Raw genomic sequence first — 51,797 nt, 5'->3', positions numbered from 1 at the left:
TCAGCTCGAAGAAGTCGCACAGGCGCTGCGGGTCGTCGACGTCCGGAACGGGCCCGCCGAACGCCGGCATCGCGCCGGCGGCGACGCCCGCCCTCGCCGAGCCCAGCTTCGCCGAGCTCGCCCCCGTCACTGCGCCGGTGGCCGTGCAGGCGCCTGCCGCCCCGCTCGACGCCTTCGATGCGCTGGCCGAGATGGCCGCCGTGCAGGCGCCCGCCCGGCCCGCCGTCGTGGCCGCCACGCCGGTCACCGTCGTCGCGCCGCCGACGCTGCAGGTCGTCGTCAGCCAGTCGGAGGACCCGACCATCGTCGCCATGCGCAACGAGCTCGCCTCCATGCGCCAGATGATGGAGCGCCAGATGGGCCAGTTCGCCATCGAGCGCCTGCGCGGCTCGCCGGCGCGCGCGCTGGCCTTCGAGACCCTGCAGGCCTACGGCTGCGACGATGCGCTGGCGCAGCAGATCGCCACCCGCATCGACCCGCGCATCGAGCCGGCGAAGGTCAAGCCCGCGCTGCTCGCCGAGTTCGCGCGCATGCTCAGCATCACCCGCGAGGAGCCCATCGAGGACGGCGGCGTGTTCGCGCTGATCGGCCCGACCGGCGCGGGCAAGACCACCACGCTGGCCAAGCTCGCCGCCCGCTTCGCGCAGCGCCACCGCGCCCGCGACGTGGCGCTGGTCACGACCGATATCGAGCGCCCCGGCGCGCGCGAGCAGTTGCATGCGCTCGGCCGCAGGCTCGGCATCACGGTCTGCGAGGCCGAAGGCCCCGAAGGGCTGAGCGACGCGCTCGACCAGCTCGTCGACTACCCGCTCGTGCTCGTCGACACCGCCGGCTACGCTGCGCGCGACAAGGCGCTGCTGGGCCAGGTCACCTGGCTGCGCGCCACGCGCAACCTGCGCAGCCTGCTGGTGCTGCCGGCGAACCTGCAGCCGCAGGACATGGCCGAGGCGGTGCGCCGGTACCGCATGGCGCAGCCCGAAGCCGTGGTGCTGACCAAGCTGGACGAGACCGGCCGCCTCGGCGGCGCGCTTTCGGTGGCCGTCAGGCACGGCCTGTCCCTTGCATACACCACGGCGGGCCAGCAGGTGCCGGCCGACCTCGAGGCCGCGGACGCGTCGCGCCTCGTGCTCCAGCTCGAAAAACTCCGTCGCGCCGCCGACAACCCGCTCGCCACCGAGGAACGCCATGTCGTCGCCTGAGTTCAATGCATCCCCGCGCGTTCCCGCAACGAGCGCGAACGACCCCGGCCCGGTCCGCGTGATCGCGGTGGCCAGCGGCAAGGGCGGCGTCGGCAAGACGTCGGTGTCGGTCAACCTGGCGATGAGCCTGCAGAACGCCGGCCAGCGCACGCTGCTGCTCGACACCGACCTCGGCCTGGCGAACGTGGACGTGATGCTCGGCCTGTCGCCGCGCTTCACGCTGAGCGACGTGTTCGCCGGCCGCTGCGAGCTGGCCGACACGATCATCGAGGGCCCCGGCGGCCTGCTGGTGGTGCCGGCGGCCAGCGGCAAGCGCCACATGACCGAGCTCACGCCCGCGCAGCACGTGGGCCTGGTGCACGCCTTCAGCCAGCTCGACACCGCGCTGGACGTGATGGTGGTGGACAACGCCGCCGGCATCTCCGACAGCGTGCTGACCTTCTGCCAGGCCGCGCAGGACGTGATCGTGGTGGTCTGCGACGAGCCCGCCTCGGTGACGGATGCCTACGCGCTGATCAAGGTGCTCTCGCGCGAGCGCGGCGTGACCCGCGTGCAGGTGCTGGCCAACCAGGTCGGGCATCCGAGCGAGGGCCGCCAGCTGTTCGAGAAGCTCGAGCGCGTCACCGCCAAGTTCCTCGACGTTACCCTCAACTACCTCGGCGCGATCCCGCGCGATGAGTGGCTGCGGCGCGCGATCCAGCGCCAGGAAGCCGTCGTCGACGCCTTCCCCGCCGCCCCCTCGTCCATGGCCTTCCGCGAGATCGCGCGGCGCGCCGGGCAGTGGCAGACGCCGGCCGGCCCGCGCGGGCACGTCGAATTCTTCATGGAACGCCTGATCACGTCGCCACGGAGCGCCACGGCATGAACATGACCGCCACGGCCGTCAAGGCCAATGCCTACCGGCAGACGCGCAGTGTCAGCGCGGACTTCGACGCCACCGCCGTGGTCACCCGCCACGGCGAGCTGGTGCGCCGCATCGCCCACCACCTGGCCGCGCGCCTGCCCTCGAGCGTCGAGGTCGACGACCTCATCCAGGCCGGCATGCTCGGCCTGATCGAGGCCGCCAAGAACTTCCAGGCCGACCAGGGCGCGGCCTTCGAGACCTACGCCTCCATCCGCATCCGCGGCGCGATGATCGACGAGATCCGCCGGGGCGACTGGGTGCCGCGCAGCGTGCACCGCCGCTACCGCGACGTGGTCTCGGCCACGCGCGAGGTCGAGCAGAAGAAGGGCGCGGCCGCCAGCTCGCAGGAAGTGGCCAATGCGCTGGGTGTCTCGCTGGACGAATACCACCACATGCTCGAGGACGCCTCGCGCGGGCAGCTGCTTTCGCTGGACGAGCAGATGGAGGACTTCGACGGCGAGCCGCGCCTGGCCGCCAGCTGCAACCTCACGCCCGCGCGCGAGCTCGAGCACTCGGTGTTCAAGCAGGCGCTGGGCGACGCGATCGGTGGGCTGCCCGAGCGCGAGCAGATGGTGCTCTCGCTGTACTACGAGCAGGAAATGAACCTGCGCGAGATCGGCGCGGTGCTGGGCATCAGCGAGAGCCGGGTCTGCCAGATCCACGGCCAGGCCATGCTGCGCCTGCGCGCGCGCCTGGGCGACTGGCGCGAAACGGCGGCGGAGCAGGTGGAGGCCTGAGGCCAGCCCCGGCTCCGGGTCGGCAGGGCATGTTCGCCACGGATTCACACGGATCGACACGGATGAAGAGCCACTGCCGATCCGTGTCATCCCTGCGGATCCGTGGCTGAAACGCGCTGCGGTTCGCGCCGCCAGTCCGGTCAACCGCGCCCCTGCACGTCCGGCCGCCCCCTAAAGAACCCCACCCCCGCGCCGATACCTCCGATAGTCGAGGAAACCCCACCCGCATGGACAAGAACATCAAGATCCTCATCGTCGACGACTTCTCGACGATGCGTCGCATCGTCAAGAACCTCCTCGGCGACCTGGGCTTCTTCAACACCGCCGAAGCCGAGGACGGCAACAGCGCACTCGTCGAGCTGCGCAAGGCCAAGTTCGACCTCGTGATCACCGACTGGAACATGCCCGGCATGCCCGGCATCGACCTGCTGCGCGCGATCCGCGCCGACGAGCAGCTCAAGAAGACCCCGGTACTGATGGTGACCGCCGAGTCCAAGCGCGAGCAGATCATCGAGGCGGCGCAGGCGGGCGTGAACGGCTACGTCATCAAGCCTTTCACCGCCGCCACGCTGGCCGACAAGCTCGCCAAGATCTTCGAGCGCATCGAGGCGGCGGCATGAGCACGGTGGCGGCGCAGGACGACCGTGCAGCGATCGTCGAAGTCCTCCAGGGCGCGCTGCGCGCCGTGGAGAGCGGCGACGAGGCGCGCACGCGCGCCGCCATCGACGAACTGGTGCAGTGGCGGACGCAACCGCTGGTCCAGGGCATCGTGCGCCTGGCGCGCGAACTGGCGGTGGCGCTGGGCGAGGAAGGACGTGGCCACGGCGCATCCCTGCCGGAGGCCTGCGCGCGGCTCGAGCACGTGGTGCAGCTCACCGAATCCTCGAGCATGCGCACGCTGGACCTGATCGACGAGTGCTCGGCGCTGCTGGCCAGGCTGCCCGCGCCACAGGACGAGGCCCAGCGCGAGGCGCTGGCCGGCCTTCGCACGCGCTTTTCCGAGATGTCGCTGGCGCAGGGCTACCAGGACCTGACCGGGCAGATCATCCTGCGCGTGGTCGAGCTGGTGCGCGCGGTGCACGCAGGACTCGGCGACATCGTCGGCACGCACGAGCCCCTGCACCTGACCAGCAACCATCGCGGCCACGGCCCCGCCCTGGCCGGGCTCGACGCCACGCCCGCCACGCAGGACAACGCCGACGAGCTGCTGTCCTCGCTCGGCCTCTGACGGATCGGCAATGGACGGCATCTCCGACATCTGCGCCGACTTCCTGGTCGAAGCGCGCGAGATCGTCGACCAGCTCGGTGAGCAGATGGTCGTGCTGGAGCGCCAGCCCGACGATCGCGACGCGCTGAACGCCGTCTTCCGCGGGTTCCACACCATCAAGGGCGGCGCGGGTTTCCTCGACTTCCCGCCGATGGTCACCCTCTGCCACGCCGTGGAGGACCGCCTCGATGCCGCACGCACCGGCCAGGCGGCGCTCGACCCCTTCGCCTTCGATGCCGCCCAGCAGGCCCTGGACCTCTTGGCCGACATGCTCGACTGCGTCGCCGGCGCGCGCGAGCTACCGCCGGTGCCGCAGGCGCTGATCGACCGCCTGCACGTGGACGCCGGCAATGCGGCGCCGGCCGCGCCGGAGATCCGGCTGGAGGATCTTCCCGAGAACCTCGACGACCTCGATTTCGACGCCCTGCTCGATGCGTTCCACGGCAAGGGCGCGCTGCCCGGCGCCGCGGCGGTGTCCGAAGCACCGCCGCCGGCCGCCGCCGCGCCCGCGCCGCCTCCCGCGAAACCGGCACGCACCGCCAGCGAAAGCACCGACGGCGCGCGCGCGCAGGCAGCCCACGACGCCGGCGAAACCACCGTGCGCGTGGACGTGCGCCGGCTGGATGCGATGGTCAACCTGGTCGGCGAACTGGTGCTCGCGCGCAACCGGCTCAAGACGCTGCGCCCGCGGCTGCGCGACGAGGACCTCGACCGCGCCGTCACCGCGCTCGATGCGGCCACCGGCCGCCTGCAGTCGGCGGTGATGATGGCGCGCATGCAGCCCGTGGGCCGCGTGTTCTCGCGTTTCCCCAAACTCGCCCGCGACGTGGCGCGCCAGGTGAGCAAATCGGTCGAGCTCGAAGTGGTCGGCGCGGAAACCGAGCTCGACCGCAACCTGGTCGAAGCCCTGTCGGACCCGCTGGTGCACCTGGTGCGCAATGCCATCGACCACGGCATCGAAGCGCCCGAGGCACGCCGCCTCGCGGGCAAGCCCGAGCAGGGCCACGTGCGCCTGTCGGCCCAGCAGGAAGGCGACCACGTGCTGATCGAGGTCCGCGACGACGGCGCGGGCATCGACCCCGACCGCATCCGCGACAGCGCCGTCCGCAAGGGCCTGGTCGACGCCGAATCGGCGGCGCGCCTGTCGGCCGACGACTGCCTGCAGCTGATCTTCCTGCCCGGCTTCTCCACCCGGCAGGAAGTGAGCGACCTCTCCGGCCGCGGCGTCGGCATGGACGTGGTGCAGAGCAGGATCCGCGAGCTCTCGGGCACCGTGCAGATCCAGTCCGAACCCGGGCGCGGCACCCGCATGTCGATCAAGGTGCCGCTCACGCTCGCCATCCTGCCCACGCTGCTGGTGGAGATCGAGGGCGACGTCTACGCGCTGCCGCTGGTGCGCGTGGTCGAGGTGCTCGCGCACCATCCGCGCAGGACCATGTGGATCGACGGCCAGAGCGTGCTCGACCTGCGCGAGCAGCCCACGCCCGTGCTCGACCTGCGCGCCTGGCTGGACGTGGCCCCGAACGCATCGGAGTCGGCCACCGGCGTGGTGCTGCAGGCCGGCGAACAGCGCTTCGTGCTGGTCGTGGACCACGTTCGCGGCCGCGAGGAAGTGGTGATCAAGGCACTGCCGCGCACGCTGCGCGGCCTGCCGGGCTATGCCGGCGCCAGCCTGATCGGCGACGGCCGCATGGCACTGATCCTCGACGTGGATGCGCTGCACGAAACCGGCGTTCGCACGCGACGTGCGGTGGCGAACGCCTGAAGCGGGAACGACGGCCGCTTGTACCGGCTGGTCACGCGGCGGTCGATAAGGTGCAGGCTTCGTTGTGAAGCAACCTGCCGATGCACTATCTCGCCTTCGTCCAGCGCGACGAGTCCGGCGGCTATTTCGCCACCCTGCCCGATTTCCCCGGCTGCGAAGCCAGCGCGCCGTCCTGGCTGCAGCTGGAGGACGCGATCCGCGGCGCCGTGCGCGCGCACGTGTCCACCCGCACCGAGCCGGTGCCCCCGCCCACGCCGATCGAACTGCTCACCGAGGACAGCGCGCCGCCCGACAGCTGCTGGATGCAGGTGGCGCTGTTCTCGCACGAAGTACGCCCGGCCCGGCGGCGCGCGCGCGAAGTGCGCACCGGCGCGATGCTGGAGTCGCGCCTGCGGATGTAGACGCGCCATTCACGCCCGCGCGGACGTCGACATGCACTTCACGCCGTCGCCACGCGCCCTTGAACGGCTTGAACCGGGGCTGCACGCGCAAGCGCGATCGCAGGCGTTTTCTCGTTGCCCACAAGCGGCATCCCGCAGGCTGGAGGCTGTTTCTGCGACGAGGCATCCGCCGCATACGCCATGCACGATCCCATGCCAGAGCGACGCCGGCACATCCGCTCGCGCGCCGAGCTCGAGTTCCAGCTCGCGCGCATCACGCTGGCCCTGAGCCGCGCCCCGATGGCGCGCCGTGCCGACGTGGGCGAATGGTTCGACGAGGCCGCCGGCGCCCTGCTCGAACACGCCGCGCCGGAACATCGCGAGTATCTGGAAGAACGCGTGGCGGACATCCGCTCGACGTTCTTCCACGACACCATGCCGCCCGCGGCGGACGCCCCCGGAAACCGCCTGGACTGACCCCTCAGCCCGCGGTCCGCGGTGCCTGCCGCTGGGAGGCCGGCGCGTCGCACGTGATGTTCAGCCAGGAATGCCCCGCGCTGGCGCCGCTGGCCTCCAGGCAGCGCGCGAGTTCCTGCAGGCGGCGCTCGACGAACGGCCGGTGCTCGGGGCGGGTGCGGCCCAGCAGGGCGGCGCACAGCTCCGGCAGCGCGGCGCCTGCGTCGCCGCTGAGGGAGACGTTGGCCGTGTCGGGGAACGCCGCCGGTGCGGCGCGCATCACCTTCAGGGCGATGCGCGCGAGCTCCAGCTCGACTTCGCTGCGGGTCAGCCAGGCCTGCCCGGCAGCCGATTCGGATTCGTGCATCGTGATCTACAGCGGAAACAGGGCGACGAGGATCGCCGGCGATGTGTAATGCCACCGTCATGACGCCCCGTTCACACAGGTGAAGCCGCGGCCTTGACGATGTGCTCACCCGCGGTGGCCGAGGCTGCGCCTGCGGCTCTCGTCGGCCGCCCACCCGTCGCGCGGGTGGAGCCTCCCGGTGGAGGCGAGCCCCGGTGGTCAGAGCCCTGCCGGGGCTTTTTGCGTACGCGCCAGCTTCCCCGGCAAGCCGCAGCCGGCGCGCCAGGCAGAGCACCGGGGCTCGCGCAGCCGCCCGGGCGGGCCCCGGCAGCTCAAGAAACCGGCGCGGCCGCCCGTTAACGCCCCCGATGGACAGACTTTCCCTCATCGGCGTGGTGCTCGCGCTGGCTGCACTCGTCGGTGGCAGCGTGCTCAAGGGTGCGGGGCTGTCGGGGCTGTGGTCGCCGGCGGCGTTCGTCATCGTGATCGTCGGCACCGTCGCCGCGATCCTCGTGCAGACGCCGATGGCCACCTTCCGTCGCGCGGTGCGGATCCTGCGCTGGGTGTTCCGCCCGCCGGTGCGCGACCCGCAGGCGCAGATCGCCCGGATCCTGGAGTGGAGCCACACCGCGCGCCGGCAGGGCCTGCTCGGCCTGGAGTCCGAACTTCCCAACGTCGCCGACGAATTCCTGCGCAAGGGGCTGCAGATGGTGGTCGATGGCAGCGAGCCCGAGCAGATCCGGCACGCGCTGGAGATCGAACTGGCCAGCCAGCAGCAGCGCGACCTCGCCGCGGCACGCGTGTTCGAGGGCATGGGGGTGTACGCGCCCACGCTCGGCATCATCGGCGCCGTGCTCGGCCTGATGGCGGTGATGAAGAACCTCGCCGACCCCAGCAAGCTCGGCCATGGCATCGCCGCCGCCTTCACCGCCACCATCTACGGCATCGGCGCGGCCAACCTCGCGCTGCTGCCGATGTCGAGCAAGCTCAAGGGCGTGGTGGCCGCGCAGGTGCACGAGCGCGAGATGCTGATCGAGGGCCTCATCGCCATCGCGCAGGGCGAGAACCCGCGCATCATCGAGGCGCGGCTGTCGGGGTACGTGGCCTGATGGCGCGCCGGCATGCCCATGAGGAGCACGTCAACCACGAGGCCTGGGCCATACCCTACGGCGACCTCATCACCCTGCTGCTCGCCTTCTTCGTGGTGATGTACGCGATCAGCTCGGTCAACGAGGGCAAGTACCGCGTCGTCGCCGATTCGCTCAACGCAGCCTTCGGCGGCGCGCCCAGGACGGTCGTGCCGGTGCAGCTGGGTACGCAGCAGCTGCGCGGCTCGTCCTTCGACCGCCCATCGCTGCGCACCTCCGGCGCGGCCGGCCCGGCACGCACGGCCATCGTGCACGTGCCCGACCTGCACCAGCCGCTGGACCCCGCCGCCGCCCAGGCCCAGCGCGAGCGCACCGCGCGCCAGCTGCAATCCATCGGCACGCGCATCCAGCATGCGCTGGCGGGGCTGGTCGACCAGAACCTCGTGCGCGTCCGCCAGGGCACGGACTACCTGGAGATCGAGATCCAGAGCGACATCCTGTTCCACAGCGGCTCGGATGCGCCCAGCGCGCTCGCCGTGGACACGGTGCGCCGCCTCGGCGCGGTGCTGCGCACCGAACCCAATGCCATCCGCGTGGAGGGTTATACCGACGACCAGCCGATCCGCACGGCGATGTTCCGTTCCAACTGGGAACTCTCCGCCGCCCGGGCCGCCAGCGTGCTGCACGAGCTGGTCGGAAGCGGCGTCGCGCCCACGCGCCTGTCGATGACCGGCTTCGGCGAGTTCCAGCCCGTCGCCGACAACGCCACCGAGGAAGGCCGCAATGCCAACCGCCGGGTCATGCTGGTGATCCTCGCGCCGCAGGTCGGGCCGGACGCGGTGGCGCGCGCGACGCCGGTGGTCGCGACGGGCGGCGAATACAGGGGAGGCACCGGCTGATGATGCGCACCTGGGCCGTGGCGAACCAGAAGGGCGGCGTGGGCAAGACCACCACCACGCTGTGCCTGGGCCGCATGCTGGCGGAAGCGGGGCACCGCGTGCTGGTGGTCGACCTCGACCCGCATGCCTCGCTGTCGCACGCGTTCGGCATCGCGCCCGATCCCGCACCGCGTGGCACCTATGAGCTGTTCACCGAGCCCGCCGCGTCGTTGCCCGCGCTGGCGCGCCCGTCGCAGGTCGAGCGCCTGCACGTCTGCCCGGCGCAGCCGGCACTGGCCACGCTGGAGCGCCGCGGCGCCACGCAGCCCGGTCTGGGCCTGGCCCTGGCGCGTGCGCTCCAGGGCGCGAGCGACCGCTGGGACTGCACGCTGCTCGACTGCCCGCCCACGCTGGGCCTGTTGATGGTCAACGCACTGGCGGCCGCCGACCGCCTGGTCGCGCCCACCCAGACCGACCCGCTGGCACTGCACGGGCTCCGCGACATGCTGCGCACCACGCAGATGGTGGAGCGCTCGCGCCGCCGCCCGCTGCCGTACTCGGTGGTGCCCACGCTGCACGACCGCCGCACGCGCGCGGGCACGCTGTGCCTGCACGAGCTCCACGAAACCCATGGCGCCGCGGTATTCCCCGGTGCCGTGCCCGTCGACACGCGCCTGCGCGACGCCGCCGCCATCGCCGGCGGCGCCCCGCTGCAGGGACGCGGCGCCGACGCCTACCGCGAAGTGCTGACCTGGCTGCTCGACAGCCTCAGCCTGCATTCCCGAGCCGCCTGACCATGGCCACGATCGATACCTACCTCGACGAACTGCTCGCTGCCGACGGACCGCTGCCGCGCCCGCCCCGGGCCGCAGCCGCGGCTGCTGACGACAGCGCCGCCGCACAGCACGAGCACGCCGACGATGCGCGGGTGGACGATGCCGGAGCGGCACGCAGCCGGGCGGACGCCACGGCACCCCTCGTCGACGCCGACCACGCCGGCGCGGCCGCGATGCCGGCGCCCCCCGCCCCTTGCGCACCGGCGCGGGAGCCCTCGCCGGTGCCCTCGCCCGGCACTGCGATGCCCGACCTGTCGGCCTTCCTGCCGCCTGCGGAATCGGCCATCGCCCCGGTGGCGCGCGTGGCCGTCGCCGCATCCGCCGCGCGCACGCGCACCGCCACCGGCGGCCACCGCTGGCTGCGCGTCTGCGTGGGCGCAGACAGTTATGCGTTCGAGCTGCTGCGCGTGCAGGAAGTCGTGCGTGTCGCCCCGGTGCTGGCCATGCGCGGGGCCGCCCACGCGGTACTGGGCGTGATGAACCTGCGCGGCCGCATCCTGCCGGTGTTCGACCTGGGCCTCTGGCTGGACGTCGGCGCCGTTCGCGTGGAGGAGCGTTCGCGCATCGTCGTGATCGAGCGCAAGGACGAGCTGATCGGCCTGCTGGTAACCGCCGTGGAAGACGTCGTCTCGCTCGAGCGCGAGCACGTCGAGCCGCCCCTGCCCGGCACCGATCCGGGCCCGACCCTCGGCGTCGCCCGCGTCACCGCCGCACCCACCGTGCTGCTGGATGCGGATGCGCTGTTCGGCTGAAGCCCGCGCACACCGCAACAAGGCGCGCCCGGCAGCAGGCAAGCCGCCAGCAGTCCGCCAGCACGAGCACAGATCGCAGCAGCCACCCGACACCAGTCATCGGATCCACAGACCCACCGGATCCACTGGATCCACCGGATCCACCCGATCATGGCCAGCTACTGCCAATCGTGAGACCCCGAAGGGGCGGCGCGCAGGACGCGCGCCGTCGGCACTCGAGGCAGGATGCCGAGTGTGCCGATCCCCGCGCAGTGTCCGGTCGCGGGCTGTAGACCTGTCGGGGAAGGCCCTTTCTTTTGGGTACTTTTCTTTGGGCCAGCAAAGAAAAGTACCTCGGGCGCGACAGCGCACGAAACGCTGTTGCTGCTAACCACACAACGCAAAGGCAACGTCCATGGATCCCCGCCTTCGCGGGGACGACGGGGGAAGGGCGCGACGGTGCAGGGGCAACGTCCATGGATCCCCGCGCTCGCGGGGATGACGGTCTAACGGGGCGGACGCGTTGCAGGGCCGCGAGCGGCCTGACGAAAGTCGCTGGGCCCCGCCTCCGCCGGGACGACCCCGGACGAGGGCCGGGAGCCACGCCATGACCCCGGTCGCACCCGCCGACACCGCCCGGCGCCCCGGTCCGCCCCCACCTCAAGTCACCGCCCACCCTGCCGTTAACCATCGCGTATCCCATGCATGGACGGTCCGCGATGAGCGAGCTCGCCCTACCCGCCAACCTCGGCATCGAGCACGTCGGCGACCTGCAGCAGGTCTTGTTGCCGCACCTGGAGTCCGACGACGCGGTCACGCTGGCCGGCGGCGCCGTCGAGCGCGTGCACGCGGCCGGCCTGCAGTTGCTGCACGCCTTCGTGCGCGACCGCGCCGGCGCCGGGCGCCGGACCGTGCTGGACAGCCCATCCCCTGCCCTGGTCAACGCCGCGCGACAGCTCGCGCTGGCCGCCAGCCTGGGTGTCGAGAACCAGAACGTTTCCGGAGACAACGCGTGAGCGCGCAACTGCTGATCGTCGACGATTCCACCTCCATGCGGCAGATGGTCGCGTTCGCCCTGAGTTCGGGCGGCTACAACGTCAGCGAAGCGGAAGACGGCCAGGCCGCTCTGGACATCGCGCGCACGCGCCGCTTCGACGCGGTGGTGACCGACGTCAACATGCCGCGCATGGACGGCATCGAGCTGATCCGCAACCTGCGACAGCTGCCCGACTACAAGTTCACCCCGCTGCTGATGCTCACCACCGAATCCGGTCCGGAAAAGAAGCAGGAAGGGCGAGCCGCCGGCGCCACCGGCTGGCTGGTCAAGCCCTTCGATCCCGAGCAGCTGCTGGCCACCGTCCGCAAGGTCCTTGGCTGAGCCACCGGAGCCCGTCGCCATGGACATGAGCCGGTTCTTTGCCGCGTTCTTCGAGGAAAGCCGCGAAGGCCTGGACACGATGGAATCGGGCCTGCTCGGCATGGAGGCAGGCCGCTCCGACGCGGATACGATCAACGCGATCTTCCGCGCCGCGCATTCGATCAAGGGCGGCGCCGGCACGTTCGGCTTCAAGTACATCAGCGACTTCACCCACGTGATGGAGACGCTGCTGGACGAGGCGCGCGCGGGCAAGCGCCACCTCGACAGCGCCGCCACCAGCGTGCTGCTCACATCGGTGGACGTGCTGCGCGGCATGATCGAGCACGCCGAGCACGGCAGCCCGCTCGACCAGCCCGCCATCGACGCCAGCAAGCGCGAGCTCGACACCCTGCTCACCGGCGCCCCGCCCGCCGCCGCACCCGTCGCGGCCGCGCCCGCGCCGTCCGGCCCCGAGCGCTGGCGCGTGGTCTTCCGCCCCATGCCCTCGCTCTTCATGAGCGGCAACGACCCGGTGCGGATCATGCGCGAGCTCGGCGAGCTGGGCGCGCGAGAGGTCGTCTGCCTCGACGATACGCTTCCGCCGTTCGGCAGCTTCGATCCGACCAGCGCGTACCTGGGCTGGACCTTCGAGCTGCCGGGCAGCGTCAAGCGCGCGCAGATCGACGACGTGTTCGCCTGGATCGACGACCAGTGCGACCTGGTCATCGACGCGGTGGAGCCCGAGCCCCCCGCGGTCGCCGCCCCCGTGGCGCAGGCCGAGGCCGCGCCCGAGGCGGCCGCCGAAGGCCTGCCCGTGCAGGCCCAGGCATCGTCCGGCGCTCGCGCCGAGGCCAACAGCTCGATCCGCGTTTCGCTGTCGAAGGTCGATGCGCTGATCAACCTCGTCGGCGAACTGGTCATCACCCAGGCCATGATCCAGCAGCGTGCCGAGGCGCTGGACCCGGTGCTGCACGAGCAGCTGCTGGCCGGCATCGCGCAGCTCGAGCGCAACTCGCGGGACCTGCAGGAAGCGGTGATGGGCGTGCGCATGCTCCCCATCGACTTCGCCTTCAGCCGCTTCCCGCGCATGGTGCGCGACCTCGCCTCGCGCCTTGGCAAGAAGGTGCGCCTGAAGACGCTGGGCGAAGGCACCGAGCTCGACAAGGGCGTGATCGAGAAGATCGTCGATCCTCTGGTGCACCTGGTGCGCAACTCCATCGACCACGGCCTGGAGCCGCCCGAGGAGCGCCGCCGGGCCGGCAAGGACGAGACCGGCACGATCACGCTGGCGGCCATGCACCAGGGCGGGCACATCGTCATCGAGGTGACCGACGACGGCCGCGGCCTCAACCGCGAGCGCATCGTGGGCAAGGCGCGCGAGCGCGGCCTGCCCCTGCCGGAGGAGCCGACGGACGCGCAGGTCTGGGAGCTCATCTTCCATCCCGGCTTCTCCACCGCCGACAAGCTCACCGACGTCTCCGGGCGCGGCGTGGGCATGGACGTGGTACGCCGCAATATCCAGGCGCTGGGCGGCTCGATCGACATCGCCAGCCGCGCCAATGCCGGCTCGACCATGACCATCCGCCTGCCGCTCACGCTGGCGATCCTCGACGGCATGACCGTCGCGGTGGGCAGCGAGGTCTTCGTGCTGCCGCTGAACATCGTGGTCGAATCGCTGCAGCCGCGCGGGGACGAGGTCCGCACGATCGGCGGCGGCGACCGCGTGCTGCGCCTGCGCGAGGACTACATCCCGATGCTCAACCTCGCCGAGCAGTACGGCCTGGGCGCGGCTTCCGGCATGGCCCTGGACACCCCGCCCATCGCCGTCGTGGTGGAGAGCGAAGGCCGTCGCATCGCGCTGGAAGTCGACGAGCTGCTCGGCCAGCAGCAGGTCGTCATCAAGAACCTCGAGACCAACTACCGCAAGATCGCGGGCGTGTCGGGCGCGACGATCCTGGGCGACGGCCGCGTCGCCCTGATCGTCGACGCCGACGGGCTCGCGCAGAAGGCGCGCCTGCGCCAGGCCGCCTGAACACACGGGACCCCCATGAGCACCGATACCCAGCTCGACGCCGAAACCGCCGCCGCCGTGGCCGCGCACGAGTACCTCACCTTCACCCTCGGCGACGAGGAGTACGGCGTGGACATCCTCAAGGTGCAGGAGATCCGCGGCTACGACCAGGTCACCCGCCTGCCCGGCGCGCCGGACTTCGTGAAGGGCGCGGTCAACCTGCGCGGCCTCATCGTGCCCGTGGTCGACATGCGCCTGAAGTTCGGCCTGTCGCAGGCGCGCTACGACGAGACGACGGTGATGGTCATCCTCGCGGTCGCCGGCCGCACGATCGGCGTGGTGGTCGACGCGGTCTCCGACGTCATCCGACTCGATGCCGCGCAGCTGCGCGGCGTGCCCGACCTGGGCTCGGCCATCGACCGCAAGTTCCTCACCGGCCTGGGCGTGGTGGACGAGCGCATGCTCATCCTGCTCGACATCGAGCGGCTGATGACCAGCGAGGAAATGGGCCTGGTGGATCGCGCGCTGGCCGCCTGAGTCCGGCGCCGCGGCGCCCCGCGCGTTGATGCAGGGGCGCCGCACCGCGCAGCATCCGGAACGCGTGCGGAGATCGGCCGTGGACCGCGGGGCAGATGCGTGCCTGGGGGTTTTGCCCGATTGCGGCCTGCCCGACACGGCAGAATGCTGGCCCGACCCCACCGCTTCGCACGCGATGCCCGCAGCCCCCCCTGCCCCCGAACGAATCCTCCCGCCTGGCCATGCTCGACGCGCTGGGCATCCTCGACACTCCGCCGGAGGATGACTACGACGATCTCGTGGCCATCGCCGCGGCCATGTGCGATGCACCGACGGCCCTGGTTTCGCTGGTGGACGCGGAGCGGCAGTGGTTCAAGGCGCGCGTGGGCATGCAGGCACGGGAAACCCCGCGCGGGATGGCGTTCTGCGCGCATGCCATCCTCGACCCGCATACGCCGCTGGTGGTGGCCGACGCCAGGGCCGACCCGCGCTTTGCCGACAATCCCCTGGTCGCCGACGCCGACGTCCGCTTCTATGCCGGCATGCCGCTGCTGGTGGGCGGCCAGCCGATCGGGACGGTGTGCGTGCTCGACAGCCGCCCGCGCACGCTGGCGCCCGCGCAGGAGACGGCGCTGCGCGCACTCTCGCGCCAGGCCTCGCGACTGCTGGAACTGCGCCGGCTGGCGGCGATGCTGGACATCGAGCGGCGCGAGCGCGAGTGGGTCGCGCACGAACTCGCCCGCGCCGACACCGCCTCCGAGCCCGCGCTCGATCCGCTCACCGGGCTGCCGGGCACGCGGGCCCTGCTGGCGATGCTGGACGAGGCGCTGCTCACCGGCGCCGGCCGCGAGCACCCTGCCCAGCTGGCGCTGGTCGAGCTGGATGGGCGCGATGCGCTGGAACAGCTCCACGGTGCGGTGGAGCGCGACCGCGCCCTGCGCTCGGTAGCGCAGTTCCTGCGCAGCGGCGATGCACTGCTCGGGCGGCTGTCGCGCGCGGGCGATGCGTTCGGCGCCGTGCTCGCGATGCCGGCTTCGCGAGCGCTCGCACAGTGCGAGCTGGTGCGTACGCTGGCCGCCGGCGATGCCGCCAGCCTGCCGGTCTCGCTCAGCATCGGCCTGGCCTCCGCGCGCGCGGGCGACGATGCATCGTCCTGGTTCCTGCGCGCCTCGTCCGCACTCGCCAGCGCCCGCGATGCCGGCGGCGACCGGGTGGTCGTCGCCGGCGACTAGGGCCCGTCGACGCTACGGACGCGTCACGTCGAACGGACCCTAGGCCGGGGCCGTCGCGCCGCGCAATGCAGCGCCGCGTGCCGGGCCCAGGCGGAAGGCCGAAACGGCTTCGACCAGCTGTGCGGCCTGCTGCTCCAGGCTGTGCGCGGAGGCCGTGGCCTCCTCGACCAGCGCCGCGTTCTGCTGCGTGCCCTCGTCCATGTGCACCACGGCCTGGCTGACCTGCTCGATGCCCACGCTCTGCTCCTGGGAGGCCGCGGCGATGTCGGCGATGATCGTGGACACGCGGCGCACCTTCGCCACGATGTCCTCCATCGCCTGGCCGGCGGCCGCCACCAGCGCCGAGCCGTCGGCGACGCGCTCGCCCGAGGTGCCGATCAGCGTGTGGATCTCGCGCGCTGCCTGCGCGCTGCGCTGGGCGAGCGCGCGCACCTCGCTGGCGACGACCGCGAAGCCGCGGCCCGCCTCCCCGGCGCGCGCGGCCTCGACCGCGGCGTTGAGCGCGAGGATGTTGGTCTGGAAGGCGATCGAATCGATGATGCCGATGATGTCGCCCATCTGGCGCGAGGAGGCGTTGATGGCTTCCATGGTCTCGACCACGCGCCCCACCACGCCGCCGCCCTGCAGCGCCGCCTGCTCGGCGTCGGCCGCCAGCCGGCTCGCCTCTCCCGCGCTGTGCGCGTTCTGCCGCACGGTGGCGGTGAGCTCTTCCATGGTGCTCGAGGTTTCCTCCAGCGCCGCGGCCTGCTGCTCGGTACGGCGCGCGAGGTCGGCATTGCCTGCGGCGATCTCGCTCGCCGCGGCGTTCACCTCGCCACTGCCCGCGCGGATGGTCCGCACGATGGCCTGCAGGCGCTCGGCCGTGCGGTTGGCGTCCTCGCGGATCGCGCCGAACTCGCCCTGGAACTCGCGTTCGATGCGATGGGTGAGATCGCCATCGGCCAGTGCCGCGAGCATGCGCCGCACCTCCGACAGGCCGGCCTGCGTGGTGTCCACCAGCCCGTTCACGCCCTCGGCCAGTTGCCGCAGCACGCCGGCCTTGTCGTCCACGCGCACGCGCTGGTCGAAGACACCGGCGGCCGCGGCATTGACGACCGCGTTGACCTCGCGTTCGATCGCGGCCTCGGCCGTGGCATCACGCCATTCCACCACCGTGCCCACGCGCGCCCCGTCCGCATCCCGCACCGGGCTGATCAGGAGCGAGAGCACGCGGTTGCCGAAGCGCAGCCGCGCTTCGTGCACGCCGGTGAGCCGGTCCAGGATCTCCACCTGCTTCTCGGGCCGCACGTGGAAGCGGTCGATGCTGCCGCCCTCCACCTGCTCGGCGTCGAAGTCGGGCAGCACCTGGCGGATGTCCTCCTGCGCATCGCGCAGCAGGGCGCGCACGGCGGGATTGAGGTAGATGATCCTGCGGTCGCGGTCGGCGATCATCACGTTGGTGCGCACCGAATCGAGCGCATGGCGAATGCGCAGCCCTTCCTCGTTGTCGAGCTTGAGCTGCTGCAGGTCGAAACCGAGCTTGATCTGCATCGACTTCACGGCCTGCGCCAGGCTGCCCAGCGCATCGTCGTGGTCGATGTCGATGGCGTCGTTGAACTCGCCGTTGGCCATGTGGCGCACGGTGTCGGCCAGCGCATGCAGGCGCCGCTCCAGCCCCGCCCGCGTGCGCAGGGCCAGCACGCCGATCGCGGCGAAGCCGGCCAGCAGCCCCAGGCCGGCCGGCGATGTCGGCGCCAGGCCACCGCGTCCGCCCAGCCACAGGGCCGCGAGGCCGAGCAGCAGGCTGCCGGCGAGCAGGCCGGTCACCTGTGCCACCGGACCGGGACGCAGCCTGCGCAGCAGGCGCGCCAGGGGACGCATCGACACCACGCGGCCGCGCAGCACGCCGAGGCTTCCGTCGCCTGCCGCCAGCCGGGCATAGGCCGCGGCCGCGGCGTCGATCTTCTCCCGCGTGGCCTTCCGCCGCAGCGACATGTAGCCCGCCAGGCGGCCGCCCTCGTAGCAGGGCGTGGCGTGCGCCTCCACCCAGTAGTGGTCGCCGTTGCGGCAGCGGTTCTTCACCAGCCCCACCCAGGGGCGCCCGGCCTTGAGTGCCGCCCAGAGATCCGCGAACGCCGCCGACGGCATGTCGGGGTGGCGGATGATGTTGTGCGGCTGCCCGACGAGCTCGCTTTCGGAAAAGCCGCTGATCTCGATGAAATCGCGATTGATCGACGCGATGATGCCGCGCTCGTTGGTGCGCGAAACGATGATGGTGCCTTCGGAAAGCGGAACTTCCTTGCCGGTTACCGGGAGGTTCTTGCGCATTGGGTGCCGTCGCTTCACATGGTCATCACGCGTAACGGCATGTGTGCGACGGCCTGAATGGTGACGTCCTAGACGGCCGACGAGCGGTAGGCGTCACACTTTCCGGCGGGCAGGTCCTCCGCCTCTCCAGAACACGACGCCCGCTGCTGCGACGCGGCAGCACCGGGCGTCAGGAAACCGCATGTAGGGCGGCGGCCGCGAGCCGCCGGCCCTCAGAGCGAGAAGTTCAGGCGTACCTTGCCCTTGCCGCCACCGGGTTCGAACTGCCACTGCTTCACGGCGCGCACGGCGGCCTGTTCGAACGTGCGCGTCGGCTTGGCATTGACCACGGACACCTTGGCGACCTTGCCTGCCGGGTCGACCTCGAACTCCACCTCGACGAAGCCGGTCGTGCCCGAGCGCGCGGCCTCGGGCGGGTACTGCGGTTCCACGCGCTTGATCGGCTTGAGGTCGGCAGCCTGGACCGGCGCGGCGGCGGCCAGGGCCACGGCGATCGCGAACACGACGGAACGGAACATGGGGATCTCCTGGAAAGCGGACACGCGACGCCCGCTGGCGCCGTAGCTCCTGCATCGGCTGGCGCGAGAGGTTCTTGAGCGTCAAGACCCCGTCCTCGACGTCGGATGCAGGCGTTCATGACTCCGGTCGCACTTCCGCAGCGGCCCGCCCGGCACGGCGCGGCCGCGTCGCCGGCTTCCGACGCAGGCCGCTAAAGATCGATGCGCCTGCGCCGATGACGGATCAGTCGACCCACACAGGGTCCTCGTCCGAGGCTGTCATGCAATCGAAGAACTCGTCGCTCCTCGACCGGCTCATGGCGCCGGCGACCCGCCTGATGGCGCGGTTGCGATTCCTGCAGAAGGCCATGGTCATCGGCGCCGCGTTCATGGCGACCTGCGCCGTGCTGGGCTCGCTGCTGTTCGCCGGCATGCAGCGCGAGGTCAACGCCGTGACGCTTGCCGGTTCGTCCACCGAGCCGCTGGCCACCATGCACCGCGCGATGGGCGACATGCAGCGCCACCGCGGCGTGGTGGTGCGGCAGAGCTTCGGCATCGCCCCCGAGGCGGGCGAGCTCGAGGAGCTGCGCGCGCAGGTGAAGAAGGAGCTGGACGGCGTGATGGCCTGGCAGAAGGCGAACTTCGCCGACGCCAAGCTCGACGCCTCCTTCGCCGCCACGCGCAAGGCCTGGGACGCCGCCACCGGCAAGCACGCCGACGCCAATGCCGCCATGGCCGCGCACGCCGAGGCGCTGCGCCAGGCGCGCCTGCTGGTGAAGACCTTCGAGGCCGAGACGGGCCTGGGCCTGGCCACCGACCCGGCCATGTACTACCTGGGCCGCTCGGTGACCGAATGGCTGCCGATGCTCTCCGAATACGCCTCGCAGCAGCGCAGCGTGGCCACGCGCGTGCTGGGCGAGGGCTCGATCTGGGCCGAGGACCGCGCCGCCTTCGATGTGGCCGAGACCATGCAGGCCTACTTCGGCGACCGCATCCGCCTGGACATGGCGCAGCTGGAGCGCATCGCGCCCGCCTACGCCGCGCGCGTGAAGGGCCCGCTGGCGGCGTCGAACAAGGAACTCGAGGCGCAGGCCGCGCTGATCCAGTCGGCCGTGCTCGACGCCGAGACGCCGAACATGCCGATCCCGGCGTTCACGACGCAGACCGGCAACGCGCGCAAGGCGATGGATGCCGTGGTCGAGGCCACCACCTCGGCGCTGCGCGACGCCGCCGACGAGCACGTGGCCGCCGTGCGCCGGCAGCAGGTGCTGGTGGCGCTGGGCGTGCTGTTCTCGCTGCTGGTGTCGGCCTACCTCTTCGTCGGCTTCAGCCGCAGCACGCGCGACTCGCTGCACGAGATCCGCAACGCCTCCGAGCTGCTCGCCGCCGGCCAGTTCCCCGACCGCGTGGCCGTGAACAGCCGCGACGAGCTGCGCGTGATCGGCGACTCGATCGAGCAGGCCGTGGGCACGCTGCGCGGCTTCGCCAAGGCGCAGCAGGACCTCTTCGCCGCGCACCAGGCCGGCAACATCGACGAGCGCCTGGACACCGAGGCCTTCCCCGGCTCCTACGGCGTGATGGCCGACGACCTCAATACGCTGGTGGCCTCGCACATCGCGGTGCAGCAGCGCATCGTCGACATCGTGGCCCGCTACGGCCGCGGCGACCTGTCCGACGACATCGAGCGCTATCCCGGCCAGAAGGCGCGCATCACCGAGGCGATGGACGCCGTCAAGGCGGGCATGCTGCGCGTCAACGGCGAGATCAAGACGCTGGTGGACGCCGCCGTGGCCGGCGACTTCCGCAAGCGCGGCGACGCCGAAGCCTTCGAGTTCGTCTACCGCGAGATGGTCGACGACCTCAACATGCTGATGCAGAGCGCCGACCGTGGCGTCTCCGAGGTGGGCGCGCTGCTGGCGGCCGTCTCCGACGGCGACCTCACCCGCCATGCCGACGAGAACCTGCCCGGCCAGTTCGGCGAGCTCGCGCGCAATGCCAACCGCACGGTGGCGCAGCTGTCGGGCATCGTCGGCCAGATCCGCAGTGGCAGCCAGATGATCAACACGGCGGCGGCCGAGATCGCCTCGGGCAACAACGACCTGTCCGCGCGCACCGAGCAGCAGGCCGCTTCGCTGGAGGAAACCGCCTCGTCCATGGAGGAGCTGACCTCCACCGTGCGCCAGAACGCCGACAACGCACGTCAGGCCAACCAGCTCGCCATGGGCGCGGCCGACGTCGCCCAGCAGGGCGGCGCGGTGGTGAGCCAGGTGGTCGAGACGATGGGCGCGATCAACGCATCCAGCCGCAAGATCGTCGACATCATCAGCGTGATCGACGGCATCGCCTTCCAGACCAACATCCTCGCGCTCAACGCGGCCGTGGAAGCCGCCCGCGCCGGCGAACAGGGCCGCGGCTTCGCGGTGGTCGCCGCCGAAGTACGCTCCCTGGCCCAGCGCAGCGCGCAGGCGGCCAAGGAGATCAAGGGCCTGATCACCGACTCGGTGGACAAGGTCGGCGAAGGCACGCAGCTGGTCGACCAGGCCGGGCGCACGATGAGCGAGATCGTCGACAGCGTAAAGCGCGTGGCCGACATCATCGCCGACATCGCCGCCGCCTCGCAGGAGCAGAGCGCGGGCATCGAGCAGGTGAACCAGGCCATCCTGCACATGGACGAGAGCACCCAGCAGAACGCCACGCTGGTGGAGGAAGCCTCGGCCGCCGCGCGCTCGCTCGAGCAACAGGCGGTGCAGCTGGTGGAGACGGTGGCGGCGTTCCGGCTGGATGCCGCGCAGGCTGAAGTCTCCGCGGCGCTGGCCCGCGTCGCCGAGCCGGTGCGGGCAACGCCGCCCCGCACGCGGGAGCCCGCCCCGGCGGCCGTGGTGGTGCCCAAGGCGCGTCGCGCCGCGGCCACGTCGAACGAGCAGCACTGGCAGGAGTTCTGACGGCACGCGTGGCCGCAGGAGCATGATCGCCGGCCCCGCGCCGGCGATCGTGTTTCACGGCCAGGCGCGGCGCGGCGGCAGTGGCCAACCGCACCACCGCGTGACGGCCGGCACGGCCGGCCCATCAAGTGCGGCCGCCCGCCGCCGTTAACCCGTTGGCCGGACCGCCGCTTTGCGGCCTCCGGTCCTCCTACGGCGACACCGAGGTTTCCATGCCGCTGAACCTGCCCCCGCATCCGCCCGAGCTTTCCGTTGCGGCCCTTGCCGCGGCTGGCGACGGCGCGCCGGGGGCCATGCCGGCGGAAGAGTTCGGGGATCTGGTCGCCCTGGCGGCACGCATGGGCGACGCGCCGATGGCCTGGCTGCTCGCCCGCGCGGCCGATGAAAGCCTGCGGGTCATCGCGCGGCACGGAGCCGATGCTGCATCCGACCCGCACTGCGTCGCCCTGTGCGCGCCGGTCACCGTCGAAGCGCCACGGCTGACGGTGCCGGACGCCTGCCAGGATCCCTGCTTCGACTCCGAGCCGCTGGTCTGGCGCCATCCCGGCGTGCGCTTCTTCCACGCGCAGGCACTGTTCGGCCGCGACGGCAGCCAGGTCGGCGTGCTGGCCGTGGCCGATACCGCGCCACGCGAGTCCTGCGGCCGCGAGCTGCTGCGCGCCATCGAGCGCCTGGCGGCCATCGGCGAGCGCCTGCTCGAGCGCCACGAGCTGCTGCGCCGCAACCGCATCGCCACGCAGATCATGCAGGCCACCTTCAGCGCGATGGTGGTCACCGACGAACACGGCCAGATCACCCTGGCCAACCGCGCGGCGGAGGCGATGTTCGGCCTGCGCGCGCGCCGCATGCAGGGCATGCCGGTGGACGTGCTCTTCCCCACCTACCTGCAGCCCGACCCCGCCGGCGCCAGCACCTGGCTGCACGGCGAGGACCTCGACGCCGTGCTGCGCCGCGAGCCGCACTACCACCTGCGCACGCTGGGCCCCAAGGGCGACGTGCGCACGCTCGACGCCACCCGCTGCACCTGGCAGCTCGGCCACGGCCACGGGCAGGCGATCATCCTGCGCGACATCACCGAGGACCTCGAGCAGCAGGCCACCCTGCGCCAGATCGCCCTGTACGACGCGCTCACCGGGCTGCCCAACCGCGCCGCCGTCGCCGAAACCCTCAGTGCGCGCCTGGAAGCCACCGACGCGCCCCTCGCACTGGCGCTGCTGGGCCTGGACAACTTCAAGACCATCAACGACACGCTCGGCCATTCGGCGGGCGATGCCGTCCTGCAGGCCACGGCCTCGCGGCTGCGCGCGTCCATGCCCGCCGGCGCGACCGTCGGCCGCTTCGGCGGCGACGAGTTCGCGCTGCTCTTCAACGACACCCCCGAGCACGTGATCCTCGTGCAGCTGGCCGAGATGCTGCGCCAGGTGGCCGAGCCGCTCGAGGTGTCGGGCCATCCCATCCATCTGGAGGCGTCCATCGGACTGGTCCTGCGCGAGGACGCAGGACAGGCCGACGCACCGCCCTCGGCCAGCGAGCTGATCGCGCGCGCGGACCTCGCGCTCTACAAGGCGAAGGCCCGCGGCGGACGCCAGGTCTGCCGCTACGACCTGGGCATGCGCCGCGAAGTGATCGACCGGCGCATGCTCGAGATCGAGCTGCGCCGCGCCCATGCGCGCGGCGAGTTCGAGCTGCACTACCAGCCGCAGATCGATCTCGACACCGGGCTGGCCTTCGGCGCCGAGGCGCTGCTGCGCTGGCGCCATCCGGAACGGGGGCTGCTGCCGCCTGCGGCATTCATCGAAACGCTCAGCAACAGCGCTCTCGCGCTCGACGTCGGCCGCTGGATCATCGAGCAGGCATGCCGCGACGCCGCGCGCTGGCCCAAGGTGGCCGGCCGCGACATCGCCATCTCCATCAATCTGTTTCCGGGCCAGGTGCACGAAACCGACCTCGGCCGCGACGTCGACCAGGCGCTCGGCGCCACGGGCCTGCCGGCCGAGCGCCTGGAGCTGGAGATCACCGAAACGATCGCACTCAAGCCCGACGACAGCGCATCGCGCGCGCTCGCCGGCCTGCGCGAGCGCGGCGTCCGGCTGTCCTTCGACGACTTCGGCACCGGCTTCGCCTCGCTGTCGATGCTGCAGCGCTTCCCGATCGACCGCGTCAAGATCGACCGCTCGTTCGTGCGCGACATGCTCGACAACCGCGGCGACGCGGCCATCGTCAAGTCCATCGTCCTCATCTCCCGCAACATGGAGCTGCACGTGACGGCAGAGGGAGTGGAAAGCCCGGAGCAGGCCGAACTGCTGCGTGGCATCGGCTGCGACTCGGCCCAGGGGTTCCTGTACGCGCCCGCGCTCGCGCCGGAGGCATTCGAGCGCTGGCTGGCCGAACAGTCGCAAGACCCGGCCAATGCGCCGTGGCGGCGCCGGAACGCCTGATGGGCAGGCTGGCGACGACGGCGCCGGTCGAACGCGGCTTCGCCTTCGAGGCGCGCGACTTCGACCGCGTCCGTTCGCTCATCCACCAGCGTGCGGGGATCAGCCTGGCCGACCACAAGCGCGACATGGTCTACAGCCGCCTCGTGCGCCGGGTACGCGCAGGCGGCTTCGCCAGCTTCGGCGCCTACCTCGATGCGCTCGAGCATGGCGACGGCGGCGAATGGCAGGACTTCATCAACGCGCTGACGACCAACCTCACCTCGTTCTTCCGCGAGGCGTATCACTTCGATGCATTGCTGGCGCAGCTGCGCGAGGCCGCGGGCCCCGGCATCACGCAGCCGCTGAGGATCTGGTGCGCGGCCGCGAGCACCGGCGAGGAGCCGTGGTCGCTCGCCATCACCGCCTGCGAGGCCTTCGGCACCCTCGCCCCGCCGGTGCGGATCCTCGCCACCGACATCGACACCCAGGTGCTTGCGACGGCCGAGGCCGGCATCTACAGCCTGGACCGCATCGAGCCCCTGGACGAGGCGCGCAGGCGCGCGTTCTTCCAGCGAGGCACCGGTCCGCACGAAGGCATGTGCCGCGTCCGGCGGGAACTGCGTGACCTGGTGAGCTTCCGCCCGCTCAACCTGCTCGACCGCGACTACGGCATCGCCCCCGGCCTGACGGCGATCTTCTGCCGCAACGTGATGATCTACTTCGACAAGCCTACCCAGTACCGGCTGCTGCAGCGCATGATGCCGCTGCTCGCGCCGGACGGGCGCTTCTACGCCGGCCACTCGGAGAGCTTCAGCCACGCGGCGGACCTGGTGACGGGTTGCGGCCGCACCATCTTCCGGGCGCGGGCACGATGAGCTCGGCCGCCGCCATCGCCGCCGAGCCCGGCGCCTACTTCGACGAGGCGCTGCAGACCCGCGCCTTCCGCGTCCTGCCCGCCGAATACCGCGTCACGGACCAGCCCATCGCGCTGGTGACCCTGCTCGGCTCGTGCGTGGCGGCATGCCTCTACGATCCGGCCCTGGGCGTGGGCGGGATGAACCATTTCATGCTCCCCGACGCACAGCCGGCGAGCCTGCCGCCCCGCGGCGGCGACGGCAGCGCGCGCTACGGCGCGCATGCAATGGAGCTGCTGATCAACGACCTGCTCAAGCGCGGCGCGCGCCGCAGCCACCTCCAGGCCAAGGTCTTCGGCGGCGGCAACGTGCTGCGCGGCTTCACCAGCGATCCCATCGGCACCCGCAACGCGCGCTTCGTGCTCGACTACCTCGGCGCCGAGCGGATTCCGGTGCTCGCGCAGGACCTGGGCGACGTGCATCCCCGCAAGGTCTGCTTCTTCGCACAGACCGGCCGCGCCCTCGTGCGTCGCCTTCCCATCACGCGCGACGAGGAGATCGTGCGTGCCGAGCGCGCGCTGTACGGCCGGCTCACGCGGGCGCCGGTGTCGGGCAGCGTGGAGCTGTTCTCGTGAGCGCCGGCGACCCGGCACCGCTGCCGCGGCCCGTGCGCGTGCTGGTGGTCGACGACTCGGCGCTGATCCGCCGCCTGATGTCGGAACTGCTGCCGGCCGATGGCGACATCGAGGTCGTCGGCACCGCTTCCGACCCGTTCATCGCCCGCGAGCGCATCAAGCAGCTCAACCCCGACGTCCTCACGCTGGACGTCGAGATGCCGCGCATGGACGGCCTGACCTTCCTGCAGAACCTCATGCGCCTTCGGCCGATGCCGGTGGTGATGGTATCGACGCTGACCGCCGCCGGTGCGAGGGTCACGCTGGATGCGCTCGAACTGGGCGCCGTGGACTTCGTCACCAAGCCCTGCGTGGACGTGGCAAGCGGGATGGCCGCCTACGGCGCACTGCTGCGGTCGAAGGTGCGCGAGGCGGCGCAGGCACGCGTGACGGGGTTGCCGCCGCCCGGAGCGGGAGCGGACGCGCGGGGCGCGATCGTGATCACCGGATACCGGACGACCGACCGCCTGATCGCGATCGGCGCCTCGACCGGTGGCACGGAGGCCATCCGCAGCGTGCTGGCGACCATGCCGGCGGACGCTCCGGCGATCGTCATCGCCCAGCACATTCCCGCAAGCTTCAGCCGCGCATTCGCCGAGCGGCTGGATCGACACAGCCGCATGACGGTGCGCCATGCCGAGGACGGCGAGCCGATCCTGCCCGGCCACGCCTACGTTGCGCCCGGCGGGCAGCACCTGCGCATCCAGCGCAGCGGCGCGCGCTGGGTGTGCCGCGTCGCCGGCGACGCCGCGGTGAACGGCCATCGCCCCAGCGTCGACGTGCTGTTCGAGTCGATCGCCACCCACGCAGGGCCCAACGCCTGTGCAGCGCTGCTCACCGGCATGGGCGAGGATGGCGCGCGCGGCCTGCTGGCCGTGCGCCGGGCGGGCGGCGCCACCTTCGCCCAGGATCGCGCCACCAGCGTGGTCTGGGGCATGCCCGGCGCGGCCGTCGCGCGCGATGCGGCCGGCGAAGTGCTGCCGCTGCCGCGCATCGCGGAACGGCTGCTGCAGGCCACCACGCGCGAGCCCGGGCGCCGGAACAACGACGCCGTCCGCTAAAGCGCCCCGCCGCCCTGCCGTTATTCCGGGTGAACCTTCTGCAGAGAGCTCCGATGGACTCCCGCGTACTCATCCGCCTCGCCGCTCCAGCGGTGCTCACGCTCCTCGTCATGCTGGCCGTCGGCCTGCGCTGGCCCGCTGCCGTCACCTGGGGCGTCCTCGTCGCGATGGCCGCCGCCTGGGGCGCGTTCGCCTGGTCGGTGAGCCGCATCGGCGGCCGGCAGGTGTCGAGCCTGCGCGAGCAGATGCGCGTGCTCGAGGAGCTGCGCAGCTTCGTCACCACCGAAATCACCGGCAGCCGGCACGAAATCGACCGCACGCGCGATCTGATCCGCGAAGCGGTCGGCAAGCTCGGAACCAGTTTCGAGGCGGTCAACCGCAAGTCACGCGAGCAGAGCCAGGTGGTGGCCCGCCTCATCGACCGCTCCGACGCGGGCAGCGGCGTCGACGTGCAGCGCTTCGCGGTGCAGGCCAGCCAGCAGATGGAGCAGCTCGTGGAGGCGCTGGAAGCCGTCTCGGGCCAGAGCAGCCACACCGTGACGCACATCGATGCGATGGCCGAGCACCTGGACGGCATCTTCGCCCTGCTCGAGGACGTGAAGTCCATCGCCGACCAGACCAACCTGCTCGCGCTCAACGCCGCCATCGAGGCCGCCCGTGCAGGCGAGGCGGGCCGCGGGTTCGCCGTGGTGGCGGACGAGGTTCGCAACCTGTCCGAGCGCAGCACCGCCTTCAACGAGCAGATCCGCAAGCTCGCCCACTCGTCCAAGGACGCGATCGCCAAGGTGCGCGACACCGTCACCACGATGGCCAACCGCGACATGGACCGGGCGCGTGCCGCCCGTGGCGAAGCCGCCGCCATGCTCGAGCGCGTGGAGGGAATCAACCGCTCCCTGGGCAACGGCATGCGCGAGATCTCCGACTGCGGCCGCAGCATCGACGGCTCGGTCGCCGAGGCCGTGCGCTCGCTGCAGTTCGAGGACATCGCCACCCAGGCGCTCGGCGCGGCCAGCGTGCACCTGGAGCGGCTCGCATCGATCAACCGCGAGGCCGTCGCGCTGCAGGAGCTCCTGCATCGCCCGCACCACGATGCGGAGGTGCAGCGCGCGCTTTCGCAGATCGCGCAGCGCATCGCCGGCATGCGCGGCGAATGGGAGCGCCCGCCGCACAAGCCGGTGATGCAGCAGTCGATGGAAGCCGGCAGCGTCGAGCTGTTCTGATCCACGACCTTCCGGGGGCTGCCCGGGCAGCCCCGAAGCCGCCGCGCCCCGCGTGGCGGCTTCGTCGTTTCCGGGGCCGCATCGCACGCTACGCGGCCACTGCCGCAGCGCATGGCAGACTCGCGGCATGGAGCCTGCCGCATCGCCCGACGACCTCGACGACCTTGCCGCGCAACTCGCCCGCCAGCGCGAGGAGCTGCGTACCCTCGCCCGCCGGCTCATCACCGTGCAGGAGGACGAGCGCGCCGCGCTCTCGCGCGAGCTGCACGACGACATCGGCCAGTCGATCACCGCGATCAAGCTCTCGGCCGTCGCCCTGCTCGGCGACGCCGATCCGCGCTACGTGCGCGAGGTCGCGCAGGAGATCGTGGCCATCGCCGACCAGACGGTGGCCAAGCTGCGCGACCTCTCGCTGCTGCTGCGCCCGCCGCAGCTCGATGCGCTCGGGCTGGAGGCCGCGCTGCGCTGGCAGGCCGGCGCCCTGTTCCGTGGCGATGGCCCGGCGCTCACGCTCGACGTGCCGCCGCTGCCCTGCCGCCCCCCGCGCGAGGTCGAACTGGCCTGCTTCCGCATCGCGCAGGAAGCGTTGACCAACGCGCTACGGCATGCCCATGCGCGCCACGTGCTGCTGCGCCTGGACTGCGACGACACGACGCTGCGGCTGCACGTGGAAGACGACGGTCGCGGCCTGGCACGCGACCGGCGCGACGGCCTGGGGCTGATCACGATGCGCGAGCGTGCCCAGCAGCTGCGCGGCAGGTTCGACATCCACAGCGACGATCGCGGCACGTCCATCGACGTCGAACTGCCGCTGGATCCGGCCTGACGCCGGCACGGCGCGTCACGCCCGGTCAGGCCCCGGACGTCGGATGCGGCCCTGCATGCCCCGCGCCCCGTGCTCGGGTGCGGCAGGCACGGATGAAGGTGCGCGCAACCCGCCTCAGCCGTGCCGCGTACGCGCCCATGCGGCCAGGAACACCGCCGTCGCGGCCGCCACGTTCAGGCTCTCCACCGCGCCGGTGCCCGGGATCGACAGGCGCAGGTCGCAGGCCTGCGCGAATGCGCGGTCCATGCCCTCGCCCTCGGCGCCCATGACGTAGACCAGGCGCGGGGGAAGCGGTGTCGCGAACGCATCGCCACCCCCGTCGACGACCGTGGCGGCCAGCGCGAAGCCCGCACCGCGCAGCTGCGCGAGCGCATTGTCGGCCCGGCCCAGGCGCACGAGCGGCACGGCCTCGGCGCCGCCTTCGGCCACGCGAGCGGCGGCACCCGAGAGCGCGAGCGGGGAGTCCTTCGGCAGCAGGATCGCGCCCACGCCGAAATGCGCCGCCGAGCGCAGGATCGCGCCGAAGTTGTGCGGATTGCCCACGCCGTCGAGCCAGAGCGCGCAGCAGGGGCCGGCGGGCAGGTCGCGCAGCCAGGTCGACAGCGGCACCGGGGCCTCGCGCAGCACGTCGGCGACCACGCCTTCGTGGTGCGCGCTGGCTGCGAGCTTCTGCAGGTCGCCGTCCTCCACCACGCGATAGCCGATGCGATGGGCCACGCACCACTTCAGCAGCGGCTGCAGCGCGGGAATGCGCGCCTCGGCCAGGTAGAGCTTGCGGATGGCCTGCGGGCGGCGGGCGAACACGGCGCGCACGGCATTGAGCCCATGGACGCGCAGTTCCTCGTTCTGCGCGCGCGCCGCCGGCGTGTCCCCGCCCTGCTCGCGACCGGGCGCAGGCCCGGCACCGCGGGGCCTGCGTTCGCCGTAGGGGCCTGCGGCGTCGCGGCGCGGCGGGCGGTTCCAGGGGCCGGGCGGGCGGTTCATGGCGGCGTCTCGGGCAGCGGGCAGCTGATTGTCGCCGATGCCAGGCGCGGGCCGGAAAAGTCCCCGGGTTCCCGCCGTCGCGGGAACGACGTGCGGGCGCCGCCAGCACGGCTCGCAGACCCCGCCCGAACGACAGCTCGGGGCGCGAAGCCACCATCACCGCCAGGACGCCGTCGCCGCCGCGAAGACGGGGGCCAGTGACGTCAGCCGCTCATTTCACCTGACGCCACGCGTGGCCTTCAGCTCGCGTCGTGACCGCCTTCGCTGCCGCGCCTCAGGCATGCCCACCCGCCTGGGGCGTCACCGTCTCCAGCCGCTCCAGCTCGCGTCCGGTGGCTTCGGGCGACTTCGTGTACTTCGCCAGCAGCAGGTAGAACGCCGGGATCACGAACAGCGAGAGCAGCGTGGAGAACGACACGCCGAAGATGACCACGATGCCGATCGTCGCGCGGCTGGCCGAACCCGGGCCGCCGGCGAGCACCAGCGGCACCGCGCCCACCACCGTGGCGATGGACGTCATCAGGATCGGGCGCAGGCGCACGGCCGCGGCCTCGACGATGGCCTCGCGGATGGAGCGGCCCTCGTCGCGCAGCTGGTTGGCGAACTCCACGATCAGGATGCCGTTCTTGGCCGCCAGGCCGACCAGCATCACGATGCCGATCTGCGAGAACAGGTTGAGCGTGCCGCCGGTCAGCCACAGGCCGATCAGTGCGCCCAGCACGCCCAGCGGCACGGTGAGCATGATCACCGCCGGGTGCACGAAGCTCTCGAACTGCGCGGCCAGCACCAGGAAGACGATCAGCAGCGCCAGCGTGAAGGTGAGCACCACCGCGCCGCCGGCGGCCTGGAACTCGCGCGACTCGCCCTTCCAGTCGATCTGCGCCTGGTCCGGCAGTTCCTCCTCGACCACCTGGTTGAGGAAGGCGATCGCATCGCCCATGCGGTAGCCCGGCGCCAGCCCCGCGGAGATGGTGATCGCGCGCAGGCGGTTGAAGCGGTTGAGGCTGCCCGGCTCGGCCAGCTCGCGCAGCGTGACCAGGTTGGCCAGCGGCACCAGCGCGCCATCACGGGCCCGCACCTGGATCTGCGAGAGGTCCGCCGGCGACGCGCGCGCCGCGCGCTCGGCCTGCAGGATCACGTCGTACTCCTCGCCGTTCTGCACGAAGGTGGTGACGCGGCGGCTGCCCATCATCGTCTCGAGCGCCGTGCCGATCGCGCTCACGCTCACGCCCAGGTCGGCGGCGCGCTGGCGGTCGATCTCCACGCGCATCTGCGGGCGGGTTTCCTTGTAGTCCGAGTCCACCGAGAACAGCTGCGGGTTCTGCTCCATGCGCGCGACCACGCGGTCGCGCCACTGCGCCAGCTCCCCGTACTCCGGGCCGCCCAGCACGATCTGCAGCGGCTGGCCGCGGCTGCGCACCAGCCCCGTGCGCACCGACGGATTGGCGCGCACGCCGGCGAGCGCGCCGAGCTCGCGGCGCAGCTGGCTGACCACGTCGTCCGTGCTCACCTCGCGCTTGTCCCAGTCCTGCAGGAACACGATCACCTGCCCGGTGTGCATCTCCTCGCTCGCGCCGAAGCCGCCGGGCACGCGGGCGTTGGCACGCTGGATGGGCCGGCCCGAAGCCGCGTCGCCCGTGTGCCGTGCCAGGATCTGCTCGACCTTCTGCACCTGCGGCACGGTGTAGTCGAAGCCCGCGCCCTCCGGCCCTTGCACCCACACGAAGAACGCGCCGCGATCCTCCGGCGGGGCGAGCTCGGAAGGCACCAGCCGGAACAGCAGCACGCTGGCCGCGAAGGCCGCCAGCATCGCCAGGATGAACAGCCAGGGGTGCCCGACGCTGCGCTCGAGCAGCCCGCGGTAGCCCGAGGCCAGGCGCTCCAGCCCGCGGTTGACGAACCGGGTGACCGGGTTCGACTTCTCCTCGCTGTGCGGTCGCACCAGCAGCGAGGACATCATCGGCGTGAGCGTGAGCGCCACGAAGGCCGAGATCGCCACCGCGCCGGCCAGCGCCACCGACAGCTCGCGGAACAGGCGCCCCGTGTTGCCCTCCATGAAGCCGATCGGCAGGAACACCGCCACCAGCACCGCGGTGGTGGCGATGACCGCGAAGGCCACCTGCTTGGTGCCGCGCGAGGCGGCCACCAGCCGCGGCTCGCCCAGGTCGGCGCGGCGCTGGATGTTCTCCAGCACCACGATCGCATCGTCCACCACCAGGCCGATGCAGAGCACCAGCGCCAGCAGGGTGAGCAGGTTGATCGAGTAGCCGAAGGCGTAGAGCGGGATGAACGCCGCGATCAGGCACACCGGCACCGTCACCGCCGGGATCAGCGCCGCGCGCAGGCTGCCCAGGAACAGCCAGATCACCACCAGCACCAGCACGATGGCCTCGCCCAGCGTCCAGTACACGCGCTCGACGGCCGCGTCGATGAACGTGGTGTTGTCGAAGGCCACGAAGATGCGCGTGCCCTCGGGCAGGCTGGGCTGGATCTGCTCGGCCAGCGCACGCACGTCGCGGGCGACGTCCAGCGCGTTGGCCTGCGAGGTCTTGACGATCCCCAGGCCGATGTTGGGCTCGCCGTTGCTGCGGAAGTAGGCGCGCCGCTCGGCGGTGGCCAGCTCCACGCGCGCCACGTCGCCCAGCCGCACCACGTAGCCGTCCTCGCCCTTGGCCAGCGGGATCTGCGCGAAGTCCTGCGGCTGCCGGTAGCTGCGCTCCACGCGCAGGGTGAAGTCGCGGGTCTCTGATTCGATGCGGCCGGCGGGCAGCTCCACGTTCTGCGCGCGCAGGCTCGATTCGATGTCGCCGGCAGTGATGCCGCGCGCGGCCATGGCATCGCGGTCCAGCCAGATGCGCATGGCATAGCGTTGCTGGCCGCCGATGCGCACCTGCGCCACGCCGTCCACCGACGAGAGCCGATCCACCACGTAGCGGTCGGCGTAGTCGGTGAGCTGCAGCGTGTCCATTCGCGTGCTGGACATGTTGAGCCACAGGATCGGGTCGGCGTCGCTCTCGACCTTCTCGATCTCCGGCGGATCGGCCTCGTCCGGCATGCGGTCGGCCACCCGGCTCACCGCGTCGCGCACGTCGTTCGCGGCTGCCTCGATGTCGCGCTCGAGGGTGAACTCGATGCTGATCGCCGACCGGCCGTTGACGCTGCGCGACTCGATCGACTCGATGCCCTCGATGCCGGCCAGCGCGTCCTCCAGCACCTGGGTGATGCGTGTTTCCACCACGCCGGCCGACGCGCCCGGGTAGGTGACGTCCACCGAGACGATGGGCGGGTCGATCGCGGGCAGCTCGCGCAGCGTCAGCCGCGTGAAGGCCATGAAGCCGAGCACGATCAGCAGCAGGCTCATCACCGTCGCGAAGACGGGCCGGCGGATGGACAGCTCGGACAGGCGCATGGCTCAGGCGCCCTTCGCGGCCGGGGTGCCGGCGTTCGCGCCGCCTTCCTGGATCTTCTGCCCCGGCCGCAGCTTGCCCACGCCGTCCACCACGATGCGATCGCCCGCCTTCACGCCCTCGAGCACTTCCACCTGCCCGCCCGCGCGCGTGCCGAGCTTGACGTCGGCGCGCTCGGCCTTGCCATCGGCCGTGACGCGGTACACGTAGGAATCGCTGCCGGCCTGCACCACCGCGATCTCCGGCACCAGCAGCGCCTGCCACTCGGGCCGGCGCACGCGCACCTGCAGCAGCATGCCGGGCTTGAGCAGGCGCTCGGGGTTGGCGAACTCGCCGCGCACGGTGACCGCGCGCGTGGCCGGGTCGATGCGCGCGTCCACCGTCGCCACCGTGCCCTCGAACGTGCGGCCCGGGTAGGCCGCGGCGGTGGCCTCGACGGCCTGCCCGGCACCGATCTGCGCCAGCTGCGTCTCGGGCATGGGGAAGTCGACGTGGACACGCGAGACGTCGTCCAGCGTGGTGATGACCGTGCCCGGCGAGACCAGCGAACCCGGGCTGACCTGGCGCAGGCCGAGCACGCCGGCGAAGGGCGCGCGGACCACGCGGTCGGCGATCTGCGCGCGCACCTGCGCCACGCGGGCGCGGGCGGCGTCGCGCGTGGCGCGCTGGGCGTCGAGCTGCGAGCGGGCGATGAGCTGCTGCGCGGCGAGTTCGGACTGGCGCCGGTAGAGCCGGTCGGCCTCGTTCGCGGCGGCCACGGCCTCGTTGAGCGCGGCGCGCTCGGCCTGGCCGGTCAGCGTGACCAGCGGCGCACCGGCGCGCACGCTCTGCCCGCTGTCGAAATGCACCGCCTCGACCTTCTCGCTCACCGCGGCGGTGACGGTGACCGATTCGCGCGCGCGGACCGTGCCCAGCGCCTGCAACGTGTCGGCGAAGGGCTGCATGCGCAGCACCTGGGTGGACACCACCGCCGGGCGGTCGCCACCGCCGCCGGGGCCCTGCGCGGGGCCGGCTTCCTTGCGGTTGCAGGCGACGAGCACCAGGCTGAGAAGGCAGGCAGCGACGAGGCCTCGACGTGGCATGGGCAGGCGCGATGCGGAAGGATCCGCGATTCTAGCCAGCCGGCATGACAGGGCCTGTATCGATGGTCCCGCGCGGGTCCCCCGGCCTGGACCTCAGCGTTGCATCGGCGTGGTCAACCGGGCGCATCCCTGCGCGCACCGCACGGGGGCGACAAACGAAAACGCCGGCACTCTGCCGGCGTCTTCGCGTCACGGGAGGCGGTCGATCAGCCTTCCCACTGCCCCAGGGCCGCCAGGCCGTTGTCACGCGCACGCGCGAACACCGTTTCCTGCGCCTTTCCGTAGTTGCCCTGCATGTCCTGCGCCCAGAGCTTGAGCGCGGCCTGCTGCATGGCACGGCCGTAGGAGAACGACAGCGGCCACGGGTGCGGGCCGGCCTTGTTCATCGCGTCCAGGTGCGCGGTGGCGTCCTCGTCGGACTGGCCGCCCGAGAGGAACACGATGCCCGGCAGCGTGGCCGGCACGGTGGACTTCAGGCAGCGCAGCGTGGCCGCGGCCACTTCCTCGCGCGAGGCCTTCTCGGCGCTCTCGGTGCCGTGGATCACCATCGAGGCCTTCAGGATCGTGCCCTCGAGCATCACGTTGAACTCGTAGAGCGAGCCGAACAGCGAGCGCAGCACGACTTCCGTCACCTCGTAGCAGGTGTCGATGTCGTGCGCGCCGTCCATGATCACTTCCGGCTCGACCATCGGCACCAGGCCCTGCTCCTGGCAGAGGGCGGCATAGCGGGCCAGCGCGTGGCTGTTGGCCTCGATGGCGGTGCCGGTGGGGATGTCCTCGCCGATGTTGATCACCGCGCGCCACTTCGCGAAGCGGGCGCCGAGCTTGTAGTACTCCTCCAGGCGCGCGCGCAGGCCGTCGAGGCCTTCGGTGACGACCTCGCCCGGGAAGCCGGCCAGCGGCTGCGGGCCCTTGTCGACCTTGATGCCGGGGATGATGCCGTTGGCCGTCATCAGGTCGGCGAAGCGCGTACCGTCCCGGGTGCCCTGGCGCAGCGTCTCGTCGAACAGGATCGCGCCCGAGATGTACTGGGAGAGATTCGGCGTGGTGAGCAGCAGCTCGCGGTAGGCGCGACGGTTCTCTTCGGTATTCTCGATGCCCACGCCGGCGAAGCGCTTGGCGATCGTGTTCGTCGACTCGTCGATCGCGATGATGCCCTTGCCCGGGGCGACCATCGCCCGGGCGGTCTCGGCAAGCTGTTCGATGCTCATTCGGAATCCATGCGCGCAGGGAGGGGGCCGGCATTATACCGGCCGCCCTGCATACGATTTCAGCCGCCGGTTCGGATCTTTTCCGGGTCGCCGGGGCTAGAGCTCGCCCAGCCCCTCGGCCTGGCCGCCCGGCCCGATCTGCAGGAGCCGCAGGGTGTTGGTCGCGCCGTGCTGCTGCATGATCTCGCCACTGGTGAAGATGATGCGGTCGCCCTCCTCGAGCAGGCCGCGGTCGAACAGCATCTTCGCCGCGGCCCGCGCCGCCACGCCCGCCGTCATGCCCGTGCTTTCGAAGGGCAGCGCGGTGACGTCGCGCATGAGCGCCATGCGCCGCCGCGCGGCCTCGTCGCCGGAGAGCGCGATGATCTGCGCCGGGGCGCGGAAACGCGACAGGAAGCGCGGCGTGCCGCCGGATTCGGTGATCGCCACGATCGCGCGCACGCCGATGTGCTCGGATAGGAACATGGCCGCCATCGCGATCGCCTGGTCGGCGCGGTCGAGGTTGCGCGGCGCCGCCTCGAAGTCGGTGTCGTGTGCGAACTGCCGCTCGGCGCCCAGGCAGATGCGCGCCATCGCCTGCACCGCCTTCACCGGGTACCGGCCCGCGGCCGTTTCCTGCGAGAGCATCACCGCGTCGGTTCCGTCGATGACGGAATTGGCGACGTCCAGCACCTCGGCACGCGTCGGGATCGGGCTGTCGACCATCGACTGCAGCATCTGCGTGGCGGTGATCACGATGCGGTTGCAGTCCAGCGCCTTGCGGATGATCTTCTTCTGCAGGCCCGGCAGTTCGGCGTCGCCGATCTCCACGCCCAGGTCGCCGCGCGCCACCATCACCACGTCGCTGGCCTCGACGATCTCGGTCAGGTTCTCGATCGCCTCGGCGCGCTCGATCTTCGCCACCAGCGCGGCATTGCTGCCGGCCTCGCGCGCGATGCGGCGGGCGTCGTGCATGTCCTGCGCGTTGCGGCAAAAGGAAACGGCGATGAAGTCGACGCCGATCTTCGCGGCCACATGGATGATCTCCTCGTCCCTGGGCGTCAGCGCGCCCAGCGACAGCCCGCCGCCCTGCTTGTTCAGGCCCTTGCGGTTGGAGAGCACGCCGTCGTTGAGCACCGTGCTGACGATGCGCTCGCCCTCCACCCGATCGACCTGCAGCTGCATCATGCCGTCGTCGAGCAGCAGGACGTCGCCGGCCTCCACGTCGCCCGGCAGGCCCAAGTAGCTCACGCCGACCTCGTGCTCGCTGCCGGCCGGCGCGTCCTCGCGCGCGACCAGGTCGAAGCGGTCGCCGGCCTTGAGCTGCACGCGGTCGTTCTCGAACTTCTCGATGCGGATCTTCGGGCCGGGCAGGTCCGCGAGGATGCCGACCTCGCGCCCCACCCGCTGCGCCGCCGCGCGCAGTGCCTCGGCACGCGCCACCTGTGCGGACGGATCGCCGTGCGAGAAGTTCAGGCGGACGCAGTCCACGCCCGCCTTGAGCAGCTCGTCGAGCACGCCCGGCGCGTCGGTGGCCGGGCCGAGGGTGGCGAGGATCTTGGTGCGACGCGTGGCGTGGCTCATGCAGCAACGGCTCCCTGGAAGGCCCCGAACGCTAGCACGGGCCACGCGGCGCGCGCGTGGCATTCGATTTCAGTCCGCGGCCGCCCGCTCGATGTAGCGGCCGCCGCGCGCATACAGCGCACGCCGCGCCTCCATCGCCTTGCGCATGGCCGCATAGGCCTCGCCCCTGGGCAGCTGCGACAACGCGAGCGACTGCAGCCGCACCGCCTCCGCATGGTTGCCGGCGGCCGCTTCGCAGGCGGCGACCGTGTCGACGTGGCCCGGGGCCAGCTGCGCGGGCGCGCCCATGCGGCGCGCGGCCTCCAGGCCGGCCTTGGGGTCGCGCACGTCCGCATGGGGCGAAACGCAGCGCACCCAGGCGACGTTGTTGAGCGCGTTGTCGATCTTGGCCGCGGCCGCGCCGGCGAGCAGATCGAGGCCCCGCCGGCGCCCGGCGGCGTCGGGCGCATTGGCGGCCAGCCACAGGCCGTAGTCGTTGGCCGCTTCCTGGTCGCCGGCGGCGACCGCCGCCTCGAACAGGCGCTGGCCGCCCGCGACGTCCCCCGGGATGCGGCCTGAAAGCAGCAGGCCGGCAAGCAGCACCCGCGACTGGGCATCCTCGGCCTCCTCCAGCAGCCGGCGCGCGCGCACCGCGTCGTGGGCGACGCCCTCGCCATCGACCAGCATCAGCGCAAGCCGCCGGCGCGCCTCGGGCACCTCGGCATGCAACTGCTCGTAGATCTCCAGCGCCTCGCGCGGGCCCTGTTCGATGCCCGCCGGCGCGTCGGCATAGAGGCCGGCGAGCATGAGGATGGCATCGACGTCGGCCTCGGCCACCTTGCCCAGCAGCCAGTCACGCGCGAGCACGGGCTTGCCCCGGGTCATGGCCTCGTAGGCCAGGCCGCGCACGGCCAGGGCATCGCCGCCCAGGGCGGCCTCGCCCAGCTGGCGCAGCGCTTCGGCGTCCTTGGGCTCGGCCTGCAGGCGGGAGACGGCCCGGATGCGCAGTGCCTCGGCGTGGCCGGCGGCGGCGGCGCGCTCGGTCCAGCGCACGGCTTCGGCCTCCTGTCCGCGTCGGCTGGCCAGCAGGGCCAGCAGCGCGTAGCCGCGCCCCGCGGCATTGTGCGCGGGCTCGGCCAGCCAGGCCTCGTCCCCGGGGCGCAGGCTCGCACCGCCGGCCTCGACGGCGTCGTTCACCCGCATGGCGCGCACGGCGACCGAGCCGGATGCCTCGGCCCGGTCGAGCGCCTGGACCAGCCAGTCCGGTCGTTCAACCTCGTGCAGGTCGAGGATGCTCGCGAAGTACGCGAGCGCCATGCCCCGGGGCCAGGCGCGGTCGGCGGATTCGACCAGGCGGCGCGCGGCCTGCGGGTCGCGGGCGACGTCCACGCCGACGAGGTAGGCCTGGGCCAGCTGCAGCCTGGGCAGGGCATGGCCGGCCTCGGCCAGTGGCAGCAGCGCGTCGACCAGCCCCTCGCTGCAGCCGGCAAAGGGCATGCGCCGGCACACCTCGATCCAGGCCTGCAGCGACAGCACGCCGCCGCGCCCGGCCGCCGCCTTCAGCCGGTCGCGGCGGGTCTGCGGCTCGGATTCCAGCATGGCCTGGCGCCCGGCCAGCAGGTCGACCGCGGCCACGTCGCCATCGCGTGCCCAGGCCTCCAGGAAGTCGTTCGCCACGATGTGGCGGTCCATGAGCAGGCCCTGGAAGCGGTCCTGGCTGGAGAGGCGCGCGAGCGTATCGACCCAGTCGAAGGCCAGGTGGCGCTCGCTGCCGCCCTCGCCCACGGCGGCCACGTTCAACGGCAGCCCGCCCGCAGGCCAGATCTGGCCGTAGTAGGCATAGCGGCGCTCCAGGCCCGCGAGCTGCAGGAAGGCGTCGACGTCCTCCGGGCGCACGACGCGGATGGGCGCACCCCAGATGCCATCGACGCCGGCACGGGTGGCATGGCGTACCAGCGAAGCCAGCGCCGTCGACGCATCGTCGGCCGCGGCCGCGTCGCCCAGCGCCTCGGCGCAGAGCAGGCGGGCATGCTGCAGCGCCAGGCTCACCGGCACGGTGCGCACGGCGGAGGCCAGCAGGTCGCCATGCTCGCGGCAGGCGGCGGCGTCGACCGCGTCGCCGGCGTAGTCCACCTTCGAGAGCGCGGTATAGGCGTCGTTGGCGTCGCTGTAGGACGTGGTCTCGAAAAAGCCGCGCCAGGCGCCGGCGGCGTCGAAGGAGGCGCGGGCCTGGGGGGCGATCAGCGCCACGGCGACCGACGCGGCAAGGAGCAGGGTCTTCATGGGCTCTTTTCCTCCAGGACATCGCGCAGCAGCGACTTCAGTCGCGTTTCGCGCTCGCTGCGCCCGATCGAGGCGGGCCGCGCATAGCTCAGGCGCGTGCCCAGCGCGTCGCGCGTGGCGCGCAGGGCCTGGATGTGGGCGCCGGCATCGGCCGGATCCAGCTCGCGGCGGCCGGCCTCGTACTCGTGGCGCATGCGTGCCAGCGAGCCGTCGATCTCGAGCGTGCGCTCGAAGCGGAACGCCTTCGAGCTGTGCGACATGCGCTCGGCGGCGAAATGGGGGCTCCAGTCGTCGGGCACCGTCACTTCGGTGACGTGCACGTAGCGCCCCAGATACGGAACGCGCAGGGGGCCGGGATGGTCGACCGCCGAGGGCAGCGCGGTCGGCTCGTCGAGCGCTTCGGCATGCAGGTCGATGCGGCCGTCGCCGCCGGCCTTCTCGAAGGCGCGCGGCAGGCGGTAGGCCTCGACCACCTTGAACGTGCCCTCCTCGCGCCCGTCGATGCGTTCGGGCAGCCGCACGCTGGCGACCTCGCCGTAGCGCTTGCGGTAGTAGCTCTCGTAACGCCGCGCCAGGTCCTCGGGCCGTTCGCTGCCGATGTCGCGGCGCGCGCGGTCGGCCGCCCAGCCGCGGTAGAGCGTGGTGATCTCGAGGTCCGCGCCGACGCCGTCGGCATGCGCGCGGATGCGTTCGAGCACCTCGACGCCGGTCGTGGCCGCGGGCGGGGCAGGAATCGCGGCAAGCGCGCGCGTTCCGGGCTCGAGCACGAGCGCATGGCCCAGGTCGGAAAGATCGAGCGAGGCCGGATCGCCGCCCTGCTGCGAGATGGTCGGGTCCACCCAGACATCGCGCCCGTCCACGCGCGCGCGGACGATGACATGGTCGAAGACGTCGCCTGCCGGCACGTAGGACGCGATGCGGGCCCCGTCCTCCACGGACACCAGCGCGGGAGCGGCGGCGACGCCGAGGCGGTCGAGCAGCGTCACCAGCAGGTAGGCCTTGTCCTTGCAGTCGCCGAAGCGGCGCGTCCAGGTCTCGGCGGGGGCATGCGGGCGGTGGGTGTTCTCGCCCATCTCGATGCCGAAGTAGCGTACCTCGTCCTGCACCGCACGCAGTGCGGCGCGGAGCTTCGCGGAAGCGTCCGGCAGCCGTCGCCACTGGGCCAGCCGCGCTTCCAGGTCCGCCGGCAGTTCGCCCGTCACGCGCGGATACATCGGCAGTGCCCAGGCCGCCACGTCGGCCCAGGCCTGGCGGCGCCCGACGTGCACCGCCTGTCGCGGCGTGTAGCCGCGCGGATAATCGCCATGGTCGACCGTGGCCGGCAGGCGCATGGCGGCGAACTCGACCTCCACGCCTGCCGGCGTCACGCGCACCTCCGGACGGGGCGCGCCCAGCCAGGGCCGCAGTTCCAGCGCGGTGCCCGCGTCGTAGAGCACGCGGGTGCGGGTTTCGAGCGTCGGGCTGCCGAAGCCGCCGCGCATCCACGTGGTGCGCTGGCCGGCCAGCATCGGGTTGGCGCCGCGGATCGAATACGAGATGCGCACGACGTCGCCCACCCGCACGTCGTCGATCAGCAGCAGCGCGGTGACGGCGCCATCGGCGAGGTCCTGGTCGAAGCCCTGTTCCCGGCGGGCCAGCGAGACCCGCGCCGGGTCGAGGCGGCTGCTCCAGCGGCCATCGCGGCGGACTTCGACGTGGTGCAGCGTCAGGGCCTGCGAATCGGGCAGGAAACCGATCTCGAAGCGCCCGGCTTCGCCCAGCAGCGACGCCGCGCGCGGCTCGAAGACGTAGTCGACGAACTCGTGCTCGGCCCCGCCACGGCGGTCGACCTGGTAGTCGTAGAGCCAGAAACGCCAGCGCGGGTCACTTGCGCCCGGCGGCTGCGCCGGCCACGTGGCCTCGATGCTTTCGAGCTTCGCGAACGCGGGCACCGGGCCCGTCTCGAAGCGGTAGTCCCCGCGAGTGAACTCTTCGGCGCGCAGCTGCGCGCATGCCGCCAGCGCTACCAGCGCCAGCCATCCCGCCCCGAACATGGATTCCCCCTCCGGCACGGCGCCGGAAGGGGGTTATCCACAACGCGGACCGGATCAGCCCCGCGCGCGCAAGGCCGCCACCGCCGGCAGCTCCTTGCCCTCGAGGAACTCGAGGAACGCGCCGCCGCCGGTGGAGATGTAGCCGACGCGGTCTGCGATGCCGTACTTGTCGACCGCCGCCAGCGTGTCGCCGCCGCCCGCGATGGAGAACGCCTGGCTCGCGGCGATCGCCTGCGCCAGCGCCTCGGTGCCCTTGCCGAAGGCATCGAACTCGAACACGCCGACCGGGCCGTTCCACACCACGGTGCCGGCGCTGCCGACCAGGCCCGCGTACTGCGCGGCCGTGCGCGGGCCGATGTCGAGGATCATGTCGTCCTCGCCCACCGCGTCCACGGGCTTCACCGTGGCCGGCGCGTCGGCCCTGAACTCCGGCGCCACCACCACGTCCACCGGCAGCGGGATCTCCGCGCCGCGTGCGCGGGCCTGTTCGATGATCTGCCTGGCGGTATCGACCAGGTCATGCTCGACCAGCGACTTGCCGACGCCATGGCCCATCGCCGCGATGAAGGTATTGGCGATGCCGCCGCCGACGATCAGCTGGTCCACGCGCGTGACGAGGTTGCCCAGCAGCTCGAGCTTCGTGCTCACCTTGCTGCCGGCGACGATCGCCAGCAGCGGGCGCTTGGGATGCTCCAGCGCCTTGGCCAGCGCGTCGAGCTCGGCCATCAGCAGCGGGCCGCCGCAGGCGACCTTCGCATGGCGGATGACGCCGTGCGTGGACGCCTGCGCACGGTGCGCGGTGCCGAAGGCATCCATGACGAAGACGTCGCAAAGGTCGGCATAGGCACGGGCCAGCGCCTCGTCGTCCTTGCCCTCGCCCACGTTCATGCGGCAGTTCTCGAGCATCACGATCTGGCCGGGCCGCACGTCGATGCCGCCGACCCAGTCGCGCACCAGCGGCACGTCCGTGCCCAGCAGTTCCGCGAGGCGCCGCGCCACCGGCGCCAGTGAATCGTCCTCGCTGAACACGCCTTCCTTCGGTCGCCCCAGGTGCGACATCACCATCACCGCCGCACCCTTCTCCAGCGCCATGCGCAGCGTGGGCAGCGCGGCCTGGATGCGCTGCTCGGAGGTGATGCGCCCATCCTTGATGGGCACGTTGAGATCCTCGCGGATCAGCACGCGCTTGCCGGCGAGGTCGAGGTCGGACATGCGGAGGATGGACATGGAATCTCCTTGGATGCGGGAACGAAAAAGCCCCGCACGCGCGGGGCTTTTCGACGGTGCGATGTATTACTTCGACGCGACCACGCGCGCCATCTCCAGGCACTTGTTGGAGTAGCCCCACTCGTTGTCGTACCAGGCCACCAGCTTCACGAAGGTCGGGTCGAGCGCGATGCCCGCCTCGGCGTCGAAGATCGAGGTACGCGGATCGGTGCGGAAGTCCGTGGCCACGACCTTGTCCTCGGTGTAGCCCAGCACGCCCTTGAGCGCACCTTCGGACTGCGCGCGCATCTCCGCGCAGATCTCGTCGTACGTGGCCGGCCTTTCCAGCTCGACGGTCAGGTCGACCACCGACACGTCGGAAGTCGGCACGCGGAAGGCCATGCCGGTGAGCTTCTTGTTGAGCTCGGGAATGACCACGCCCACGGCCTTCGCCGCACCGGTGCTCGACGGGATGATGTTCTCGAGGATGCCGCGGCCGCCGCGCCAGTCCTTGTTGCTCGGCCCGTCCACCGTCTTCTGCGTGGCGGTCGCCGCGTGCACCGTGGTCATGAGGCCACGCTTGATGCCCCACTTGTCGTTCAGCACCTTGGCCACGGGCGCCAGGCAGTTGGTGGTGCACGAAGCGTTGGAGATGATGCCTTCGCCGGCGTACTTCTGGTGGTTGACGCCGAACACGAACATCGGCGTGTCGTCCTTCGACGGCGCCGACATGATCACCTTCCTCGCACCCGCGTCGATGTGCTTCTGCGCGGTTTCCTTGGTCAGGAACAGGCCGGTCGATTCGATGACGACGTCGGCATCCACCTCGTCCCACCTGAGGTTGGCCGGGTCGCGCTCCTGGGTGAGGCGGATGCGCTGGCCGTTGACGAGGAGTGCGCCATCCTCGATCGCCACGTCCCCGTCGAAGCGCCCGTGCACCGAGTCGTAGCGGAGCATGTAGGCCAGGTACTCCGGTTCGAGCAGATCGTTGATGGCCACGATCCGGATGTCGTCGCCGAAGTTCTGCACGGCCGAGCGAAGCACGTTGCGGCCGATGCGGCCGAAGCCGTTGATGCCTACCTTGATCGTCATGTGGGAGCTCCTGCGAGGGTGTCCGGCGCACCGGAAAGTGGCGCGCATTCTAGCAGCGCCGTCATGCCACGGCCCGAAGCGGCCGGATTTGACCCGGATCAAACGCGCGTTTGGACGGCGACGCGAGACTGTCGCCACTCCAACCAAGGGATCGTTCCCATGAAGCTGCAACTCGGTCGTTCCGTCCTGGCCCTCGCCCTCGCTGCCGCCTCGCTGCCCGCGCTCGCGCAGTCCCGGGGCGACTACACGCTGGGCATCGGCGCGCACCAGGTGAACCCGAAGTCCGGCAACGGCGCGCTGGCCGGCGGCAGCCTGCCCCTCGACATCGGCTCCAGCGTCCGCCCGACCTTCACGGGCGAGTACTTCATCGCCGACAACCTCGGCATCGAGCTGCTCGCCGCGCTTCCCTTCCACCACGACATCGACGTCGAGGGCGTGGGCAAGGTCGGCAGCACCAAGCACCTGCCGCCGACGGTTTCGCTGCAGTACCACTTCAACGCGGGCGGCAAGGTGTCGCCGCTGCTGGGCGTGGGCCTGAACTACACGACGTTCTTCAAGGAGCGCACCACCGGCGCGCTGGCCGGCACCAGCCTGGAACTCGACGATTCCTGGGGCGCGGCCGTGCATGCCGGCGTGGACTTCAAGCTCGGCGAGCGCGGCGCCATCCGCGTGGATGCGCGCTGGATGGACATCGACACCGACGTGAGCGTCAACGGCACGATGCTCGGCACCGCCGAGATCGACCCGCTGGCCTACGGCGTGGCCTACGTCCGCGCCTTCTGACACGGGGCGGCCGGGCGTACGCTGGCGTACGATTGCGGCCATGACACGCCGCCTGCTCGCCGCCAGCCTCCTGATCTGCCTGGCGTCCCCGGCCTTCGCCTGGGGACGCCTCGGCCATCGCCTCGTCGCCGACCTCGCCTCCGACGCGCTCGGCCCGGCTGCACGGCAGGAGGTGGACCGCCTGCTCGCAGGCGAGAAGGAGCCCACGCTGGCGGGTATCGCCTCCTGGGCCGACGAGCTGCGCGGCAGCGACCCGGTGCTCGGCAGGCGCAGCGCGCCCTGGCACTACGTCGGCATCCATTCGGAGGATTGCGAGTACGACGCGGCGACCGACTGCGCCGGCGGCGACTGCGTGGTGGGCGCGATCGAGGCGCAGACGGCGATCCTCGCCGACCGCTCGCAGCCCGTGGAAGCGCGCCGCGACGCGCTGAAGTTCGTCGTGCATTTCATCGGCGACATCCACCAGCCCCTGCATGCCAACAACCGCGACGACAAGGGCGGCAACGTGGTGCAGGTGCGCCTGCCGACGAAGTCCGGCGGCGACCGGGGCACGAACCTGCACAGCGCCTGGGACAGCGGGATCATCGAACTGCGCGACCTGGACGAGGCGGGCTATCTGGCGCACCTGCGCGCCCTTCCGCTCGCCCTGCCCGCGCAGGGCCCGGCGCTGCCGCCGGCTGCGGCGGAATGGGCGGGGCAGTCGTGCCGGATCACGCAGCGTCCGGGGCTTTACCCGCCGGGTACCCGGCTGGACGCGGCGTACGTATCGGCCTGGACGCCACTGATCGATGAACAGCTGCGCCGCGCGGGCGCGCATCTGGGACGCGTGCTCGACGCGGCGCTGACGCGCTGAGCGCCACGGGCAAGGTAGGCTTAGGCTAGGCGGGCGCTGCGCGGCGGCGTCGCGCGCGAGGGACTGATGGCGATCGAAGAACGCGAAATCGGGGCCGACCAGGTGGCGATCGGCATGTTCGTGTGCCGGCTCGACCGCCCGTGGACCGATACGCCGTTCCCCCTGCAGGGGTTTCTCGTCACCGACGTCGAGCAGCTGCGGACACTGCGGGAGTACTGCAGCCGCGTGTGGATCGACGTGGAGCTCACGCGCACCGATGCACGGCTCACGCTGGCGCGGCTCGAGCGCCTGGCACCGCGCCCTGCCGCCCCGGCCCGGCCGCACCTGCAGGTTCCCGGCGCGGGCCAGGTTCGCTACACCGACACCGCCACCACCGAGGAGGAGCGCCCGGCGGCGGCAGCGGCGATCGACGAAGCCCGGCGCATCGGCGCGCGCATCCTCGACGACGTGCGCGCCGGGCGCGGCCTGGTCCCCGAGGACGCGCGGCTGGCCGCCGAGCCGATCGTCGCCAGCGTGCTGCGAAACGCCGACGCGCTGTTCTGGGTGAATGCCCTGCGCGCGCACGATGCCTATTCCTACAGCCACGCGATCAACTGCAGCGCGCTGGCCGCCGCCTTCGGCCGCCACCTCGGCCTGCCGCGCGAGATGCTGGTGCGCCTGGCCTGCGGCGCGCTGCTGTTCGACATCGGCAAGACCCGCGTCCCGGTGGACATCCTCGACAAGCCCGGCCCGCTCAACCCGCTGGAGATGGCGCGTGCGCGCCGCCACGTCGAGCTGGGCCTGCAGATCCTGGACGAGGGCGGCGAACGCGATCCGATCGTGCGGGAGATGATGGCCGGCCACCACGAGCGCTTCGATGGAAGCGGCTATCCGCAACGGCTGCGCGACCCGGCCATCCCCGTGTATGCGCGGATCGCCGGCATCGTCGACAGTTTCGACGCCATGACCAGCGACCGCCCGCACGCGCGCGCGATGCAGCGCTACGACGCACTGCAGGAGCTTTACCGCGGCCGCGACACGCTCTACCACGGCGAGCTGGTCGAGCAGTTCATCAGCTGCCTGGGCGTTTACCCGACCGGCTCGCTGGTGGAGCTCAACACGGGCGAGGTGGCCGTGGTGCTGGCACAGAACCCCAGCCGCCGCCTGCGCCCGCGCATCATGCTGCTGACCGATGCGGACAAGCGCCTGCGCGAGGGCTTCTCCAGCGTGGACCTGATGGACCAGCCGCTGGATACGCCTGCGCTGGAGATCCGCCGCCCGGTGGCGCCCGACGAATACGGCATCGACCTGACCGAGCTCTACCTGTGAACCGCACCGAGATCACCACCCGCCTCGCCGCGCGCCTCGACGCCGGCGACGACGGCGTTCTCGCGGTGATGCTGGTGCGCCTGCAGCGCCTGCAGGAATTCCGCCTCGTGCACGGTTACGAGGCCAGCGACGCCATCGGCGCGGCGGCCGGCGCCCGCCTGCGCACCGTGCTGCGTCCGGTGGACGAGCTCGTGCAGGTGGCCGAGAACGAGTTCGTGGCGCTGCTGCCGCGGCTGCGCGACGGCGAGCACGCCATGCTGGCCGCCGCACGCGTGGCGCGCGCCTTCGAGGACACGCTGTCGGTGGGTGCGCACTCGGTCATGGCGCCGGTGGCGGTGGGCGTGAGCCTGTACCCGGCGCATGGCCTCGAGCCCGACACGCTGCTGCGGCGGGCCGAACTCGCGCTGCGCGACGCCAAACGCACCACCGACCGCTGCGCGCTGTTCGTGCCGGGCACCGAGCGCGTGGCCGTCCCGTACGAGCGCCTGCACGAGGCGCTGCGCAACAACGAGCTCGAAGCGCACTTCGAGCCCATCCTCGACCTGCAGCGCAACGCGATCGCGGGCTACGAATCGCTGGCGCGGTGGACGGCCCCGGGCCTGGGCCCGGTGCGCCCCGACGTGTTCATCCGGCTGGCCGAGGATACCGGCCTGATCGCCGAACTCACGCGCTGGAGCCTCAATGCCTCGCTGCGGCACGTGGCGCATGCGCGGGCCGCGGGCACGCCGCTTCGCATCTCCATCAACATCTCGCCGCGCGTGTTCGGCCAGCGCGACATCGTGGCGCAGGTGACCAGCGCCCTCGGCGTCTGGGAAGTGCCGGCGCAGGACGTCACGCTGGAAGTGACCGAGAGCGCGCTGATGGAGGACCCGGTCGCCAGCCTGAAGCTGCTGCACCGGCTGCGCGAGGCGGGCCTCGGGATCGCCATCGACGACTTCGGCGCGGGCTACTCGTCGCTGGCCTACCTGAAGCAGTTCCCGGCCACCGAGTTCAAGATCGACCGCGGCTTCGTCACCGACATGCGCAGCGATGCGCGCTCGGGGCGCGTGGTGCGTTCGATCATCGACCTGGGCCACCACCTGGAGCTGGGCGTGGTGGCCGAAGGCGTGGAGGACGGCGAGACGCTCGACCTGCTGCGCGCGCTGGGCTGCGACCGCGCACAGGGCTACTTCATCGGGCATGCGCAGCCGGCCGCCGCGGTGGTCGGCCGGCTGCGCACGGGTGCCTGATCAGCGCAGCGAACGCGCCGCCTCGACCACGCGCTCGACGGTGAAGCCGAAGTACGGGAACAGCTTCGCGGCCGGCGCGCTGGCGCCGAAGCCGTCCATGCCGATGATCGCCCCGTCCAGGCCCACGTACTTGTACCAGTAGTCGCGCGTGGCGGCCTCGATGGCCACGCGGCGGCGCACGCCCGAGGGCAGCACCGACTCGCGGTAGGCCGCGTCCTGGCGGTCGAAGACGTCGGTGGAGGGCATCGACACCACGCGCACGTTGCAGCCGTCCGCGGCCAGCACGTCGGCGGCCTGCATCGCCAGGCCGACTTCCGAACCGGTGGCGATGAGGATCAGCTCGGGCATGCCCTCGCTGTCGCGCAGGACGTAGCCGCCACGCGCGATGTCGGCCAGCTGCTGCTCGCTGCGCCGCTGGTGCGGCAGGTTCTGGCGCGAGAACACCAGGCAGGCCGGGCCGTCGTTGCGCGTGATCGCCGCCTTCCAGGCCACGGCCGACTCCACCGCGTCGCAGGGACGCCAAACGTCGTTGTCGGGGATGTACCGCAGGCTGGCGAGGTGCTCGACCGGCTGGTGCGTCGGGCCGTCCTCGCCCAGGCCGATGGAGTCGTGGGTATAGACGTGGATGACGTGCGCGCCCATCAGTGCCGACATGCGCACGGCATTGCGCGCGTAGTCGGAGAACACCAGGAACGTGGCGTCGTACGGAATGAAGCCGCCGTGCAGCTCCAGGCCGTTGCAGATCGCGCTCATCGCGAACTCGCGCACGCCGAAGTAGATGTAGTTGGCGTTCGGATCATCCGAGGCCACCGACTTCGAACCCTTCCACAGCGTGAGGTTGGAATGCGCGAGATCGGCCGAGCCGCCGATCAGCTCCGGCAGCAGCGGCGCGAAGGCCTCGATGGCCATCTGCGAGGCCTTGCGCGAGGCCACCACCGGGCCCTCGGCCTGCAGCTTGGCGATGTAGGCATCGGCCTGCTCGACGAAGTCCGCCGGCAGCTCGCCGCGCATGCGGCGCGAGAACTCGGCGGCCTCGGCCGGGAAGCGCGCGGCATAGGCCTGGAACAGGCGCTCCCATTCGGACTCGCGCAGTGCGCCAGCGTCGTTGGCGCGCCAGGCGTGCGCGATGGCCGCGGGGATCTCGAAGTCGCCGCCGGTCCAGCCCAGCTGCGCGCGGGTCGCCGCGATCTCGTCCTTGCCCAGCGGCGCGCCGTGGCTGGACTCCTTGCCGGCCTTGGCGGGCGAACCATAGCCGATGGTCGTGCGGCAGCAGATCAGCGTCGGGCGGTCGCTGCTGCGCAGCGCCTGCTCGATCGCACGTCGGATCGACTCCGCATCGTGCCCGTCGACCGCGCGGATCACGTTCCAGCCGTAGGCCTCGAAGCGCGCGGGCGTGTCGTCGGTGAACCAGCCATCGGTATTGCCGTCGATCGAGATCTTGTTGTCGTCCCAGAACGCGACCAGCTTGCCCAGGCCCCAGGTGCCCGCGAGCGAGGCGGCCTCGTGCGAGATGCCTTCCATCAGGCAGCCGTCGCCCAGGAACACCCAGGTGCGGTGGTCGACGATGTCGAAGCCGTCGCGGTTGAAGCGCTGCGCCAGCAGCTTCTCGGCGAGCGCGAGGCCCACGGCGTTGGCGAAGCCCTGCCCGAGCGGGCCGGTGGTGGTCTCCACGCCCGGGGTCATGAAGTTCTCGGGATGGCCCGGGGTCTTGCTCTCGAGCTGGCGGAAGGCCTTGAGGTCGTCCAGCGAGAGGTCGTAACCGGACAGGTGCAGCAGCGCGTACTGCAGCATCGACCCGTGGCCGTTGGAGAGGATGAAGCGGTCGCGGTCGAGCCAGCCGGGGTTGTTCGGGTTGTGCTTGAGGAAGTCGTTCCACAGCACTTCGGCGATGTCGGCCATGCCCATCGGCATGCCCGGATGACCGGAATTGGCCGCCTGGACGGCGTCCATGGCGAGGATGCGGATGGCGTTGGCGAGGTCGCGACGGGTCGGCGTGGTCATCGGGCGTGGGGATCCGGGGTCACCGGAGCGGGCGGCGGGAGCCCGCTATTGTCCCATCCCTCGCAGGCCAGCGTCGCCCCGCCCCGGTCGCCGCCTCAGGCCGACGCGGGCAGCGGCGCGGGCTCGGGCGCCTCGCCGCGCGAGACGACCGTTGCCGCAACGAGGTCGCCGGTGACGTTCAGGGTGGTTCGGCACATGTCGAGGAAGCGGTCGACGCCCAGGATCAGGCCGATGCCCATGGGGTCGATGCCGACCATCGCGCAGATCAGCGCCACCACCGGCAGGCTGCCGGCCGGCACGCCGGCGGTGCCGATGCCGCCGAGGATGCAGACGAACATCACGGTGGCCTGCTGGGCCAGGCTCAGCTCGACGCCGAAGAACTGCGCGAGGAACAGCACGGTCACGCCCTCGAACAGCGCCGTGCCGTTCTGGTTGGCCGTGGCGCCGACGGTGAGCACGAAGCGCGAGATGCGCGGCGGCAGCTGCAGCTTGTCCTCGGCCACGCGCAGCGCGGTGGGCAGCGTGGCGTTGGACGAGGCCGTCGAGAAGGCCATCAGCATGGCCTCCTGCGAATTGCGGAAGAAGCGCAGCGGCGAATAGCCGCCGAGCAGCTTCAGCGCCAGCGGATACGTCACGAACATGTGCAGCGAAAGCGCCAGCACCACGACGCCGACGAAGGCGCCCAGCCGCGCCAGCAGGTCCCAGCCGAACAGCGCGGCCAGGTTGAACATGAAGCAGAACACGGCGTAGGGCGCCAGGCGGATCACCAGCCCGATCAGCCGCATGGATACGTCGAACAGGCCCTCGATGCCGCGCTTGAGCGACTCGGCCGCCGGCGTGCGCGTCAGCACCAGGCCGATGCCGAGGAACAGCGCGAAGAACATCACCGCGAGGATGGTGTTGTCGGCCGCGGCGCGGATCACGTTGTCGGGGATGATCCCCAGCAGCATGTCGATGCCGGTGGGCGAGCTGGTGCTGGTGCCGACGATGGCGCTCGCGCGCTCGCTGCCTTCGGCGAGCATGCGCGCGGCCACGTCGCGGTCCATGCCGGCGCCGGGCTTGAGCCAGTTCACCAGCACCAGGCCGATCAGCACGGCGATGCCCGAAACGATCACGGTGTAGGCGAGCGTCTTCCAGCCCACGCGGCCGAGCGCGCGCACGTCGCCCATTTCCGCCACGCCCACCACCAGCGCCGAGAACAGCAGCGGCAGCACGAGCATGAAGATGAGCTTGAGGAAGAGCGTGCCCGCGGGCTGGGTGACGTACCGGGTGAGCGTCTGCACCCAGGCGGCGTCGGGGCCGGAGACGTAGTGGGCGACGAGCCCGAGCAGCAGGCCGGCAACGAAGCCGATCAGCATCTTCCAGTGCAGGGGCAGGCCGGCGCGCGGCGTACGGGTGGCGGGAGCGGTGCGCGCGGCGTCCGACATGAGGCGTTGTCCCCGAAAACGAGCGCAGAGGGTAGCAAACGCCCGCCGGCCGGCCTCAGCCGCGCGGATACAGCGGAGGCAACGGTTCGGGCGGCGGCGCTGCGGGCGCCCGCCAGCGCGGCCCGCGCGCGAAGGCATCGCGCAGGAGCACCCGGGCGCGCTGTGCATCGCCACCGCCCCAGCGTGCGGCCCGCAGTGCGAGCACGGCCTGGCGCTGCGCGGTGTCGTCGAGCAGGGCGGCGATGGCCTCCAGTTCCCCGCCGGCAGGTACGAGCGCGCGCAGGGCGGCCTCGATGTCGCCCAGGTCGCCGAGGGCGAGCGCGCGCGACAAGGGCAACGCATCGGCCGCGGGGGACGGGGACGCATCCGCTGCCGCGGCCGCCGGCGCAGGCCGGCGACGCACGAGCCCCCAGCCCAGCAGCACGAGCGCGAGCGCCCCCAGGGCGGCGAGCAGCCACTGCGCACCCGACGCATTCGATGGCGGCGCCAGGCCCCCGGCCGCAGGCGCACCGCGGGCGGCCTCGGGCGCGGCGATGCCCGGTGCCACGTCCAGTTCGACCGGCGCCAGCCGCGTCACGCGCGCCCGGCCGGCGCGCACGTCCCACCACCCCAGTTGCGGGCCCTCCACGCGCAGCCGGCCCTCGCGCGCCGGCACGATCGAGAACCGCCGCGTCACCCGCACGCGCGGCCGTCCCGCCACCACGACCTCGTCCACCTGGGGCGCCTCGGCGAACACTTCGGCGCCCGCCGGCGCGGGCATCTCGAGTTCGGGCACCTGCGCCCGGCTGGCCCCGTCGGCCAGCAGCCGCACCACGAACGTGGCCGCCTCCCCCGCGCGCGCGGCCTGCGGGCGCT

The 51,797-nt window shown here is 71.8% G+C and carries 43 protein-coding genes (1 of these 43 only partly in view); 28 read left to right on the top strand and 15 right to left on the bottom strand.

The window, feature by feature from the left end:
* The 8 genes from EYQ95_RS15410 to EYQ95_RS15375 all read left to right on the top strand — a co-directional run.
* Positions 1–1,199, top strand: a 1,199-nt coding sequence (locus EYQ95_RS15410) for an AAA family ATPase (RefSeq protein WP_132328103.1), incomplete at its 5' end; no start/stop codon positions are given.
* On the top strand, positions 1,186–2,064 hold the full coding sequence (locus EYQ95_RS15405; RefSeq protein WP_132328102.1) for a MinD/ParA family protein: 879 nt from the start codon (positions 1,186–1,188) through the stop codon (positions 2,062–2,064). The genes EYQ95_RS15410 and EYQ95_RS15405, both read left to right, overlap by 14 nt.
* Positions 2,061–2,840 carry an RNA polymerase sigma factor FliA gene (locus EYQ95_RS15400; protein WP_370451263.1) on the top strand — a complete coding sequence of 260 codons (780 nt, stop codon included), beginning with the start codon at positions 2,061–2,063 and terminating at the stop codon, positions 2,838–2,840. The genes EYQ95_RS15405 and EYQ95_RS15400 overlap by 4 nt, the downstream gene beginning before the upstream one ends.
* A gap of 227 nt (positions 2,841–3,067) precedes the next feature.
* Positions 3,068–3,460, top strand: coding sequence for a chemotaxis response regulator CheY (locus EYQ95_RS15395; protein ID WP_132328101.1), 393 nt, complete (start codon positions 3,068–3,070; stop codon positions 3,458–3,460).
* A complete protein-coding gene (locus tag EYQ95_RS15390; protein ID WP_132328100.1) occupies positions 3,457–4,068 on the top strand; it encodes a protein phosphatase CheZ in 612 nt (203 codons plus the stop codon). Before EYQ95_RS15395 ends, EYQ95_RS15390 begins: the two co-directional genes overlap by 4 nt.
* A 10-nt stretch (positions 4,069–4,078) precedes the next feature.
* Positions 4,079–5,872 carry a chemotaxis protein CheA gene (locus EYQ95_RS15385; RefSeq protein WP_132328099.1) on the top strand — a complete coding sequence of 598 codons (1,794 nt, stop codon included), beginning with the start codon at positions 4,079–4,081 and terminating at the stop codon, positions 5,870–5,872.
* Between the two features lie 80 nt (positions 5,873–5,952).
* Positions 5,953–6,273: a type II toxin-antitoxin system HicB family antitoxin gene (locus EYQ95_RS15380; RefSeq protein ID WP_132328098.1), complete on the top strand. Its 321-nt coding sequence runs from the start codon at positions 5,953–5,955 to the stop codon at positions 6,271–6,273.
* 180 nt (positions 6,274–6,453) lie between these two features.
* Positions 6,454–6,729: a hypothetical protein gene (locus EYQ95_RS15375; protein WP_132328097.1), complete on the top strand. Its 276-nt coding sequence runs from the start codon at positions 6,454–6,456 to the stop codon at positions 6,727–6,729.
* A gap of 4 nt (positions 6,730–6,733) precedes the next feature.
* Here the strand turns inward: EYQ95_RS15375 and EYQ95_RS15370 are convergent, their stop codons facing one another.
* Positions 6,734–7,075: a hypothetical protein gene (locus EYQ95_RS15370; RefSeq protein ID WP_132328096.1), complete on the bottom strand. Its 342-nt coding sequence runs from the start codon at positions 7,073–7,075 to the stop codon at positions 6,734–6,736.
* Positions 7,076–7,422: 347 nt separating this feature from the next.
* Between EYQ95_RS15370 and EYQ95_RS15365 the strand changes: the two genes are divergently transcribed.
* The 9 genes from EYQ95_RS15365 to EYQ95_RS15325 all read left to right on the top strand — a co-directional run bounded on the left by EYQ95_RS15365 (position 7,423) and on the right by EYQ95_RS15325 (position 15,703).
* A complete protein-coding gene (locus EYQ95_RS15365) occupies positions 7,423–8,163 on the top strand; it encodes a flagellar motor protein (RefSeq protein WP_132328095.1) in 741 nt (246 codons plus the stop codon).
* Positions 8,163–9,041 (top strand): flagellar motor protein MotD, encoded by an 879-nt coding sequence (motD, locus tag EYQ95_RS15360; RefSeq protein ID WP_132328094.1) that lies wholly within the window; start codon positions 8,163–8,165, stop codon positions 9,039–9,041. The genes EYQ95_RS15365 and motD overlap by 1 nt, the downstream gene beginning before the upstream one ends.
* Before the next feature lie 2 nt (positions 9,042–9,043).
* The gene (locus tag EYQ95_RS15355; protein WP_132328109.1) at positions 9,044–9,814 is read left to right on the top strand and encodes a ParA family protein; all 771 of its coding nucleotides are present in this window, start codon (positions 9,044–9,046) and stop codon (positions 9,812–9,814) included.
* Positions 9,815–9,816: 2 nt separating this feature from the next.
* Entirely contained in the window at positions 9,817–10,608 is a 792-nt protein-coding gene (locus EYQ95_RS15350; RefSeq protein ID WP_132328093.1) for a chemotaxis protein CheW, read from the top strand.
* Between the two features lie 698 nt (positions 10,609–11,306).
* Positions 11,307–11,603 carry an STAS domain-containing protein gene (locus tag EYQ95_RS15345; RefSeq protein ID WP_165924750.1) on the top strand — a complete coding sequence of 99 codons (297 nt, stop codon included), beginning with the start codon at positions 11,307–11,309 and terminating at the stop codon, positions 11,601–11,603.
* The gene (locus tag EYQ95_RS15340; RefSeq protein ID WP_132328091.1) at positions 11,600–11,965 is read left to right on the top strand and encodes a response regulator; all 366 of its coding nucleotides are present in this window, start codon (positions 11,600–11,602) and stop codon (positions 11,963–11,965) included. The genes EYQ95_RS15345 and EYQ95_RS15340 overlap by 4 nt, the downstream gene beginning before the upstream one ends.
* A gap of 19 nt (positions 11,966–11,984) precedes the next feature.
* Entirely contained in the window at positions 11,985–13,976 is a 1,992-nt protein-coding gene (locus EYQ95_RS15335; protein ID WP_132328090.1) for a chemotaxis protein CheA, read from the top strand.
* Between the two features lie 15 nt (positions 13,977–13,991).
* A complete protein-coding gene (locus EYQ95_RS15330; protein ID WP_132328089.1) occupies positions 13,992–14,492 on the top strand; it encodes a chemotaxis protein CheW in 501 nt (166 codons plus the stop codon).
* A gap of 221 nt (positions 14,493–14,713) precedes the next feature.
* Positions 14,714–15,703 (top strand): GGDEF domain-containing protein, encoded by a 990-nt coding sequence (locus tag EYQ95_RS15325; RefSeq protein ID WP_165924749.1) that lies wholly within the window; start codon positions 14,714–14,716, stop codon positions 15,701–15,703.
* 39 nt (positions 15,704–15,742) lie between these two features.
* On the opposite strand, the gene EYQ95_RS27040 is transcribed toward EYQ95_RS15325, so the two are convergent.
* Both EYQ95_RS27040 and EYQ95_RS15315 read right to left on the bottom strand, forming a co-directional pair.
* Entirely contained in the window at positions 15,743–18,010 is a 2,268-nt protein-coding gene (locus EYQ95_RS27040; protein ID WP_132328087.1) for a methyl-accepting chemotaxis protein, read from the bottom strand.
* A gap of 212 nt (positions 18,011–18,222) precedes the next feature.
* Entirely contained in the window at positions 18,223–18,528 is a 306-nt protein-coding gene (locus EYQ95_RS15315; protein WP_132328086.1) for an energy transducer TonB, read from the bottom strand.
* Positions 18,529–18,788: 260 nt separating this feature from the next.
* Here EYQ95_RS15315 and EYQ95_RS27035 point away from each other — a divergent pair, with 260 nt between their 5' ends.
* The 7 genes from EYQ95_RS27035 (at position 18,789) to EYQ95_RS15280 (ending at position 28,501) form a co-directional block, all read left to right on the top strand.
* Positions 18,789–21,449: a methyl-accepting chemotaxis protein gene (locus EYQ95_RS27035; protein ID WP_132328085.1), complete on the top strand. Its 2,661-nt coding sequence runs from the start codon at positions 18,789–18,791 to the stop codon at positions 21,447–21,449.
* A 212-nt stretch (positions 21,450–21,661) separates the two neighbouring features.
* The gene (locus EYQ95_RS15305) at positions 21,662–23,887 is read left to right on the top strand and encodes a bifunctional diguanylate cyclase/phosphodiesterase (protein ID WP_132328084.1); all 2,226 of its coding nucleotides are present in this window, start codon (positions 21,662–21,664) and stop codon (positions 23,885–23,887) included.
* A complete protein-coding gene (locus EYQ95_RS15300; RefSeq protein ID WP_132328083.1) occupies positions 23,887–24,741 on the top strand; it encodes a CheR family methyltransferase in 855 nt (284 codons plus the stop codon). Before EYQ95_RS15305 ends, EYQ95_RS15300 begins: the two co-directional genes overlap by 1 nt.
* Positions 24,738–25,355, top strand: a complete 618-nt coding sequence (cheD, locus tag EYQ95_RS15295) for a chemoreceptor glutamine deamidase CheD (protein WP_132328082.1) — start codon at positions 24,738–24,740, stop codon at positions 25,353–25,355. Before EYQ95_RS15300 ends, cheD begins: the two co-directional genes overlap by 4 nt.
* Positions 25,352–26,455: a chemotaxis response regulator protein-glutamate methylesterase gene (locus EYQ95_RS15290; RefSeq protein WP_370451262.1), complete on the top strand. Its 1,104-nt coding sequence runs from the start codon at positions 25,352–25,354 to the stop codon at positions 26,453–26,455. The genes cheD and EYQ95_RS15290 overlap by 4 nt, the downstream gene beginning before the upstream one ends.
* Before the next feature lie 53 nt (positions 26,456–26,508).
* Positions 26,509–27,675, top strand: a complete 1,167-nt coding sequence (locus tag EYQ95_RS15285) for a methyl-accepting chemotaxis protein (RefSeq protein ID WP_132328081.1) — start codon at positions 26,509–26,511, stop codon at positions 27,673–27,675.
* A 127-nt stretch (positions 27,676–27,802) separates the two neighbouring features.
* A complete protein-coding gene (locus EYQ95_RS15280; RefSeq protein ID WP_132328080.1) occupies positions 27,803–28,501 on the top strand; it encodes a sensor histidine kinase in 699 nt (232 codons plus the stop codon).
* A 114-nt stretch (positions 28,502–28,615) separates the two neighbouring features.
* Here the strand turns inward: EYQ95_RS15280 and EYQ95_RS15275 are convergent, their stop codons facing one another.
* From EYQ95_RS15275 to gap, 9 genes are all read right to left on the bottom strand, one after another.
* Positions 28,616–29,485, bottom strand: coding sequence for a TrmH family RNA methyltransferase (locus EYQ95_RS15275; protein WP_132328079.1), 870 nt, complete (start codon positions 29,483–29,485; stop codon positions 28,616–28,618).
* A 274-nt stretch (positions 29,486–29,759) separates the two neighbouring features.
* Positions 29,760–32,894, bottom strand: a complete 3,135-nt coding sequence (locus EYQ95_RS15270; protein WP_132328078.1) for an efflux RND transporter permease subunit — start codon at positions 32,892–32,894, stop codon at positions 29,760–29,762.
* A gap of 3 nt (positions 32,895–32,897) precedes the next feature.
* Positions 32,898–33,974 (bottom strand): efflux RND transporter periplasmic adaptor subunit, encoded by a 1,077-nt coding sequence (locus tag EYQ95_RS15265; protein ID WP_132328077.1) that lies wholly within the window; start codon positions 33,972–33,974, stop codon positions 32,898–32,900.
* A 206-nt stretch (positions 33,975–34,180) separates the two neighbouring features.
* Positions 34,181–35,185, bottom strand: coding sequence for a class I fructose-bisphosphate aldolase (locus EYQ95_RS15260; protein ID WP_132328076.1), 1,005 nt, complete (start codon positions 35,183–35,185; stop codon positions 34,181–34,183).
* A 96-nt stretch (positions 35,186–35,281) separates the two neighbouring features.
* Entirely contained in the window at positions 35,282–36,748 is a 1,467-nt protein-coding gene (gene pyk, locus EYQ95_RS15255; RefSeq protein ID WP_132328075.1) for a pyruvate kinase, read from the bottom strand.
* Positions 36,749–36,817: 69 nt separating this feature from the next.
* Positions 36,818–39,010, bottom strand: coding sequence for a hypothetical protein (locus EYQ95_RS15250; RefSeq protein ID WP_132328074.1), 2,193 nt, complete (start codon positions 39,008–39,010; stop codon positions 36,818–36,820).
* On the bottom strand, positions 39,007–41,043 hold the full coding sequence (locus EYQ95_RS15245; RefSeq protein WP_132328073.1) for a DUF3857 domain-containing transglutaminase family protein: 2,037 nt from the start codon (positions 41,041–41,043) through the stop codon (positions 39,007–39,009). The genes EYQ95_RS15250 and EYQ95_RS15245 overlap by 4 nt, the downstream gene beginning before the upstream one ends.
* Before the next feature lie 54 nt (positions 41,044–41,097).
* The gene (locus EYQ95_RS15240) at positions 41,098–42,270 is read right to left on the bottom strand and encodes a phosphoglycerate kinase (protein WP_132328072.1); all 1,173 of its coding nucleotides are present in this window, start codon (positions 42,268–42,270) and stop codon (positions 41,098–41,100) included.
* Positions 42,271–42,336: 66 nt separating this feature from the next.
* Positions 42,337–43,341, bottom strand: coding sequence for a type I glyceraldehyde-3-phosphate dehydrogenase (gene gap, locus EYQ95_RS15235; protein WP_132328071.1), 1,005 nt, complete (start codon positions 43,339–43,341; stop codon positions 42,337–42,339).
* 159 nt (positions 43,342–43,500) lie between these two features.
* Here gap and EYQ95_RS15230 point away from each other — a divergent pair, with 159 nt between their 5' ends.
* The 4 genes from EYQ95_RS15230 to EYQ95_RS15215 all read left to right on the top strand — a co-directional run bounded on the left by EYQ95_RS15230 (position 43,501) and on the right by EYQ95_RS15215 (position 47,514).
* Positions 43,501–44,124, top strand: coding sequence for an OmpW family protein (locus tag EYQ95_RS15230; RefSeq protein ID WP_132328070.1), 624 nt, complete (start codon positions 43,501–43,503; stop codon positions 44,122–44,124).
* A 40-nt stretch (positions 44,125–44,164) separates the two neighbouring features.
* Positions 44,165–44,977, top strand: a complete 813-nt coding sequence (locus EYQ95_RS15225) for a S1/P1 nuclease (protein ID WP_132328069.1) — start codon at positions 44,165–44,167, stop codon at positions 44,975–44,977.
* A 66-nt stretch (positions 44,978–45,043) separates the two neighbouring features.
* Positions 45,044–46,285, top strand: coding sequence for an HD-GYP domain-containing protein (locus EYQ95_RS15220; RefSeq protein WP_132328068.1), 1,242 nt, complete (start codon positions 45,044–45,046; stop codon positions 46,283–46,285).
* Positions 46,282–47,514 (top strand): bifunctional diguanylate cyclase/phosphodiesterase, encoded by a 1,233-nt coding sequence (locus tag EYQ95_RS15215; protein WP_165924748.1) that lies wholly within the window; start codon positions 46,282–46,284, stop codon positions 47,512–47,514. Before EYQ95_RS15220 ends, EYQ95_RS15215 begins: the two co-directional genes overlap by 4 nt.
* Here the strand turns inward: EYQ95_RS15215 and tkt are convergent, their stop codons facing one another.
* From tkt to EYQ95_RS15200, 3 genes are all read right to left on the bottom strand, one after another.
* Positions 47,515–49,515, bottom strand: coding sequence for a transketolase (gene tkt, locus EYQ95_RS15210; RefSeq protein WP_132328067.1), 2,001 nt, complete (start codon positions 49,513–49,515; stop codon positions 47,515–47,517).
* Positions 49,516–49,610: 95 nt separating this feature from the next.
* Complete coding sequence (locus EYQ95_RS15205) at positions 49,611–50,942, bottom strand: dicarboxylate/amino acid:cation symporter (protein WP_132328066.1); 1,332 nt, start codon at positions 50,940–50,942, stop codon at positions 49,611–49,613.
* A 55-nt stretch (positions 50,943–50,997) separates the two neighbouring features.
* Positions 50,998–51,797, bottom strand: the final stretch of a protein-coding gene (locus EYQ95_RS15200; protein ID WP_132328065.1) for a BatD family protein. Its footprint extends 817 nt past the window's final position; 800 of the gene's 1,617 nt are visible here — the last part of the coding sequence; its start codon lies beyond the right edge, outside the window; it ends in the stop codon at positions 50,998–51,000.

It is taken from the genome of Lysobacter sp. N42, assembly GCF_004344885.1.
The sequence above is the reverse complement of the archived record's forward strand: the minus strand, read 5'-3'. Positions and strand labels throughout refer to the sequence as shown.

Excerpts from the sequence above, each read along its gene's own strand:
- EYQ95_RS15405 (WP_132328102.1), top strand. The coding sequence starts at position 1,186 with ATGTCGTCGCCTGAGTTCAATGCATCCCCGCGCGTTCCCGCAACGAGC.
- EYQ95_RS15400 (WP_370451263.1), top strand. The coding sequence starts at position 2,061 with ATGAACATGACCGCCACGGCCGTCAAGGCCAATGCCTACCGGCAGACG.
- EYQ95_RS15395 (WP_132328101.1), top strand. The coding sequence starts at position 3,068 with ATGGACAAGAACATCAAGATCCTCATCGTCGACGACTTCTCGACGATG.
- EYQ95_RS15390 (WP_132328100.1), top strand. The coding sequence starts at position 3,457 with ATGAGCACGGTGGCGGCGCAGGACGACCGTGCAGCGATCGTCGAAGTC.
- EYQ95_RS15385 (WP_132328099.1), top strand. The coding sequence starts at position 4,079 with ATGGACGGCATCTCCGACATCTGCGCCGACTTCCTGGTCGAAGCGCGC.
- EYQ95_RS15380 (WP_132328098.1), top strand. The coding sequence starts at position 5,953 with ATGCACTATCTCGCCTTCGTCCAGCGCGACGAGTCCGGCGGCTATTTC.
- EYQ95_RS15375 (WP_132328097.1), top strand. The coding sequence starts at position 6,454 with ATGCACGATCCCATGCCAGAGCGACGCCGGCACATCCGCTCGCGCGCC.
- EYQ95_RS15370 (WP_132328096.1), bottom strand. The coding sequence starts at position 7,075 with ATGCACGAATCCGAATCGGCTGCCGGGCAGGCCTGGCTGACCCGCAGC.
- EYQ95_RS15365 (WP_132328095.1), top strand. The coding sequence starts at position 7,423 with ATGGACAGACTTTCCCTCATCGGCGTGGTGCTCGCGCTGGCTGCACTC.
- motD (WP_132328094.1), top strand. The coding sequence starts at position 8,163 with ATGGCGCGCCGGCATGCCCATGAGGAGCACGTCAACCACGAGGCCTGG.
- EYQ95_RS15355 (WP_132328109.1), top strand. The coding sequence starts at position 9,044 with ATGCGCACCTGGGCCGTGGCGAACCAGAAGGGCGGCGTGGGCAAGACC.
- EYQ95_RS15350 (WP_132328093.1), top strand. The coding sequence starts at position 9,817 with ATGGCCACGATCGATACCTACCTCGACGAACTGCTCGCTGCCGACGGA.
- EYQ95_RS15345 (WP_165924750.1), top strand. The coding sequence starts at position 11,307 with ATGAGCGAGCTCGCCCTACCCGCCAACCTCGGCATCGAGCACGTCGGC.
- EYQ95_RS15335 (WP_132328090.1), top strand. The coding sequence starts at position 11,985 with ATGGACATGAGCCGGTTCTTTGCCGCGTTCTTCGAGGAAAGCCGCGAA.
- EYQ95_RS15330 (WP_132328089.1), top strand. The coding sequence starts at position 13,992 with ATGAGCACCGATACCCAGCTCGACGCCGAAACCGCCGCCGCCGTGGCC.
- EYQ95_RS15325 (WP_165924749.1), top strand. The coding sequence starts at position 14,714 with ATGCTCGACGCGCTGGGCATCCTCGACACTCCGCCGGAGGATGACTAC.
- EYQ95_RS27040 (WP_132328087.1), bottom strand. The coding sequence starts at position 18,010 with ATGCGCAAGAACCTCCCGGTAACCGGCAAGGAAGTTCCGCTTTCCGAA.
- EYQ95_RS15315 (WP_132328086.1), bottom strand. The coding sequence starts at position 18,528 with ATGTTCCGTTCCGTCGTGTTCGCGATCGCCGTGGCCCTGGCCGCCGCC.
- EYQ95_RS27035 (WP_132328085.1), top strand. The coding sequence starts at position 18,789 with ATGCAATCGAAGAACTCGTCGCTCCTCGACCGGCTCATGGCGCCGGCG.
- EYQ95_RS15305 (WP_132328084.1), top strand. The coding sequence starts at position 21,662 with ATGCCGCTGAACCTGCCCCCGCATCCGCCCGAGCTTTCCGTTGCGGCC.
- EYQ95_RS15300 (WP_132328083.1), top strand. The coding sequence starts at position 23,887 with ATGGGCAGGCTGGCGACGACGGCGCCGGTCGAACGCGGCTTCGCCTTC.
- cheD (WP_132328082.1), top strand. The coding sequence starts at position 24,738 with ATGAGCTCGGCCGCCGCCATCGCCGCCGAGCCCGGCGCCTACTTCGAC.
- EYQ95_RS15285 (WP_132328081.1), top strand. The coding sequence starts at position 26,509 with ATGGACTCCCGCGTACTCATCCGCCTCGCCGCTCCAGCGGTGCTCACG.
- EYQ95_RS15280 (WP_132328080.1), top strand. The coding sequence starts at position 27,803 with ATGGAGCCTGCCGCATCGCCCGACGACCTCGACGACCTTGCCGCGCAA.
- EYQ95_RS15275 (WP_132328079.1), bottom strand. The coding sequence starts at position 29,485 with ATGAACCGCCCGCCCGGCCCCTGGAACCGCCCGCCGCGCCGCGACGCC.
- EYQ95_RS15270 (WP_132328078.1), bottom strand. The coding sequence starts at position 32,894 with ATGCGCCTGTCCGAGCTGTCCATCCGCCGGCCCGTCTTCGCGACGGTG.
- EYQ95_RS15265 (WP_132328077.1), bottom strand. The coding sequence starts at position 33,974 with ATGCCACGTCGAGGCCTCGTCGCTGCCTGCCTTCTCAGCCTGGTGCTC.
- EYQ95_RS15260 (WP_132328076.1), bottom strand. The coding sequence starts at position 35,185 with ATGAGCATCGAACAGCTTGCCGAGACCGCCCGGGCGATGGTCGCCCCG.
- pyk (WP_132328075.1), bottom strand. The coding sequence starts at position 36,748 with ATGAGCCACGCCACGCGTCGCACCAAGATCCTCGCCACCCTCGGCCCG.
- EYQ95_RS15250 (WP_132328074.1), bottom strand. The coding sequence starts at position 39,010 with ATGAAGACCCTGCTCCTTGCCGCGTCGGTCGCCGTGGCGCTGATCGCC.
- EYQ95_RS15245 (WP_132328073.1), bottom strand. The coding sequence starts at position 41,043 with ATGTTCGGGGCGGGATGGCTGGCGCTGGTAGCGCTGGCGGCATGCGCG.
- EYQ95_RS15240 (WP_132328072.1), bottom strand. The coding sequence starts at position 42,270 with ATGTCCATCCTCCGCATGTCCGACCTCGACCTCGCCGGCAAGCGCGTG.
- gap (WP_132328071.1), bottom strand. The coding sequence starts at position 43,341 with ATGACGATCAAGGTAGGCATCAACGGCTTCGGCCGCATCGGCCGCAAC.
- EYQ95_RS15230 (WP_132328070.1), top strand. The coding sequence starts at position 43,501 with ATGAAGCTGCAACTCGGTCGTTCCGTCCTGGCCCTCGCCCTCGCTGCC.
- EYQ95_RS15225 (WP_132328069.1), top strand. The coding sequence starts at position 44,165 with ATGACACGCCGCCTGCTCGCCGCCAGCCTCCTGATCTGCCTGGCGTCC.
- EYQ95_RS15220 (WP_132328068.1), top strand. The coding sequence starts at position 45,044 with ATGGCGATCGAAGAACGCGAAATCGGGGCCGACCAGGTGGCGATCGGC.
- tkt (WP_132328067.1), bottom strand. The coding sequence starts at position 49,515 with ATGACCACGCCGACCCGTCGCGACCTCGCCAACGCCATCCGCATCCTC.
- EYQ95_RS15205 (WP_132328066.1), bottom strand. The coding sequence starts at position 50,942 with ATGTCGGACGCCGCGCGCACCGCTCCCGCCACCCGTACGCCGCGCGCC.